Origin of the sequence: Blastococcus atacamensis, from assembly GCF_002938425.1 — a bacterium.
Lineage (GTDB): Bacteria > Actinomycetota > Actinomycetes > Mycobacteriales > Geodermatophilaceae > Blastococcus > Blastococcus atacamensis.
On record NZ_POQU01000002.1, the window covers coordinates 1 to 55,540 of the forward strand.

Annotated in this window: 60 protein-coding genes, 1 tRNA gene and 1 pseudogene (1 of these 62 cut by a window edge); 30 read left to right on the forward strand and 32 right to left on the reverse strand. The window is 73.5% G+C overall.

Going from position 1 to position 55,540, the window contains the following annotated elements; genetic code table 11:
- Nucleotides 1-96: 96 nt before the first annotated feature.
- On the forward strand, nt 97-813 hold the full coding sequence (locus tag C5508_RS00650) for an IPT/TIG domain-containing protein (RefSeq protein WP_157943887.1): 717 nt from the start codon (nt 97-99) through the stop codon (nt 811-813).
- Between the two features lie 854 nt (nt 814-1,667).
- Nucleotides 1,668-1,738 (forward strand) — tRNA-Gly (locus C5508_RS00655).
- Nucleotides 1,739-1,760: 22 nt separating this feature from the next.
- Here C5508_RS00655 and C5508_RS00660 read toward each other — a convergent pair.
- Nucleotides 1,761-3,803: a putative bifunctional diguanylate cyclase/phosphodiesterase gene (locus C5508_RS00660; RefSeq protein ID WP_104522605.1), complete on the reverse strand. Its 2,043-nt coding sequence runs from the start codon at nt 3,801-3,803 to the stop codon at nt 1,761-1,763.
- A gap of 216 nt (nt 3,804-4,019) precedes the next feature.
- Here C5508_RS00660 and C5508_RS00665 point away from each other — a divergent pair, with 216 nt between their 5' ends.
- Nucleotides 4,020-5,513, forward strand: coding sequence for a sensor histidine kinase (locus tag C5508_RS00665; protein ID WP_232796821.1), 1,494 nt, complete (start codon nt 4,020-4,022; stop codon nt 5,511-5,513).
- A 3-nt stretch (nt 5,514-5,516) separates the two neighbouring features.
- Here the strand turns inward: C5508_RS00665 and C5508_RS00670 are convergent, their stop codons facing one another.
- The 4 genes from C5508_RS00670 to C5508_RS00685 form a co-directional block, all read right to left on the reverse strand.
- Complete coding sequence (locus C5508_RS00670) at nt 5,517-6,161, reverse strand: response regulator (protein WP_232796822.1); 645 nt, start codon at nt 6,159-6,161, stop codon at nt 5,517-5,519.
- 68 nt (nt 6,162-6,229) lie between these two features.
- Nucleotides 6,230-7,258, reverse strand: coding sequence for a type III polyketide synthase (locus tag C5508_RS00675; RefSeq protein ID WP_104522611.1), 1,029 nt, complete (start codon nt 7,256-7,258; stop codon nt 6,230-6,232).
- 73 nt (nt 7,259-7,331) lie between these two features.
- Nucleotides 7,332-8,039, reverse strand: coding sequence for a class I SAM-dependent methyltransferase (locus C5508_RS00680; protein ID WP_232796823.1), 708 nt, complete (start codon nt 8,037-8,039; stop codon nt 7,332-7,334).
- A gap of 6 nt (nt 8,040-8,045) precedes the next feature.
- Nucleotides 8,046-8,387, reverse strand: a complete 342-nt coding sequence (locus C5508_RS00685) for a DUF3140 domain-containing protein (protein ID WP_104522613.1) — start codon at nt 8,385-8,387, stop codon at nt 8,046-8,048.
- Nucleotides 8,388-8,522: 135 nt separating this feature from the next.
- Here C5508_RS00685 and C5508_RS19345 point away from each other — a divergent pair, with 135 nt between their 5' ends.
- From C5508_RS19345 to C5508_RS19740, 9 genes are all read left to right on the forward strand, one after another.
- Nucleotides 8,523-8,678: a hypothetical protein gene (locus C5508_RS19345; protein ID WP_157943888.1), complete on the forward strand. Its 156-nt coding sequence runs from the start codon at nt 8,523-8,525 to the stop codon at nt 8,676-8,678.
- Nucleotides 8,679-8,768: 90 nt separating this feature from the next.
- Nucleotides 8,769-8,903 (forward strand): hypothetical protein, encoded by a 135-nt coding sequence (locus C5508_RS20435; protein ID WP_269801733.1) that lies wholly within the window; start codon nt 8,769-8,771, stop codon nt 8,901-8,903.
- 154 nt (nt 8,904-9,057) lie between these two features.
- Nucleotides 9,058-9,684, forward strand: a complete 627-nt coding sequence (locus C5508_RS00690; protein ID WP_232796824.1) for a TetR/AcrR family transcriptional regulator — start codon at nt 9,058-9,060, stop codon at nt 9,682-9,684.
- Between the two features lie 37 nt (nt 9,685-9,721).
- On the forward strand, nt 9,722-10,147 hold the full coding sequence (locus tag C5508_RS00695) for a hypothetical protein (RefSeq protein WP_104522617.1): 426 nt from the start codon (nt 9,722-9,724) through the stop codon (nt 10,145-10,147).
- 46 nt (nt 10,148-10,193) lie between these two features.
- Nucleotides 10,194-10,364 carry a hypothetical protein gene (locus tag C5508_RS19735; protein ID WP_198597757.1) on the forward strand — a complete coding sequence of 57 codons (171 nt, stop codon included), beginning with the start codon at nt 10,194-10,196 and terminating at the stop codon, nt 10,362-10,364.
- Nucleotides 10,361-10,762: a lipopolysaccharide assembly protein LapA domain-containing protein gene (locus C5508_RS00700; protein WP_104522619.1), complete on the forward strand. Its 402-nt coding sequence runs from the start codon at nt 10,361-10,363 to the stop codon at nt 10,760-10,762. The genes C5508_RS19735 and C5508_RS00700 overlap by 4 nt, the downstream gene beginning before the upstream one ends.
- Before the next feature lie 206 nt (nt 10,763-10,968).
- Nucleotides 10,969-12,813 (forward strand): acyl-CoA dehydrogenase, encoded by a 1,845-nt coding sequence (locus tag C5508_RS00705; protein WP_104522621.1) that lies wholly within the window; start codon nt 10,969-10,971, stop codon nt 12,811-12,813.
- A gap of 138 nt (nt 12,814-12,951) precedes the next feature.
- A complete protein-coding gene (locus C5508_RS00710) occupies nt 12,952-13,167 on the forward strand; it encodes a hypothetical protein (protein ID WP_104522623.1) in 216 nt (71 codons plus the stop codon).
- Between the two features lie 37 nt (nt 13,168-13,204).
- Complete coding sequence (locus tag C5508_RS19740) at nt 13,205-13,366, forward strand: hypothetical protein (RefSeq protein ID WP_198597758.1); 162 nt, start codon at nt 13,205-13,207, stop codon at nt 13,364-13,366.
- A gap of 53 nt (nt 13,367-13,419) precedes the next feature.
- On the opposite strand, the gene C5508_RS00715 is transcribed toward C5508_RS19740, so the two are convergent.
- On the reverse strand, nt 13,420-14,787 hold the full coding sequence (locus C5508_RS00715; RefSeq protein ID WP_104522625.1) for an MFS transporter: 1,368 nt from the start codon (nt 14,785-14,787) through the stop codon (nt 13,420-13,422).
- Nucleotides 14,788-15,037: 250 nt separating this feature from the next.
- On the opposite strand from C5508_RS00715, the gene C5508_RS00720 reads away from it, so the two are divergent.
- The 3 genes from C5508_RS00720 to C5508_RS00730 all read left to right on the forward strand — a co-directional run bounded on the left by C5508_RS00720 (nt 15,038) and on the right by C5508_RS00730 (nt 18,696).
- Nucleotides 15,038-15,793 carry a 3-hydroxybutyrate dehydrogenase gene (locus tag C5508_RS00720; protein ID WP_104522627.1) on the forward strand — a complete coding sequence of 252 codons (756 nt, stop codon included), beginning with the start codon at nt 15,038-15,040 and terminating at the stop codon, nt 15,791-15,793.
- 71 nt (nt 15,794-15,864) lie between these two features.
- A complete protein-coding gene (locus tag C5508_RS00725) occupies nt 15,865-17,751 on the forward strand; it encodes a helix-turn-helix domain-containing protein (protein ID WP_104522629.1) in 1,887 nt (628 codons plus the stop codon).
- A 72-nt stretch (nt 17,752-17,823) separates the two neighbouring features.
- A complete protein-coding gene (locus C5508_RS00730) occupies nt 17,824-18,696 on the forward strand; it encodes a 3-methyladenine DNA glycosylase (protein ID WP_104522631.1) in 873 nt (290 codons plus the stop codon).
- A 79-nt stretch (nt 18,697-18,775) separates the two neighbouring features.
- Here C5508_RS00730 and C5508_RS00735 read toward each other — a convergent pair whose 3' ends face one another.
- The 5 genes from C5508_RS00735 to C5508_RS00755 are packed head-to-tail and all read right to left on the reverse strand — an operon-like array spanning nt 18,776 to nt 23,581.
- Nucleotides 18,776-19,909: a branched-chain amino acid ABC transporter permease gene (locus C5508_RS00735; RefSeq protein ID WP_104522633.1), complete on the reverse strand. Its 1,134-nt coding sequence runs from the start codon at nt 19,907-19,909 to the stop codon at nt 18,776-18,778.
- 10 nt (nt 19,910-19,919) lie between these two features.
- Entirely contained in the window at nt 19,920-20,804 is an 885-nt protein-coding gene (locus C5508_RS00740; RefSeq protein WP_104522635.1) for a branched-chain amino acid ABC transporter permease, read from the reverse strand.
- Nucleotides 20,804-21,547 (reverse strand): ABC transporter ATP-binding protein, encoded by a 744-nt coding sequence (locus C5508_RS00745; protein WP_198597759.1) that lies wholly within the window; start codon nt 21,545-21,547, stop codon nt 20,804-20,806. The genes C5508_RS00740 and C5508_RS00745 overlap by 1 nt, the downstream gene beginning before the upstream one ends.
- Nucleotides 21,544-22,335, reverse strand: coding sequence for an ABC transporter ATP-binding protein (locus tag C5508_RS00750; protein ID WP_104522637.1), 792 nt, complete (start codon nt 22,333-22,335; stop codon nt 21,544-21,546). The genes C5508_RS00745 and C5508_RS00750 overlap by 4 nt, the downstream gene beginning before the upstream one ends.
- Before the next feature lie 19 nt (nt 22,336-22,354).
- Complete coding sequence (locus C5508_RS00755) at nt 22,355-23,581, reverse strand: substrate-binding domain-containing protein (protein ID WP_104522639.1); 1,227 nt, start codon at nt 23,579-23,581, stop codon at nt 22,355-22,357.
- A 202-nt stretch (nt 23,582-23,783) separates the two neighbouring features.
- Between C5508_RS00755 and C5508_RS00760 the strand changes: the two genes are divergently transcribed.
- Nucleotides 23,784-24,617, forward strand: coding sequence for a tyrosine-protein phosphatase (locus tag C5508_RS00760; protein ID WP_104522641.1), 834 nt, complete (start codon nt 23,784-23,786; stop codon nt 24,615-24,617).
- Nucleotides 24,618-24,628: 11 nt separating this feature from the next.
- Here C5508_RS00760 and C5508_RS00765 read toward each other — a convergent pair whose 3' ends face one another.
- The 9 genes from C5508_RS00765 to pdhA all read right to left on the reverse strand — a co-directional run bounded on the left by C5508_RS00765 (nt 24,629) and on the right by pdhA (nt 35,323).
- Nucleotides 24,629-26,728, reverse strand: a complete 2,100-nt coding sequence (locus C5508_RS00765; protein ID WP_104522643.1) for a GGDEF domain-containing protein — start codon at nt 26,726-26,728, stop codon at nt 24,629-24,631.
- 105 nt (nt 26,729-26,833) lie between these two features.
- Nucleotides 26,834-28,882 (reverse strand): GGDEF domain-containing protein, encoded by a 2,049-nt coding sequence (locus C5508_RS00770; protein WP_104522645.1) that lies wholly within the window; start codon nt 28,880-28,882, stop codon nt 26,834-26,836.
- A gap of 288 nt (nt 28,883-29,170) precedes the next feature.
- Nucleotides 29,171-29,320: a hypothetical protein gene (locus C5508_RS19350; protein ID WP_157943889.1), complete on the reverse strand. Its 150-nt coding sequence runs from the start codon at nt 29,318-29,320 to the stop codon at nt 29,171-29,173.
- A 292-nt stretch (nt 29,321-29,612) separates the two neighbouring features.
- The gene (locus tag C5508_RS00775) at nt 29,613-30,080 is read right to left on the reverse strand and encodes an SRPBCC family protein (protein ID WP_104522647.1); all 468 of its coding nucleotides are present in this window, start codon (nt 30,078-30,080) and stop codon (nt 29,613-29,615) included.
- Nucleotides 30,081-30,162: 82 nt separating this feature from the next.
- The gene (locus C5508_RS00780; protein ID WP_104522649.1) at nt 30,163-31,323 is read right to left on the reverse strand and encodes an AGE family epimerase/isomerase; all 1,161 of its coding nucleotides are present in this window, start codon (nt 31,321-31,323) and stop codon (nt 30,163-30,165) included.
- 9 nt (nt 31,324-31,332) lie between these two features.
- Complete coding sequence (locus tag C5508_RS00785; protein ID WP_104522651.1) at nt 31,333-31,707, reverse strand: hypothetical protein; 375 nt, start codon at nt 31,705-31,707, stop codon at nt 31,333-31,335.
- 26 nt (nt 31,708-31,733) lie between these two features.
- Nucleotides 31,734-33,194, reverse strand: a complete 1,461-nt coding sequence (locus C5508_RS00790) for a dihydrolipoamide acetyltransferase family protein (protein WP_104522653.1) — start codon at nt 33,192-33,194, stop codon at nt 31,734-31,736.
- 3 nt (nt 33,195-33,197) lie between these two features.
- Complete coding sequence (locus C5508_RS00795) at nt 33,198-34,178, reverse strand: alpha-ketoacid dehydrogenase subunit beta (RefSeq protein ID WP_104522655.1); 981 nt, start codon at nt 34,176-34,178, stop codon at nt 33,198-33,200.
- Nucleotides 34,178-35,323: a pyruvate dehydrogenase (acetyl-transferring) E1 component subunit alpha gene (pdhA, locus tag C5508_RS00800; protein ID WP_232796826.1), complete on the reverse strand. Its 1,146-nt coding sequence runs from the start codon at nt 35,321-35,323 to the stop codon at nt 34,178-34,180. The genes C5508_RS00795 and pdhA overlap by 1 nt, the downstream gene beginning before the upstream one ends.
- 207 nt (nt 35,324-35,530) lie before the next feature.
- On the opposite strand from pdhA, the gene C5508_RS00805 reads away from it, so the two are divergent.
- Entirely contained in the window at nt 35,531-36,010 is a 480-nt protein-coding gene (locus C5508_RS00805) for an Lrp/AsnC family transcriptional regulator (protein ID WP_104522657.1), read from the forward strand.
- 385 nt (nt 36,011-36,395) lie between these two features.
- Here the strand turns inward: C5508_RS00805 and C5508_RS00810 are convergent.
- Nucleotides 36,396-36,733: pseudogene (locus tag C5508_RS00810) on the reverse strand (DUF3253 domain-containing protein).
- Here C5508_RS00810 and C5508_RS00815 point away from each other — a divergent pair.
- Both C5508_RS00815 and C5508_RS00820 read left to right on the forward strand, forming a co-directional pair.
- The gene (locus tag C5508_RS00815; protein WP_198597760.1) at nt 36,721-37,236 is read left to right on the forward strand and encodes a hypothetical protein; all 516 of its coding nucleotides are present in this window, start codon (nt 36,721-36,723) and stop codon (nt 37,234-37,236) included. The pseudogene C5508_RS00810 and the gene C5508_RS00815 overlap by 13 nt on opposite strands.
- A 30-nt stretch (nt 37,237-37,266) precedes the next feature.
- Nucleotides 37,267-37,890 (forward strand): pyridoxamine 5'-phosphate oxidase family protein, encoded by a 624-nt coding sequence (locus C5508_RS00820; protein WP_104522659.1) that lies wholly within the window; start codon nt 37,267-37,269, stop codon nt 37,888-37,890.
- Nucleotides 37,891-37,960: 70 nt separating this feature from the next.
- Here the strand turns inward: C5508_RS00820 and C5508_RS00825 are convergent, their stop codons facing one another.
- Entirely contained in the window at nt 37,961-39,283 is a 1,323-nt protein-coding gene (locus C5508_RS00825) for a serine hydrolase domain-containing protein (RefSeq protein ID WP_104522661.1), read from the reverse strand.
- A 30-nt stretch (nt 39,284-39,313) separates the two neighbouring features.
- Nucleotides 39,314-39,640, reverse strand: coding sequence for a DUF3817 domain-containing protein (locus C5508_RS00830; protein ID WP_232796827.1), 327 nt, complete (start codon nt 39,638-39,640; stop codon nt 39,314-39,316).
- 434 nt (nt 39,641-40,074) lie between these two features.
- On the opposite strand from C5508_RS00830, the gene C5508_RS00835 reads away from it, so the two are divergent.
- Nucleotides 40,075-40,257 carry a hypothetical protein gene (locus C5508_RS00835; protein ID WP_104522663.1) on the forward strand — a complete coding sequence of 61 codons (183 nt, stop codon included), beginning with the start codon at nt 40,075-40,077 and terminating at the stop codon, nt 40,255-40,257.
- Between the two features lie 56 nt (nt 40,258-40,313).
- Here the strand turns inward: C5508_RS00835 and C5508_RS00840 are convergent, their stop codons facing one another.
- Nucleotides 40,314-41,402, reverse strand: a complete 1,089-nt coding sequence (locus C5508_RS00840) for a C40 family peptidase (protein WP_104522665.1) — start codon at nt 41,400-41,402, stop codon at nt 40,314-40,316.
- A 237-nt stretch (nt 41,403-41,639) separates the two neighbouring features.
- Between C5508_RS00840 and C5508_RS00850 the strand changes: the two genes are divergently transcribed.
- The 5 genes from C5508_RS00850 to C5508_RS19745 all read left to right on the forward strand — a co-directional run bounded on the left by C5508_RS00850 (nt 41,640) and on the right by C5508_RS19745 (nt 44,071).
- The gene (locus C5508_RS00850) at nt 41,640-41,903 is read left to right on the forward strand and encodes a hypothetical protein (protein WP_157943890.1); all 264 of its coding nucleotides are present in this window, start codon (nt 41,640-41,642) and stop codon (nt 41,901-41,903) included.
- 10 nt (nt 41,904-41,913) lie between these two features.
- On the forward strand, nt 41,914-42,195 hold the full coding sequence (locus tag C5508_RS20100) for a hypothetical protein (RefSeq protein ID WP_232796828.1): 282 nt from the start codon (nt 41,914-41,916) through the stop codon (nt 42,193-42,195).
- On the forward strand, nt 42,186-42,773 hold the full coding sequence (locus C5508_RS00855; RefSeq protein ID WP_232796829.1) for a YhjD/YihY/BrkB family envelope integrity protein: 588 nt from the start codon (nt 42,186-42,188) through the stop codon (nt 42,771-42,773). The genes C5508_RS20100 and C5508_RS00855 overlap by 10 nt, the downstream gene beginning before the upstream one ends.
- A 9-nt stretch (nt 42,774-42,782) precedes the next feature.
- Nucleotides 42,783-43,793: a zinc-binding dehydrogenase gene (locus C5508_RS00860; RefSeq protein WP_198597761.1), complete on the forward strand. Its 1,011-nt coding sequence runs from the start codon at nt 42,783-42,785 to the stop codon at nt 43,791-43,793.
- Between the two features lie 104 nt (nt 43,794-43,897).
- Entirely contained in the window at nt 43,898-44,071 is a 174-nt protein-coding gene (locus C5508_RS19745) for a hypothetical protein (protein ID WP_198597762.1), read from the forward strand.
- Between the two features lie 2 nt (nt 44,072-44,073).
- On the opposite strand, the gene C5508_RS00865 is transcribed toward C5508_RS19745, so the two are convergent.
- The 3 genes from C5508_RS00865 to C5508_RS00875 all read right to left on the reverse strand — a co-directional run bounded on the left by C5508_RS00865 (nt 44,074) and on the right by C5508_RS00875 (nt 48,097).
- Nucleotides 44,074-44,739, reverse strand: coding sequence for an acVLRF1 family peptidyl-tRNA hydrolase (locus C5508_RS00865; protein WP_104522671.1), 666 nt, complete (start codon nt 44,737-44,739; stop codon nt 44,074-44,076).
- 4 nt (nt 44,740-44,743) lie between these two features.
- Entirely contained in the window at nt 44,744-45,958 is a 1,215-nt protein-coding gene (locus C5508_RS00870; protein WP_104522673.1) for an MFS transporter, read from the reverse strand.
- 324 nt (nt 45,959-46,282) lie between these two features.
- Nucleotides 46,283-48,097 (reverse strand): phosphoenolpyruvate carboxykinase (GTP), encoded by a 1,815-nt coding sequence (locus tag C5508_RS00875; RefSeq protein ID WP_104522675.1) that lies wholly within the window; start codon nt 48,095-48,097, stop codon nt 46,283-46,285.
- A gap of 206 nt (nt 48,098-48,303) precedes the next feature.
- Between C5508_RS00875 and C5508_RS00880 the strand changes: the two genes are divergently transcribed.
- Nucleotides 48,304-49,467: an NADH:flavin oxidoreductase/NADH oxidase gene (locus C5508_RS00880; RefSeq protein WP_232796830.1), complete on the forward strand. Its 1,164-nt coding sequence runs from the start codon at nt 48,304-48,306 to the stop codon at nt 49,465-49,467.
- 4 nt (nt 49,468-49,471) lie between these two features.
- On the opposite strand, the gene C5508_RS20105 is transcribed toward C5508_RS00880, so the two are convergent.
- Entirely contained in the window at nt 49,472-49,747 is a 276-nt protein-coding gene (locus C5508_RS20105; protein WP_232796831.1) for an SRPBCC domain-containing protein, read from the reverse strand.
- Between the two features lie 3 nt (nt 49,748-49,750).
- A complete protein-coding gene (locus tag C5508_RS20110; RefSeq protein WP_232796832.1) occupies nt 49,751-49,975 on the reverse strand; it encodes an SRPBCC family protein in 225 nt (74 codons plus the stop codon).
- Nucleotides 49,976-50,161: 186 nt separating this feature from the next.
- On the opposite strand from C5508_RS20110, the gene C5508_RS00895 reads away from it, so the two are divergent.
- The 3 genes from C5508_RS00895 (at nt 50,162) to C5508_RS00905 (ending at nt 51,672) form a co-directional block, all read left to right on the forward strand.
- Nucleotides 50,162-50,380, forward strand: coding sequence for a hypothetical protein (locus tag C5508_RS00895; protein ID WP_104522680.1), 219 nt, complete (start codon nt 50,162-50,164; stop codon nt 50,378-50,380).
- Between the two features lie 68 nt (nt 50,381-50,448).
- Nucleotides 50,449-50,691, forward strand: a complete 243-nt coding sequence (locus C5508_RS00900; RefSeq protein WP_104522682.1) for an acyl carrier protein — start codon at nt 50,449-50,451, stop codon at nt 50,689-50,691.
- Between the two features lie 18 nt (nt 50,692-50,709).
- Entirely contained in the window at nt 50,710-51,672 is a 963-nt protein-coding gene (locus C5508_RS00905) for an NAD(P)H-dependent flavin oxidoreductase (protein ID WP_104522684.1), read from the forward strand.
- 11 nt (nt 51,673-51,683) lie between these two features.
- Here the strand turns inward: C5508_RS00905 and C5508_RS00910 are convergent, their stop codons facing one another.
- Genes C5508_RS00910 through C5508_RS00920 form a run of 3 tightly spaced genes read right to left on the reverse strand, consistent with a single transcriptional unit; the run spans nt 51,684 to nt 53,846 of the window.
- Nucleotides 51,684-52,376, reverse strand: coding sequence for a DsbA family oxidoreductase (locus tag C5508_RS00910; protein WP_104522686.1), 693 nt, complete (start codon nt 52,374-52,376; stop codon nt 51,684-51,686).
- A gap of 40 nt (nt 52,377-52,416) precedes the next feature.
- Nucleotides 52,417-53,424, reverse strand: coding sequence for a cation diffusion facilitator family transporter (locus C5508_RS00915; protein WP_104522688.1), 1,008 nt, complete (start codon nt 53,422-53,424; stop codon nt 52,417-52,419).
- A gap of 44 nt (nt 53,425-53,468) precedes the next feature.
- A complete protein-coding gene (locus tag C5508_RS00920; RefSeq protein WP_104522690.1) occupies nt 53,469-53,846 on the reverse strand; it encodes an FKBP-type peptidyl-prolyl cis-trans isomerase in 378 nt (125 codons plus the stop codon).
- Between the two features lie 121 nt (nt 53,847-53,967).
- Between C5508_RS00920 and C5508_RS00925 the strand changes: the two genes are divergently transcribed.
- Nucleotides 53,968-55,540, forward strand: the 5' portion of a protein-coding gene (locus C5508_RS00925; protein WP_104522692.1) for a glycoside hydrolase family 13 protein. Its footprint extends 137 nt past the window's final position; the window shows 1,573 of its 1,710 coding nt (coding positions 1-1,573); its start codon is at nt 53,968-53,970; its stop codon lies off the right edge, out of view.

Genomic DNA, 55,540 nt, shown 5'->3' on the forward strand with positions numbered 1-55,540 from the left:
TATGACAGTCTCTTCATGTCTTAGTGTATTTTGCTGTGTTGTCATAGCTCAGCCCAACACCTGGACTTCTCCCTTCCCCTTCGTCGTCACCTTCACATGTGTATAAGAGCCAGCACCCCTGCTCCGGGGACCCCGGCACCCGGCGTTCCGGCGCCCGGCGCTCCCGAGCCGGGCACCCCTGGCCCGACGACCCCGGCGCCCACCGCACCCGCTCCGGGCACCCCCGAGCCGGGCGCCGAGACACCGGAGGGATCCGCGCCCGCCTCGCCGGCCGTCCCGGGCACGACGACCTACCCGGAGGTGAGCGCCTTCCGGATCACGTCGCTGAGCCCGAACGTCGTCGACACCGCCGGCGGGACGCTCGTGACGGTGTCGGGCCTGGCCCTCCCGATCGCCCCGACGGTGCGCATCGGGCAGACCGCCACGGCCGACGTCGTGCAGAGCACGACGACGCGCCTGGTGTTCCGCGTCCCTGCCCGCGTGGCCGGTCCCTACGACGTGTCGGTGTACGCCCAGGACGGCCGCTCGGCGGTGCTGTCCAACGCGCTCACCTACGTCGAGGAGGTCGGATCCGGCCCCGGGACCACCACTCCGGCCCCGCCGGCACCGGAGGACGGCTCCTCCGGGCCGACCACCCCGGACACGCCGCCGGGCGGGACGTCCCCCGACGACACGAGCACTCCGCCCGCGGCCGCGCCCACAGTGCGCACCGGCTCCTCGGGCGAGCGCCTGGTCCGCTCCGACCGGTTCTCCGCGCTCGGCTCGATCTGGTCGCTGAACTGCTCGGCCAGCTGCACCGGCGTCGCGATCTGACGCCCTTCCCGGCGCGGATCGACCGCGCCTCCTGAGCCACCGCGCCCCGTCCGGCTTCCCCATACGGACGGGGCGCGGTGTCGTACCCCGGATGGTTCCGGGCGCTCCCTGCTGCGCCCCGGCGCCCGCACCGCCCTCCGCTGTCCGGGGGTGCGAGCGCTCGTTCCCGGCGACGAGCTGCTCGTCTCCGCGGCCGATCCCCGCCGCCTCGTTCCGCGCCGAGGACCGCCGGCACGCCAGTGCCGGCGACGCGGTGGACGTCTCCTTCCGGTTGAACGTCTCCGTGCTCCCCGAGCAGCGGCAGAGCGAGGAGGCGTTCGTCCGATCGTCACCGCCGGGAGAGCCGGCATGGGCAGGCATTTCCCGCGCGGCCGGACCGACGCCGGAGAGCTCGCGGTCCACCGGGGATTCGTCCGGCAGTTCACGCGGTCCTGCGAGCCGGCGGCGAAGAGCGACCTCGAGGCGCGCAGCCGTCTGACGCCGTGACCGGGCGCTCCCGAGCTGACCGCGCTCGACGGCGCCCTCGACCGGGCGTTCGACGTCTCCGACGACTTGGTCCGCCAGTCGTCGGCGGCGCTGAGTTCCGCAGCGGAGGGCCGCTTCCACCGGAAGCTCCTCACCACCGGGCGGCCCCCGCCGTCGTCGTCCCGGAGGTCGAGGACCGGACCGACCGGACCGGCCGCGCCCCCGAGCGGGCCACCGCCCCGGTCGAGCAGCTCCGGCGGGTGTCACCCGGCTCTCGCGAATGGCGGAGAAGGAGCGGTCGGAGGCCATCGGCTTCCTGGCCGCCATGCGTCGCTGAGCGGGGGCGACTGCCGCGGCGGCGGGGCCACGAGGTAGTGTCGTCGCCGTTCGCGGGTGTAGTTCAATGGTAGAACATCAGCTTCCCAAGCTGACAGTGCGAGTTCGATTCTCGTCACCCGCTCCGCCCCGCGCGGCCCCCCGGGTCAGCGCGGACTGATCGCCGCCTCGTCGTGGATCGTGCCGACCGCGGCCAGCAGGACGTCCAGCACCTCGGCGGCCACCGGCCGGCTGAAGTGGTAGCCCTGCGCGATGTCGCAGCCCAGCTCCCGCAGCGCGGCCACGTGCTCGGGCTCCTCGACGCCCTCGGCGACGACGGTCATCCCCAGATTGTGGCCCAGGTCGACGGCGGTCCGCACCAGGACGGCGTCCTGCGCGCTGGTCGTCATGCCCAGCACGAACGACCGGTCGATCTTCAGCTCGTCCACGGGCAGCCGGCGCAGGTGGGCCATCGAGCTGTACCCGGTGCCGAAGTCGTCGATCGACAGCCGCAGTCCCAGCTCGTGCAGGCGCTGGAGCACCTCCATGCAGCGGGTGGCGTCGGTCATGACGGCGCTCTCGGTGACCTCCAGGCGCAGCACGCGGGCCGGCACGCCGTGCTCGGCCAGCAGCCGCTCGACCAGGTCGGGCAGTCCGGCGTCGAGCAGGCACCGCGTGGACAGGTTCACCGCCACCGGCATCGGGTGACCGGCGTCGATCCACCGCCGCGCCTGGGCCAGCGCGAGGCCCAGCACCCGCTCGGTGAGCCGCAGGATGATGCCCGTGCCCTCGGCCACCGGCACGAACTCGGCCGGTGGGACGAGGCCCTGCGTGGGGTGCTGCCAGCGCAGGAGCGCCTCGACGCCCTCGATGCGCTCGCCGTCCAGGGTGTACTTGGGCTGGTAGTGCAGGAACAGCTCGTCGTCGCCCTCCAGCGCCCGGCGGAGGTCGCCGAGGACGGTGAGCCGCGAGGGCGCGGCCACGTGGTCGTCGGGGGCGAACACGACGGCGCCGGCCTTGCGCTCCTTCGCCACGTACATGGCGATGTCGGCCGAGCGCAGCAGCTCGTCGCTGTCGGTGCCGTGCCACGGCGAGACGGCGATGCCCACGCTGACCTCGACGTCCAGCGTGACACCGGCGACGTCGAAGGGGCGGTGCAGCGCCTCCCGGAGCCGCTCGGCGACGGCCTCGGCCTCGCCCACGCCGTCGACGGCGGGCAGCAGGACGGCGAACTCGTCGCCGCCGAACCGGGCCACCGTGTCGCCGTCGCGGAGGACGCCGGAGAGCCGGGGCGCCACCTGGCACAGCAGCGCGTCGCCGTAGGCATGGCCGAGGCTGTCGTTGATCTCCTTGAACCGGTCGAGGTCGACGAGCAGCACGGCGACCTCCGCCGTGGACCGGCTGGCCCCGGCCAGCGCCTGGTCGAGGCGGTCGCGCAGCAGGATGCGGTTGGGCAGGCCGGTCAGCGCGTCGTGGGTGGCGGCGTGCCGGTCCCGCTCGGCCGACGAGCGCAGCTCCTCGGTCTGGGCCTGCAGGCGCCGGGAGGCGCGGGAGACGACGCGGAACAGCGCCGCGTAGAAGACGGCGAGGCTGGCGGCGAGCACCAGGTCGAGGGTGCGCACGTCCTCCCGCACGGCCGTGCTCACGGGCGCGTAGGGCAGGTAGAGCTCGATGACGCCGTCGGGCCGGTCGGACCCCGCGTACTGCACCGGCACGTAGACCTCGAGCAGCTCGGGTGCGGCATCGGCGGTGTCGGAGTCGTCGACCGAGTTCTCCAGCCCGGACACCACCTGGCCCCCGAGTGCCTGCCTGAGCTCGGCGGATTCCGACCGCGTGCCGATGATCGAATGGTCGTCGGAGTACACGATCGCGCCGGCGCGGTTGTAGATCTTGAGCTCGACGGGGTCGAGGTCGTCCAGCTGGCGGCCGGAGGCCTGCAGCTTGTCGCCCGCGGCGCGCACCGCGTTCTCCACCCGGGCCAGCCGGGCGACGTCGAAGCCCTCCTCGAGGTCCGCCCGGTCCAGCTGCGGCTGCAGTCCGAGCCGCACCGTCACGATCGCCGTCCACTCGGCCTGCTCGCGGGCACGATCGACGATGGCGTTGCTGAGCACGGAGCCGAGGACGACACCCAGACCGACCGTCAGCACCATGCTCAGCACGCCGAACCGCACCAGCAGTCCGGTGCCCCGCAAGCGGCCGAGAACGGTCATGCCCTCCGCATCGGACGGCGGGCGCGTCTCCTTGAGGCGGCACCCCGCCCTCCCCCCATCGGGGGAGCCGCCGCGAGGCGCGTGTGGGCCGCGCGGCACGGGGAAGACGCACCGGTTCGCGTCCCGGGGTCTTTGGTCCCTGGGACGCCACCGGATCGCCCCCCACGATGAACGGAACGCTTCCGCCTCCGTGCCGACGCTCCTACGGTTCGGGCCGTGCCCCCGCCCGCCCCACCGGGGTCCCCGGTGAACGACGACCCGCGACTGGACGGCGCGGTCGACGCCACGCTGGAACGGGTGGCGTCGACCGCCGTACGCCACCTGGCCGCCGCGTGCGCGGTGCTGACCGTGCACGGCCGACTCGGACCGGACCGGTCCGTCACCGTCGGCTCGCCGCCCGCCGTCGAGGCTGCCGCCGACCACACCCTCGTCCTCCCCGTCGGCGACGGCGGTCTCGCGACCCTCCGGCTGGAACGGGCACCCGACGCGGCCGCCTTCGCCCCCGCCGACCTCGCGACGGCCCGGGCGCTGTCGGCCGTCGCGGGTCCGGCGGTGGAGAACGCCCTGCTGCTCGAGCACGCCGGGCGATGCCGCGTGTGGGCACTGGCGGGCACCGCCATCGCCACCGCGCTGCTCTCGGGAACGCCGGCCGACCGGGTTCTGCGCGACGCCGCCGCGCGGGTCGCCGAGCTGGCCGCGGCCGACGCCGTGGGCGTGCTCGTGCCGGCGGGCGACGGGGACCGGACGCTGATGATCAGCGCGGCGGTGGGCGGTCCGACCGCAGCGGAGATGGAGGGCGTCCGCCTGCCGCTGGCCGAGACACGCCTGCACGAGGCGCACCGCTCCGGCGTCCCCCAGCTGATCGAGGACGCCGCCACCCCGCTGCCGGGCACCCACCCGGCGGAGGTCGTCGGCGAGATCGCCCGGAACTACGGGCCGGCCCTGTACATCCCCCTCGGCGGGCCGTCGCCGCCGGCCACGCTCGCGGTGCTGCGCGCCGGGGGCCGACGGCCCTTCGATCCCCGCGTGCTCGAGCTGGCGGCAGCGTTCGCGACGCAGGCCACGGTCGCGATGGAGCTCGTGAGCAGCCAGGCGCGGGAGCGGGAGCTCCAGCTGCAGGCCGACCGGGACCGGATCGCGCGGGACCTGCACGACCACGTGGTGCAGCGCATCTTCGCCACCGCGCTGGCCCTGGACCGGGTCGGGCGGTCCCTGGAGACCACGGCGCCCGGGGCAGCGGCCCGGATCGCGGAGCGGGTGGACGAGCTCGACGGGACGATCGCCCGCATCCGCGAGTCGATCTTCGAGCTGCACGGCGCGCAGGACGTCTCGTCGGCGGCCGTGCGTCGCCGGCTGGCCGAGGTCGTGCGCTCGGTGACCGAGGGGCACGGCGTGCGGCCGGCGCTCCGGGTCCGCAGCGAGGTCGAGGACCTGCCGTCGGACCTGGTGCCCGAACTGGTGGCGGTGGTCCGCGAGCTGGTGACCAACGTGGTGCGGCACGCCGCGGCGTCCCGCTTGACCGTGATGGTGGCGATCGCCGGTGGGATCCGCGTGGTGGTGACCGACGACGGCCGAGGGCTGCCACCGGTGACCGTGCGCAGCGGGCTGGCCAACCTCGCCGACCGGGCCGAGCGGCGCGGCGGCAGGCTCACGGTGTCCGCCGCACCGTCGGGCACCGAGATCGAGTGGGTGGTGCCGCTGAGGCGGTGAGCCTCAGCGCCCGGGGGCGCGGGAGTCGCGCAGCTCGGTGGCCAGGATCGCCGCCTGGGTGCGCCGCTCGAGCCCCAGCTTGGCGAGCAGGTGGCTGGTGTAGTTCTTCACCGTCTTCTCGGCAAGGCCCATCCGCTCGCCGATCTGGCGGTTGGTCAGCCCCTCGCCGATGAGCCGCAGGACGATCCGCTCCTGGTCGGTGAGGCGGGCCAGGCGGTCGGTGCCCGGCCTGACCGCCGGCGCACGGACGCCGTCGGGGGCCAGGGTGCCGCCGGCCGCCACGGTGCGCACCGCCGTCACCAGGGCCGATCCGCGCACCTGCTTCAGCAGGAAGCCGGCGGCGCCGGCCTGCAGGGCGGCATCGCGGGCGTCCTGCTCGGCGTAGCTGGTGAGGACCAGGCAGGGCAGGCCCGGCACGCGGGCCCGCAGGTCCCGGCACAGTGTGGCGCCGTCCCCGTCGGGCAGCCGCATGTCCACGATGACGACGTCGGGCCGCACGGCCGGCACCCGGACGAGGGCCTCGGCCACCGTTCCGGCCTCCCCGGCGACGAAGATCGCGGGATCGTCCTCGAGGACTTCGGCCACTCCGCGCCGGACCACCTCGTGGTCGTCGACCAGGAAGACGCGGACCCCGGAGGACGGCTGCACGACCCCTCCTCCGCTCATGTGATCCCCGCCACAGGGGAGCGTAGGGGGTGGTGGGACGCCGGGCAGCCTCAGGCGGGCAGCAGCAGGGCCGCGTAGAGGGTCAGGCCGGGCCCGAAGGCCATCGCCACGATCGGCCCGTCGACGTCGGCCAGCTCCTGCAGGACCAGCAGCACGGTGGCGGAGGAGCAGTTGCCGTGCTCGGCGAGCACCCGCCGCGAGGCGCCCACCTGGTCCTCGCGCAGGCCCAGCTCGTCGCGGACGACGTCGATGATCCGGGGACCGCCGGGGTGCACCGCCCACCCGGCGACGTCCTCCATCCGGAGCCCGGCGCCGGCCAGCAGCTCGTCGACCACCTCCCCCACGTGCCGGGAGAGCACGCCGGGCACCTTCGGGGAGAGCCCCATCCGGAAGCCGAGGTCGGTGACGTCCCAGGTCATGTGGTCGGCGGTGGACGCGTCGGTGCGCGCCACGATGCCGGCCAGGCTGTGCCCACGGGAGGCGCCCGGCTCCACCACGACGGCCGCGGCTGCGTCGGAGAACAGCGCGTGCGCCACCACCTGCTCGAGGTCCCGCTGCGCCGGCTGCACGTGCAGGCTGGTCAGCTCGCAGCACAGCAGCACCGCCGGGCGGGAACGCGCCGTGACGAAGTCACCCACGGCCGCCAGCCCGGGGATCGCGGCGTAGCAGCCCATGTGCCCGACCAGCAGCCGCTGCAGACCCGGCGGCATGCCGAGGTCACTGGCCAGCCGGATGTCCAGGCCCGGCGTCGCGTACCCGGTGCAGGTGGCGACCGCGAAGAGCCCGACGTCGCCGGGCGCGAGACCCGCCGAGTCCAGCGCGCCGGCCACGGCCTGCTTGCCCAGCGGCAGGGCCTCCTGGATGTAGCGGGCCATGCGGGCCCCGGTCCCCCAGTCGCTGAGGTCCTCGTCCATGGGGTTGGCCACGGCGTGCCGGCGCTGCACCCCGGCACCCATGAAGATGCGCTCCGCGGCGCGCACGCCCTCGTAGTGGCGGGCGAAGAACCCGTCCCACGCGGCTCGCTGGTCCAGGGTCGCCGGCAGCGCGGACGCCGCACCGGTGACGACTGCTGCGCTCACGGGCGCCGCTCCGCGGCGGAGCTGCTCGGGGTCATCGTCCCGGCGGTACGTGCGCCCTCGCGCCGACGCTCCCTCACCGCTTACGCCCGTACCCGGCGAAGAGCACGGCGGTGGTCGGCAACCGCTTCATCCGCACGCTGCGCCGGCGCCCGCGTCGCCACGCGACGACGTCACGCACCGACGGCCGCAGGCCCACCAGCCGCAGGTCCAGCCCGAGCCGGTCGGCGGCCGCGAGCAGCTGTCGGCGGTCGACGAACAGGGCCGGGTCGTGGATGCCGGGCGGCGGCCCCCCTGGCAGCCGCTCGCCGATCCGGACGGCGACGAGGTCCGCCAGCCTGGTCGCGGCGATCGCGTCGATGACCAGGGTCCCGCCCGGCTTGAGCAGCCGGGCGGCCTCGGCGAGGACGGCGACGTCGTCGTCGACGTGCTCGAGGATCTCGCCGGCGACCACCACGTCGGCGCACCCGTCGACCAGCGGCACTGCCAGCACGGACCCCCGCACGGGGAGCACCCCGTGCCGCCGGGCGAGGGCCAGCCCGGCCAGGCCCAGGTCGACGCCGACGTGCCGGTAGCCCAGCCGGGCGGCGTGCGGGGCCATCAGCCCGCCGCCGCACGCGAGGTCCACCAGCAGCGAGCCGGCGCCCGCGGCCGGCGGGATGTGCTCGGCCCGCGAGTCCGCCAGCCAGCGCAGCATCGCGAAACCGTCGTTGCCCTCCCACCACTCGTCGACCAGGAGGTCGTACTGAGCCGGGTCGTTGCGGGCCAGCGGCGGGGTCGGCACGGGCGGCTAGCCCTTCTTCAGCGGGTCGTGGCCCCAGTTCATCAAGGAGTAGCGCCACTTGGAGGTCTCGACGTCCTCCGCCTTCGGCTCCTGGGCCAGGTGTCGCTGCACGTAGCCGTGCACCTTCCGCATGTGCGCCAGGTCGTCGTCGCTGAGGTCGTCCTTCTTCGTGCGCAGCAGCTCGATGATCCGACGACCGGACGCATGGCCGGTGGACTCTCCGCCGCCGTCCTTCTGCCCGACCGCCTGGGACTCGTCGGTCTCCAGCCACTCCTCCAGCTCGCCCGCGGTCATGTTGACCGCCTCGCCGAAGTCGCGCCTGATCTCGTCGGGGTCCTCGCCGGCCATCGGTCCTCCGCTCGCGTCGTCCCCCCTCCCCTACCGCGCGGCGGCCCGCCGGAAACCGCCCCAGGTGACCTGAGGTTCGCCACCGTGAGGACCGGGCACAGGATCCGAGATCCGTACCGACGAGGAGGAGCCGACATGAGCGAGTCCCATCGCACTCCCCGCAGCCCCGAACGCGCCGAGGGCGACCCCGCCGGCGAGGAGGGCGGCAGCGGCCGCACCCCGCACCCCGAGGAGCCGGCCGAGGGCCGGTCGGACGCCGCCGGCGGCGGCGCCGACACGCCGGACGCGTGAGCACCGGGTCCGGGACGCGCACAGCGTCCCGGACCCCCGTCCGAGGGAGTGGCGGTTTCGCCGGGTCACCCGTCGGGCACGCTGCGGCACATGGATCAGAACGCCGACCAGCACCGCACCAGCGAGCCGACCGCCGGGCCCACGACCGAGGAGCCCCGCGTCGAGGCCGCAGCCCGCGCCGTCGCCCGCATGCTCGCCAACCCCCGGCGGACCCGGCGCACCTGAGGTGCAGTCGAACCGCTGAAGAACACGGTGCGTGACCACACCGACCCCAAGTAACACCGGAGCCCCGTTCAGCCCGGACGCCCCTCGTCACCCAGAGCGACCACGTCGGCGTGCCGCGAACTGCTCCGTCACGTACCGGTGCATGCTCGCTGACGTGACCGCCGTACTGGACCTCGCCGCCGCCGACGACACCTCGGCGCCGGTCCGCCGGAGCCGCGCCGAGCGGCAGGCGATCGTGCTCGACACCGCCGAGCGGCTGTTCTCCAGCCGCAGCTCCCGCAGCGTCGGCATGGACGAGCTCGTCCGGGAGACCGGCCTGGGCAAGATGACGGTCTACCGGCTCTTCAAGAGCAAGGACGACCTCGTCGGCGCCTACCTCTCCCGCAAGGCGGCCACCGTGCTCGCGTTCATCGACGCCGAGCTCGCCCGGCTCGAGGGCGATCCGCGGGCGGCCCTGCTGTCCGTCGTGGACGCCGTGGAGCGCGACGTCACCCGCACCGGTTTCCGCGGCTGCCCGTTCAACAACGTCAGCAGCGAGTACGACGACCCGCAGCACCCCGCCCGTAGCGCCGCCGCCGACTACAAGTTCGAGCTCTACGGCCGCCTGGAGCGACTGGCCGAGGAGATCGTGCCCGGCGGTGGCGAGGACCTCGCCGCGCAGCTGCACCTGATCATCGACGGCATGTACCTCTCCGGCGGCCTCCTGGGCCCCGACGGCCCGGCCGCGCACGGCCGGCAGCTCGCCGAGAAGCTGATCGACGCGGCAGTCGCCGGGGCCTGACCGGGCGCACGAACCGCCCGGCCCGCAGGATGGCCGGGTGACCAGCGACCGCACCCGCCCCGACCTCGACGACTCGACGGTCGAGGCGCTGGGCAAGCTCTCCGAGGCTTTGGAGACCGTCGACCAGGCCCGCGGCTTCCTGTACGCCTTCCACCAGCTCACCGGCAAGGCCGACCGCCTGCTGCAGGAGTCGGCGGAGCTGTTCGAGCGGGCCGGCGCCACCGAGCTGGCCGCGGACCTCGACCGTGACCTGGTCGGGCGCAACGTCATCGCCGACCGGTGGACCTTCCAGATCGTCGAGGACTTCGACGAGAACTACTGGGGCACGTTCCGCGCCTACGACGCACGGGCCCGCGACGAGCTCGCGGGCGGGGACCGGCACGTGTTCGAGGCCCGGATGAAGCAGCGCGAGCGCACCGTCGGCCATCCGAACCACGAGGCCGGACCGGCCCTCTCGGAGTGATCGGCGGGTCGTTTCCCCGGGCCCGGCACCGGGCAGACCTCCCCCCATGACGATGCCTGACGAGAACGGCCACGGCTCGGGCCGCGAGGCGGAGCCGCTGGGAGCCGAGAAGGCCCCGGGGGAGGACCGCGAGTCGCTGGGGGCGACCGAGGGTCCCGCCGACGGGATCGCGGGTCCGGCGTACCCGCCGGCCGGCACCGAGCCGGACGCCCGATGAGCACCCCCGGTCCCGGGACGTCGGGTGACCCGCTGAGCGTCGGGCTGAACCCGCCGACGACCTCGACCCCCGCCGGCCCGTCCGGTACGGGGCCGGTCACGACGGGGCAGGAGACGACGCGGCCGGCCGAGAGCGGCCCCGGGCGCACGCCGGCGCCGACCCGGGAGCGGCACGCCGGCCGCACCATCGGCCGGTCCCTGGCCCTGGCCCTGCTGCTGTTCGTGACCGTGGTGCTCGTGCTGTTCGTCGTTTTCAACAACCAGACCGTGCCCATCAGCCTGGTCTTCGGCGACGTGGAGGCCCCGCTCGTCCTGGCTCTGCTCGTCGCCGCCGCGCTCGGTGGGCTGCTCGTGTGGCTGGCCGGCCTCGTGCGACGGGCACGCCGCCGCAACCGCTGATCCTCCGCTCGACTCCCGGGCCCGCACGCGCCGCCGCGCGTGCGGGCCCGCGTCGTGCGCGACCCCTCCTCCCATCGGGGCACTTCTGACGCTCGAGGCGTGTCGGACCGACTGGGGCTTGCCGTTGTTACCCGTGAGTAATAGCGTTTGTTACCGGCGAGTAGGAAGCGCCGTCCATCGGCATGCAGCACGGGAGCCCAGCGCACATGAGTCACTACACCGCGAACCTCCGGGACCTCGAGTTCAACCTCTTCGAGTTCCTGGACACCAAGGACAAGTTCGGCACCGGTCCGTTCGAGCAGATGGACGCCGACACCGCGCGCGGGATCCTGGGCGAGATCCGCAAGCTCGCCGAGGGGCCGGTCGCGGCCTCCTTCGTCGATGCGGACCGCAACCCGCCGGTCTTCGACCCGGCGACGAACTCCGTGACGATCCCGGAGTCGTTCAAGAAGTCGTACAAGGCCGTCGAGGACGGCGAGTGGGCCCGCCTCGACCTGCCCGAGCACCTCGGTGGCTTCGGCGCACCGCACGCCCTGACCTGGGGCGCCTTCGAGATGATCCTCGGCGCCAATCCGGCCGTGTTCATGTACGGCTCGGGCGCGGCGTTCGCGGCCATCCTCGACGAGCTCGGCACCCCCGACCAGAAGCGCATGGCCGAGCTGATGCTGGAGCACAAGTGGGGCGCCACGATGGTGCTCACCGAGCCCGACGCGGGTTCCGACGTCGGCGCCGGCACCACCAAGGCCGTGCAGCAGCCCGACGGCTCCTGGCACATCACCGGCGTGAAGCGGTTCATCACCTCCGCCGAGCACGACATGAGCGACAACATCATCCACCTGGTGCTGGCCCGCCCCGAGGGCGCGAAGGCCGGCACCAAGGGCCTGTCGCTGTTCGTCGTCCCCAAGTTCCACGTGGACCTCGCGACGGGTGAGCTGGGCGAGCGCAACGGCGCCTACGTCACCAACGTCGAGAAGAAGATGGGCCTCAAGGTGTCCACCACCTGCGAGCTCACGTTCGGCGACGGCCCGGTGCCGGCGCAGGGCTGGCTCGTCGGCGAGGTGCACGACGGCATCGCCCAGATGTTCAAGGTCATCGAGCACGCCCGCATGTTCGTCGGGGCCAAGGCCATCGCCACGCTGTCCGCCGGCTACCAGGTCGCGCTGGACTACGCGAAGACCCGCGTGCAGGGCGCCGACCTGACGGCGACGTCGAAGGACGCGCCGCGGGTTCCCATCACCCACCACCCCGACGTCCGCCGGTCCCTGATGCGGCAGAAGGCCTACGCCGAGGGCATGCGGGCGCTGTACCTCTACACCGCGAGCTTCCGCGACCAGGTGACCGAGGCCGAGGCCGCCGGTGCCGGCGACAGCGAGGAGGCGAAGCTCGCCGAGCGGGTCAACGACCTGCTGCTGCCGATCGTGAAGGGCTTCGGCTCCGAGCGGGCGACGGAGCTGCTGACCTCGGAGTCGCTGCAGACCCTGGGCGGCTCCGGCTTCCTGCAGGACTACCCGATCGAGCAGTACATCCGCGACTCCAAGATCGACACCCTGTACGAGGGCACGACGGCGATCCAGGGCCAGGACTTCTTCTTCCGGAAGATCGTCAAGGACGGCGGCGTCGCCCTGACCTGGCTGGCCGAGCAGATCCAGGCGACGGTCGAGGGCGAGGTCGGCAACGGCCGGCTCAAGGAGGAGCGGGCGCTGCTCGGCGCCGCGCTGCAGGACGTCCAGGGCATGCTCGCCGCGATGTTCGGCCACCTGACGGCCGCCCAGGAGGACATGTCCTCGCTGTACAAGGTCGCGCAGAACACGAGCCGGCTGCTGCTGTCGACCGGCGACCTGGTCACCGCGTGGCTGCTGGTCCGCCAGTCCGAGGTGGCCCTGGCCGCCCTGGCCGGCGACGTCAGCGAGAGGGACAAGCACTTCTACGAGGGCAAGCTGGCCGCCACCCGGTTCTTCGCCACCCAGGTGCTGCCCCGGCTGAGCTCCGAGCGAGCGATCGTCGAGAACACCGACAACGCCCTGATGGACGTCGACGAGGCCGCGTTCTGAGAGGACCACCCTTCCCCCCACGCCTCGCACGCTCGGCGCGGGCCCCTGAAGGGTGGCCGTTCCATCAGGTCACCTGGCCGTTTCCGGGCCGGAACCAGGGGCATGGCGGGAGGACGTCGACATTTCAGGAGGGATCCCATGAGCGACCCACAGGGCAGCGACCGCATCCAGCAGGACGTCCCGACCGCGTCGGGCACCGGCGACAACGGCGACTCCTCGTCGTCCTTCGACGACGTGCCCCTCACCGCCGACGAGGCGATCGAGCGGGACGCCGCTCAGGGAGACGACCTGCCGGCCCGCGCCGAGGGTGACATCGCTCGGGCCAGGCGTGCCGGCGCCTCGGGCGAGGTATGAGCCCGGCGTCCGCGCGTCCTGCACCCCGAGGAGAACGATGAGCGAGCCCACCGGCTACCGCGAGTCCCCCGACACGACCGACGGCCCCGTCGGCGAGGACTCGAACTCCGACGGTCCCGAAGGGAGCGCCACGCTCACCACCGACGGGGACGCCCAGGCCGACGACGGCGTCGTCCGCCCCGGGAACGCCCCGGACTAGAGGGGTCCCCCCTCGCCTCTCCCGCATGCTCGGGGAGGCGAGGAGGGTCTCCGTCAGACGCGCTCGGCGGCTCGGCCGCCCCCCGTCGGCACGACGGCGTGGTCGGCGGCCAGGTCGCGCGTCCGGGTCTCGCCGTAGGCCAGCACCGCGATCACCGTCACCACGGCGCAACCCAGCAGGTAGAGCGACACCCGCGTCGGGTTGGGATCCTCGAAGCTGCCGAGCAGCGCGAGCGCGATGAGCGGCGCGGGCGCCCCTGCCACCAGGGACGCCAGCTGCGAACCGATGCCCACGCCGGTGTAGCGCGACTTGGTGCCGAACAGCTCCGCGAAGAAGGCTGCCTGCGGGCCGTACATGGCGCCGTGGAACAGCAGTCCGCCGGTGATGGCGAAGACGCTCAGCCAGAAGCTGTCGGCGTCCAGCAGGCCGAACAGGGCGAAGGCCCAGACGCCGATGCCGACGGCGCCGAAGAGGTAGACCGGCCGGCGGCCGACCCGGTCCGACAGCGCGCCCCACAGCGGGATCGTCACCAGGTGCACGGCCGAGGCGATCACCAGCGCGTTGAGGGTGAACGACGAGCTCGCCCCCTGCGCATTGATCAGGTACGACAGGCTGAAGGCCGTGAGCAGGTAGAACGAGACGTTCTCCGCGATCCGGGCGCCCATGGCGACCAGGACCTCGCGCTTGTAGTGGGCGAGCACGGTGAGGATCGGGGCCTTCTCGGCCACACCGGTCTGCGCGGCCTTCTCCGCGGCCACCCGCTGCGCCTCCAGGAACACCGGTGACTCGCTCACCGCCAGCCGGACGAACATGCCGACGATGATCAGCACGGCGGACAGCAGGAACGGGATCCGCCAGCCCCAGTCCCGGAACGCCTCGTCGGACTGGAACGCCGCCAGCAGGGCGAGCACGCCGGTGGCGAGCAGGTTGCCCGCCGGTGCACCCGCCTGCGGCCAGGACGACCAGAAGCCGCGGTTCTCCGGCCTGCCGTGCTCGGAGACCAGCAGGACGGCGCCACCCCACTCACCGCCGAGGGCGAATCCCTGGATCAGGCGCAGCGTCACCAGCAGCAGCGGTGCGAGGACGCCCACCGTGCCGAACGTGGGCAGCAGGCCGATCGCAAAGGTCGCCCCGCCCATCATCAGCAGCGAGATGACCAGCAGCTTCTTGCGCCCGATCCGGTCGCCGAAGTGCCCGAAGACCAGCGCGCCGATCGGCCGGGCGGCGAAGCCCACGGCGTAGGTGCCGAAGGACAGCAGCGTGCCGGCGAAATCCGACTGCTCGGGGAAGAACAGCGACGGGAACACCAGGGCGGCGGCGGAGCCGTACAGGAAGAAGTCGTACCACTCGACCGTCGTTCCGATGACGCTCGCGCCCACGACGCGGCCGAAACCGGCCCTGGGCTTCGCAGGTGCGGACATGGACCCCTCCTCGGGTTGTGTGATGCCGGTCATGGACGCTAGGACCGCCTCCGTCCCGGGTCCATGTGCCGGGCCGCCCCGATCGCCCGGCCGAGGGTGTGGCCACCGCCCATGACCACCGGGGCGCGGGGCGGGCTCCTTCCCGACCGCAGACCCCAGGCATCGGTGTGGCGGAGCACCACGGAACCGTCGTCCGCTGTGTGGCGTGCAACCGTGGGGGACGTCGCACGATCGGCCTAGCGTCGCGTCCATGGCGGTCAACGGTTCCCTGGTCGGACGGCGCGCACTGATCACGGGTGGGGCGTCGGGCATCGGCCGCGCCTGCGCCGTCCGGCTCGCGGCGGAGGGCGCCTCGGTCGTCGTCGCGGACCGGGACGCCGCCGCCGCCGAAGCGGTCGCCGCCGAGGTGGGGGGCGCCGCGCTCGCCGTCGACCTCGCCGACCTCGATGCCGTGGACCGCATCGATCCGGCCGTCGACATCCTGGTGAACAACGCCGGGCTGCAGCACGTCGCCCCGCTGCACGAGTTCCCGGTCGACCGGTTCTCCTACATCCTGCGGCTGATGCTCGAGGCCCCTTTCCGGCTGGCCCGGGTGACGCTCCCGCACATGTACGCGCAGGGCTGGGGCCGCGTCGTCAACATCAGCTCCGTGCACGGCCTCCGCGCCTCGCCCTACAAGTCGGCCTACGTGACGGCCAAGCACGGCCTGGAGGGCCTGTCCAAGGTGATCGCGCTGGAGGGCGCCGAGCACGGCGTCACGTCCAACTGCGTGAACCCCGCCTACGTCCGGACGCCGCTGGTCGAGGGCCAGATCGCCGACCAGGCCCGGGCGCACGGCCTCTCGGAGGACCAGGTGGTCGGGCAGGTGATGCTCGCGCCGGCGGCGGTCAAGCGGCTCATCGAGCCCGCCGAGGTCGCCGACGCGGTGGCCTGGCTGTGCTCGCCGGCGGCGGCGTCGGTCACCGGCACCTCGCTGGTGATGGACGGCGGGTGGAGCGCACATTGACGAAGGGCCCCCTGCTCCCCAGCACTCGCAAGCTCGCGGCGGGCCCCTACAGGGGGCCGACGTCCGCGACAATGCCCGACGTGACCTGGGCCGCCGAGTACTTCGAGCTGCTGCTCGAGGACGCCGCCGCCATCGAGTACGAGCGCCCGCTGGTGCGCGCCCGCGCCGCGGGTGCGGCCGGGGAGGAGCTGGCCGAGCTGGAGCGGGCCAAGCTGCTGGCGCTGCAGGTGCGCGAGGCGTTCGCGGCGCGTCGTCGTCGCGAGTCGGAGCTGTCCGCCCTGTTCGACACCGCCAACGACCTGGCCGCGCTGCGAGGCGTGGACTCCGTGCTCACCGCGATCGTCCGGCGGGCGCGGTCGCTGCTGGGCACCGATGTCTCCTACCTGACCCTGCACGACCCCGTCGCGGGCGACACCTACATGCGGGTCACGGACGGCTCGGTGTCCGCCCGCTTCCAGTCCCTCCGCCTGCAGATGGGCGCGGGCCTGGGCGGGCTGGTGGCCCAGTCGGCGGCGCCGTACGCCACCGCCAGCTACTTCGCCGACGCCCGGTTCCGCCACACCGACGAGATCAACGACGGCGTCCTGGAGGAGGGGCTGGTCGCGATCCTCGGGGTCCCGCTCATCCGCGGGTCGCAGGTGATCGGCGTGCTGTTCGCCGCCGACCGGACGGAGCGGACCTTCGACCGCTCCGAGGTGTCGCTGCTCGGCTCGCTGGCCGCGCACGCCGCCATCGCGCTGGACAACGCCCGGCTGCTCGAGGAGACGCGGTCGGCGCTCGACGAGCTGTCGGCCGCCAGCCGCGAACTGCGCGCGCACTCCGCGATGGTCGAGCGCGCGGCCGGCGCGCACGACCGGTTCATCGACGTCGTCCTGCGGGGCGGCGGGGTGGAGGACGTCGCGGCGGCGGTCACCGAGGCGCTGGGCGGGAGCATCACGGTGCTGGACGAGGACGGTCGGGTGACGCCGGCCGACGTGGCCGCCGAGCTCCCCCCGGACCCGGCCGGCGCCCTCACGCTGGCCCGCTCGACCGGCCGCACCGTGCGGGACGGCAGCTGGTGGACCGCCGCGGTGACCGTCGACAGCGAGCTGCTGGGCGGGCTGGTGCTGCACCGGGAGGAGGAGCTCTCCGAGGGCGACCAGCGCATCCTCGAGCGGGCGGCGCTGGTCACGGCGCTGCTGCTGCTGATCCGGCGGACGGCCGGTGAGGCGGAGAACCGCGTCCGCGGCGAGCTGCTGGAGGAACTGCTCAGCGGGAGCATGCGCGACCCCGACGGCATCCGGGAGCGCGCCCGGCGGCTGGGCGCCGACCTGGACCGCCCGCACGCGGTCGTCGTCGCCCGCGTGGAACCCCGGTGCCGCCCCCGGGCGCTCGCGGCCGCCACCCACCTGGCCGCGACGCGCGGCGGGCTCGCCGGCACGCACGAGGGCAGCGTCGTCGTGTGCCTGCCCGATCTGACGCCCGGGGCGGCCGCGTCCACCGTGCGCTCCGACCTCGCCAACGCCGGCGCCGGCCCGGTGACCGCCGGAGGCGCGGGCCCGGCGCGGGGCCCGGGGGCCGTGGCGTCGGCGCACGCGGAGGCGGCCCGCTGCGCGGCCACGCTGGTGGCACTGGGCCGCGGCGGCACCTCGGCGAGCGCGGCGGAGCTCGGGTTCTTCGGCCTGCTGCTCGGCGAGGGGCGGGACGTGCGCGGTTTCGTCGACGCCACGCTCGCACCGGTGCTGGAGTACGACGTCCGGCGGGGCACCGATCTGGAGGGCACGCTGCAAGCGTTCTTCGACGCCGGCAACTCCCCCGCCCGTGCGGCCGACGTGCTGCGCGTCCACGTCAACACCGTGACCCAGCGGTTGGAGCGGGTGGGTCGGCTGCTCGGCAAGGACTGGTCCTCCCCCGCCCGCGCCCTGGAGATCCAGCTGGCCCTGCGCCTGCACCGGCTCACCGACGCCGTCCCCGGGTAGCGCGAGGACCCCGCCCTCCCCACGCTTCGCAGGCTCAGGGCGGGCCCCGGGACGGGGCCTTAGCCTGGTCCGGTGCCGTCCCCGCCGACCTCTGCCGTGCTCGGGCGCGAGGAGTGGACCGCACGCGCCGCCGCGCACGAGGCGCGGATCGACCGGTGGACCGAGCCGCACCGGGAGCGCCGGCGCCGCGGGGAGTCGCACCCGGTCCTGGACTTCCTCTTCAGCTACTACTCGCAAGCCCCCGGCCGGCTGCGCCGCTGGCACCCCGGTCCGGGAACGCAGCTGGCCGGGCCCGCACCGCACGCGGACTGGCGCTGGTACGCCGCCGACGGCGCGACGGTCCACCTCGACGCCGAGGCCTACGTCGCCGACCGCGGCGACACAGTCCGCTTCGTCCGGGGGCTGCTGGCCGCCACCGCCTCCCGTCCGGCGTTCAGCGGCTGCTTCGGGCTGCACGAGTGGGCGATGGTCTACCGGGACACCCGGACCCGGCACGCCGTCCCGCTGCGGCTGGGCCGGGAGGGCACCGACGCGGTGGTCGAGGCGCACCCGATCCGGTGCACCCACTTCGACGCCTTCCGGTTCTTCACGCCCCAGGCGGTGGGGCGCAACCGGCTGCAACCCACCCGGGAGTCGCAGGCCGACCTCGAGCAGCCGGGCTGCCTGCACGCCGGCATGGACCTCTACAAGTGGGCCTACAAGCTCAGCCCCGCCGCTCCGGGCGATCTGGTCGCCGACTGCTTCGAGCTCGCGGTCGAGATCCGGGAGCTGGACATGCGCGCCTCGCCGTACGACCTGCGCGCGCACGGGTACGAGCCGGTGGCGATCGAGACGCCGGAGGGCAAGGCGGCCTATGTCGCCGCGCAGCGCGGGTTCGCCGAGCGCGGCGCCGTCCTCAGGGCCCGGCTCGTCGACCTCTGCGACCAGCTGCTCGGCGCGTCCTAGCTCACCATTCCGGGTCCCGGCTCGCCGTCGACCGTGAGCCAGGACCCGGGATGATCAGGTCTCCTGATCATCAGCGCCCTCACACGCCGTCGCGGGGGTTCGCGCCGCCGAGGCCCGCGCCCACCTGCTCGCGCAGCTGCTCGACCACCCGGCCCGGCGCGGGCCCTCCGCCGCCCGACCGGCGCCCGGCACGCCGCTCCCGCAGCCGGTCGACGAGCCCGGCGATGCCGCCCGGCACGAAGAAGACGACGAGGATGAACAGCGTCCCGAGCAGGAACAGCGGCTCCGACAGCGGCACCCGGAGCCAGCCGGGCAGGTCCTGCACCGCCGGGGAGTTCGCCAGGTCGGTGAGCCGGCTGTCGAGGTAGGTGTAGAGCACGCCACCCACGACGGCGCCCCAGCGGCTGCCCGCACCACCCAGCACCACCATGACCAGCAGGCCCAGCGTGAAGTCCGACGTCGTGGTGCGGGGCGTCGACCCGCCGAGCAGCAGCAGGTGGGTGATGCCGCCGAGCGCGGCGAGCAGCCCGGCGATCACGAAGACCAGCAGCTTGAAGCGGTAGGGCTGCAGGCCGAGCACCTCGACCCGGCCCTCGTTCTCGCGGATGGCCTGCCAGACCTTGCCGGCCCGCGAGCCGGTCACCCAGGTGACGACGACGTAGACCAGCACCAGGTAGGCCAGCGCCAGCCAGTAGAGGTTGACCGTGTTGAGGACGCCGACGAAGGCGTCGGGCACCTGGTCACGATCGAGCGCGAGGCCTTCCTCGCCACCCGTGAGGCCGCCCGGGTCCTGCAGCACGATGATCGACCCGACCTGCGCGGTCGCCAGCGTGACCATCGAGAACGCGATGCCCGACACCCGCAGGGCCACCGCGCCCACCAGCAGCGGGAGCACGATGCCGACCGCCGTGGTCAGCGCCAGGGCAGCGCCCAGGCCCCAGCCCAGCTCGGTCAGCGCCAGGTTCGCGGCGTACGTGCCGGCGGCGAAGTAGAGCGCGTGGCCGAACGACAGCAGCCCGGTGAACCCGAACAGCAGGTCGTAGGAGAGCGCGACGCCGCCGAAGATCAGGCACAGCGCGAGCAGCTGCAGCGTGCCCGGGCTGTTGAGGACGCCGTCGAAGAGCCCGGGCAGCTGGAGGGTGGAGTAGGGCAGCACCGCCAGGACGGCGAAGACGACCAGCGGCACCAACCGCCGCAGGGAAATCCGGTTCATGACGCCTTCCTCATGCCAGCCGAGCCGTCAGCCCGCTGGGGCGCGCCAGCAGGACGGCGGCGAGCAGCAGCACGACCGACAGGTCGCCCACCCCGCTGGCCGCGTAGTAGTTGGCGAACTGCTGGACCAACCCGACCAGCACCGCGGCCACCGCGGTTCCGGTGATGGAGCTCATCCCGCCGATCACGACGACGATGAACGCGAAGATCAGCAACGAGGTGCCCTGCCCCGGCGAGATCGAGCCGAGGTAGATACCGCCGAGGGCACCGGCCAGCGCGGCGAACGCACCACCGATGGCGAAGACCAGCGTGAACGCACGGCGGACGTCGATGCCGAGCGCGGTGACCATCGACCGGTTCTCCACGCCGGCCCGGATGATCAGGCCGAACCGGGTGAACCGCAGGAAGGCCAGCACCGCGACCAGGACGACGACGGCGCTCCCGATCAGGAGGAAGCGGTCGTTGGGCACGTTGGCGCCCAGGACCGACGTGGTGCGCTGGGTCCACTCCGGCCGCGGGAAGGGGTGCGGATCCGCGCCCCACGTGGCCCGGACCAGCGCGACCAGCGCCAGGCTGAGCCCGACGGTGACCAGCACCTGCTCGATGTGCCGTTCGTAGAGCGGTCGGATGAGCGCGAGCTCGATCAGGGCCGCGACGGCGGTGCCGACCGCCACCCCGAAGACGACGGCCAGCACGAAGCCCCAGCCGGTGGAACCGGCGCCGGGCAGGTGGTCCGAGGCCCACCAGGTGCCGTAGGCACCGATGGTGAGGAAGGCGCCGTGGGCGAAGTTCAGCACCCCCATGAGGCCGAAGATCAGCGACAGCCCGGAGGCGACGAGGAAGTACAGGGCGGCGAGCCCCAGACCGGTGATGGTCAGCAGGACGACGGTGGACATCAGGCGTGCCCTCCCGTCGTCGCCACGCCCAGCAGCTCGCGCGTGCGATCGGCGTCGGCCATCAGCTCGGGGGCCGGGCCGCTCCAGGCGATCCGGCCCTGGTCGACGACGATGGCGTCGTCGGCCATCCGCCGGACGACGGTCAGGTTCTGCTCGACGAGCAGGATCGTCACCTCCTCGGCCGCACGGGCCAGCACCTCGGCCACCTCGGCGACCAGCAGCGGTGCCAGCCCCTTCGTCGGCTCGTCGATGAGCAGCAGCTGGTTGTCGTTGAGCAGCAGCCGGGCGATGGCCACCATCTGCTGCTGACCGCCGGACAGCGTTCCGGCCAGCTGGCGGCTGCGCTGCTTGAGCTCGGGGAAGAGCTCGTAGACCCGGTCGTGGTGGTGGGGGGAGTTCCGCCGCTCGGCGAGGGTGAGGTTCTCCGCGACGGTGAGCCCGCCGAAGACCTCCCGGTCCTCGGGGGCGTAGCCGATGCCGTGGCGCACGATCTCGTGCGTCCGGCGGCCGGACAGCCGCTGGTTGCGCCCGTCGGAGCCGGTGAACTCGATGGTCCCGGTGGAAGGCACGAGGCCGAGGACGGCCTTGACGGTGGTGGTCTTGCCGGCACCGTTGCGGCCGAGCAGCGCGGTCACGCCACCCCGCCGGACGGTCAGGTCGACGCCCTGCAGGATGTGGCTGCCCGACAGCCGCACGTGCACGTCGGACATCCGGAGCAGGGGTGGCGTCACGGTCCCGCTCACAGCTCCTCCCCCAGGTAGGCCTGCTGCACCGCGGGGTCGCTCGTCACGCGGGCGGGGGTGTCCAGGGCCAGCAGCCGGCCGTGGTGCATGACCGCGACCCGGTCGGCCAGACCCAGCAGCACGTCCATGTGGTGCTCGACCATCAGCACCGTCTTGCCCTCCTCGCGGTGCACGCCGGCGATGACCTCGGTGAGCCCGGCGACGTCCTCGATGCTGACGCCGGCCATGGGCTCGTCCAGCAGCACGATCGCGGGGTCGGTCGCCAGGAGGATGGCCAGCTCGAGCTTGCGCTTGTCGCCGTGCGACAGCGCCCCGGCCAGCCCCTCGCCACGCCGCGCCAGACCGACCCGCTCCAGCGACCGGGCCGCCACGTCGTGGGCGGCGTCGCGGTCGCGGACGCGCTGCCAGGGCCGCAGGCTGCCGCCCAGCTTGGCCTGCGCGGCCAGCCGGACGTTCTCCCGCACGGTGAGCCCGGCGAAGACCGAGGACGCCTGGAAGGTCCGCCCCATCCCGCGGCGGGCCCGGGCGGAGGGACTCGCGCCGGTGACGTCGGTGCCGTCGAGCCGGACGGTGCCCCCGGTCGCGGGCAGCAGCCCGGACAGCAGGTTGAACAGCGACGTCTTGCCGGCCCCGTTGGGTCCGATGACGGCGACGAACTCACCGCGAGCGACGTCGAAGGAGACGTCGTCGACGATGACCGCCCCGCCGATGGCGCAGGTGAGGCCGGCGACCTGCAGCACCGGCGCGCCCGCCAGAGGGCTGGCGGCCGGTGCCGGCTGGGTGCTCATGGGCACGCTGGCTCCGGGTTCAGGAACCGGACGCGACCGGCGGGGCGGTCGTCTCGGCGTCCAGCGTCTCGACGAGGACCGGCACCAGCTCGCCGTCCTTCTCCTCCAGGCGGGCCTGGAACATCGGCTGCAGCAGCGCGTGGTCCTCCTCGCGGACGGTCAGCTCGCCCTTGACACCGTCGAAGGTCCAGCCCTCCAGGGCGTCGACCATCGCCGCGACGTCGTCGCCGCCCTCCTGGATGGCGCGGACGATCATCTGCGCGGTGGTGAAGCCGTCGGGGGTGAAGAGGTCGACCTCGCCCCCGTCGGCCTCGACCCGCTCGGCCATCGCCTTGCTGACGTCGTTGTCGACCGCCTCGGCGAAGAAGTGCGACAGGTAGTCGATGCCGGTCGCCGAGGCGCCGAAGGTCGGGTACGAGGCACGGATGTCGAGGCCGGTGACGACGGTCGAGGACTCGAGCACGCCCTGCTGCCCCATCGCCTGCCACATGGCCGGCGCCGTCTCGCCGGCCCAGGCCACGAAGACCAGGTCCGCCCCGGCGTCGCGGGCCTGCGACGCGAACGGGGTGAGGTCGGTCGCCGACGCGGGCACCAGCAGCGGGGTCACGGTCGCCCCGCCCTTCGTGCCGAGGACCGCGGTGACGGCGGCGACGTTGGCCTGGCCGAAGGCGCTGTCCTGGGCGACGACGAGGACGTTCTTGCCGGCCGGCTCCCCGATGAACGACTGCGCGGTCAGGATGTCCTGGTAGGTCTGGCGTCCGGACCGGAACGTGTTGTCGTTCAGCCCGGTCACCGCGTCGGTCGCGGCCGGCCCCGAGATGAAGAGGACGTCGTTCTGGTCGGCGAGCGGGGCGACCTGCGTGGCGACGCCGGAGGAGGTGGAGCCCGCGAGGACCTTCACGCCCTGCCCGATCAGGTCGGTGGCCTCGGCGACGGCCTTGGCCGGGTCGCCGGCGTCGTCCCGCTCGATGACCTCGATCTTCCGGCCGTCGACCTCGCCGGTGCCGTCGGTGGCGTAGTCGAGACCGGCCTCGAAGCCCTGCAGGTACTGGGCGCCGTACGTGGCCAGAGGGCCGGACTTGGAGTAGACGAGCCCGACCTGGACGGGTGCGCCGTCCTCGCCGGAGGCGCCGCCCCCCGAACTGGACGCGGTCGGACTGCCGCAGGCGCTGAGGGCGAGGACGCCGGCCGCCGCCACCGCCAGGGTGGCGGACCGGGACCGGGACCGGGAAGGGGTGCGGGACATGGCGATCTCCTCGGGATGTGCGTCAGTGCACAGTGGGCTGCACCACACCGTAGGGAGCCGGTGATCACGTGCCCATGTGGGTGCCTGCCACACCCTGCGGTCGATCTATGGGTTCAGCCCACGGACCGAGGCGCCGACGGGGCGCAGGGAGGGGCCGCGCGCCCCCGAACCCGCCCGCCACGCGGCCCCGTAGGGTGCCGACGTGAGCTCCCCGGGCGACGACCGCTGGATCCGGCTCGACGGCACGGCCAACACCCGCGACCTCGGTGGCCTGCCCACCGCGGACGGTGGCCGGACGATGTCCGGGCGGATCCTGCGCAGCGACAACCTGCAGACCCTCAGCCCGGACGACGTCCGGCGGCTGGTCGGCGAGCTCGGCCTGCGGCAGGTGATCGATCTGCGCACGACGGCGGAGGTCCTGCTGGAGGGGCGCGGGCCGCTGCGCGATGTGCCCGAGGTCGCGCACCGGCACTTCACCCTGCTTCCGGAGCGCGGCTCCCACACCGACGTCTTCGCGGTGGAGGAGGACGACGCCCCGGTCGACCTGCCGGCCGGCTGGATGGAGTCCCTCCTCCCCCGCCAGGTCGCCGCGCACGACGAGGGCGAGCCTCCGGCCGTGCGCTCGTACCTGGGCTACCTCGGGCAGCGCGGCGACAACGTCGTCGCGGCGCTGCGGGCCATCGCGCACAGCGGGCCCGGTGCCTCGGTCGTGCACTGCGCCGCCGGCAAGGACCGCACCGGCGTGGTCTGCGCGCTCTCCCTGGCCGTCGCCGGCGTTCCGCACGACGAGATCGTGGCCGACTACGCGATGACCGCCCAGGTGATCGACGGCGTCGTCGCGCGGCTCGCGGCTTCACCCACCTATGCCGACGACATGGTCAGCCGCGACGTCGCCAGCCACACGCCCCGGGCCGAGACCATGGACCGGGTGCTCACCCTGCTCGACGAGCGCTTCGGCGGGCCGCTGGGCTGGCTGACCACCCACGGGTTCGGCCCCGAGGAGCAGGCCGCACTGAGGGCCCGCCTTCGCGCCTGAAACGCCCCGTCCTACCGGCCCTCTTGCAGGGTCCCGCCGCGAGCTTGCGAGTGGCGGGGGGCAAGAGGGTCCTTCTGCTGCTTGTCGCGGTACATCGCGGCGTCGGCTTCGCGGAGCAGCTCGTCGGCGCTGCGGGGTCCGCCGGCCGCCAGGACCGCGACACCGACGCTGGTCCCGACGTCGACCGGGTGCCCGTCCAGCCGGAACGGCTCGCTGAAGCAGCCGGAGACCCGGTCGGCCAGGCGCCGGGCGTCCGCGGCGTCGAGGAGGTCGGGCAGGACCACGGCGAACTCGTCGCCGCTCAGCCGCGCCACGGTGTCCCCCGGGCGCACGACGGCGCTCAGGCGCGCGGCGACCTGACGGAGGAGCTCGTCGCCGGCCGCATGACCGAGGGTGTCGTTGACGCCCTTGAACCGGTCCAGGTCGCAGAACAGCACGCCCAGGTGGCCGTCGGCTCCCGTGCCGGCCAGCGTGGTCTCCAGCCGCTCGAGGAACAGCACCCGGTTCGGCAGGCCGGTCAGCGCGTCGTGCGTGGCCTGGTGCCGCACCGTTTCCAGGAGCCGCGCCTTCTGCAGCGCGGTGGAGGCCTGGTCGCCCACACCACGCAGCCGGGCGAGGACGTCGCCGCCCAATTCGGCGGGAGCCTCCCCCGCCTCCCAGCTGGCGGTGGCCACACCCAGGAAGGTGCTGCCGGCCAGCAGCGGCACGGCGACGACGTCGGCGACGTCGATCTCGGTCATGAACTGCCGCAGGCCAGGGCTGCTGGTCGCGATGTTGAGGATCCGCGGCTCTCGGTCGGTGAGCATGCCCACGAGCTCGGGGGTGTCCTCGGGACGCAGCGGCGTCTGGAGGAAGTGCTCCCGCTGGACCGGCTCGAGGCGCGCCGAGGACCGCCCCTGGAGCTGGCCGAGCACCGGATCCCAGAGCATGACCGAGGCGCTGCTGCACCCGACGACGCGGGGAAGCGTCCCGGCGACGATCTCGGAGACGGTGCAGGCGTCGGACGCGGCGGCGAGTTCGTGCGCCAGGCCGAGCAGCGCACCGGCCCGATCGGCCTCCAGGCGAGCGTCCTGCAGGGCGATGAGCAGGTCCAGGGCGGCGGCGGCATGGCCCGCGTACGCCGCGAGCATCGCCTCCTCGTCGGCCATGGAGCCGTCCCCGGCGGGATAGATCGCAGCCAGCCGGCCGTGCCGGCGGCGTGCGGAGGCGACGTCGACCACGACCGCCGTGGAGCCGAGGTCCTCCCCGGCGAGAAGCCGGCCGGCGAGCTCGTCGAGCTCGGTCGAGGGGATGCCCGCGGCGTGGACGAGCGGCGGTCCGCCGTCCGGCGCGCCGACCACGAGCAGGTGGGCGGGGGCGAGGACCGCCTCCCCGGCCCGGGCCACGATGCGGTGCAGCACGGTGTCGAGGTCGTCGCTGCCGACCAGCTCACCGGCTGCCGACTGCAGGGTGCGCAGCTGGCCGCGCAGGGCGTTGAGCTCCGGGTCGACGGCGGCGGCATCCCGCCGGCGCGGACGGAACCACCGGGGCCGGCGCTCCCAGGTGATGCCGTACTGGCAGCTGCGGCCGCCGTCGGCCTGGCAGCGGGCCGAGGTGATGACGCCCGGCGGCAGCCCGAAGATCATCGGGATGGCGGTGGCGAGACCGCGGGCGTAGGCGCAGTCGAGGGCGGAGTGGTCGTACCCCTCGCGCAGCCGCAACGCCATCGTCGCGGACGTCGCGGACGTCTCCACCACCGCCATGGTGGAGACGGTGGTGAACTTGGTGGTAGTCCGCGGCAGGCTGCGGAAGACCTGGCGGGGGGTGCCCAGCGCGCGGAGGACCAGCACCAGGGAGTGGGCCAGCCCGCTGCGCATCGCGGCCGCGCCGATGTCGAACATGGTGTCGGGGTCGCCGAGCACCTCGGTCGTCGCCTCGAACAGCCGGACGCGGGTGTCGTAGCTCCACCAGCGGGTCTGGTCCTCGAGCTCGGCGGACACGTGCTCCAGGCCGGCGCGACGCAGGACCTCGGCCACCGCCTCGTCGCCGCCGTGCCGCCGCACGTACCTGAGCACGCCGGCGGTGGTCGCGCCCGACGTCTCACGCGCCTCCTCGCGCGGAACCGCGTTCATCCGACACCATCCCCCCGGAGCTGCTCAGCCCTCTCCCTGCAGCATCGGCAGCACCGCGGCAACCTTGAGCGGTCCTACCCCGTACCGGTGAAGCTCCGGCGCAGGTCAGCCACGCGCCGGGGCGCGGCGTCGGTGCTTGTGGCGGTACATCGCGACGTCGGCACGGCGGAGCAGCTGCTCGGCGGTGGTCGACTCCTCGTCGAGGACGGCGACGCCGGTGCTGGTGCCGACGCTGACCTCGGTGCCCTCGAGACGGAACGGTTCGTCGAAGCAGGCCGCCACGCGTGCGGCGAGGCCGTCGGCGTCCGCCGGCGACTCCAGGCCGGGGAGCAGGATCGCGAACTCGTCACCGCTGAGCCTGCCCACGGTGTCACCAGGACGCACCGCGGACCGCAGTCGTGCCGAGACCTGCCGCAGGAGCTCGTCGCCGGCGGCATGACCCAGGGTGTCGTTGACCTGCTTGAAGCGGTCGAGGTCGCAGAACAGGACCCCGAGATGGGCCCGAGGGTGCGCGTCGGGAATCGCGGCGGTGAGCCGGTCGAGGAACAGCGCGCGGTTGGGCAGGCCGGTCAGCGAGTCGTGGGTGGCCTGGTGCCGGACGGTGTACAGCAGGCGCGCTTTCTGCAGCGCGGTCGTGGCCTGGTCCCCCACGCCGCGCAGCCGGGCCAGCACCTCGCCGTCGAGCCCGGGCGGGGCCTCCCCGCGGCGCCAACCGGCGGTCGCGGCCCCCAGGAAAGCGCCGTCGGCGATCAGCGGCACCGCCACGAGCTCGGTGGTGCCGAGGCCCTCGAGAAGCCGGCGCAGCACCGGGCTGCTGGTCTCGCTCCGCAGCACCTGCGGCTCACGGCTGGTCAGCATGCCCACGAGCTCGGGCACGTCCTCGGCACGCAGCGGGGTGGCCTGCAGCAGCTCGTGCGCCGCGGCACCGAGGCCGACCGAGGAGTGCGAGCGGAGCGAGGCGGTGGCGGCGTCCCACATCAGGATGCCCGCCGAGGTGCACCCGACGATCTCGGGCAGCGCACCGGTCACGAGCTCGGCGACCTCGGCGGCATCGGTCGTCGCGGCGAGCTCGTGCGCGAGGTGGAGCAGCGCCCCCGCGCGGGCCGCCTCGGTCCGCGCCTTCTCGAGGGCGATGATCAGGTCCAGCGCGGCCGCGGCATGTCCCGCGTAGGCCGCCAGCATGGCGGACTCGTCACCCACGGCCTCGTCGCCGGCCCGGTAGATGGCAGCCAGGCGGCCGTGCGTCCGGCGGGCCGAGACGACGTCGACCACGACGGCGTCGGGGCCGATGTCGCCGTCGGCGAGCAGCGCCTGCGCCAACGCGGGAAGCTGATCGGGTGCCAGGCCGGCGCCGTGCACCAGCGGGGCGCCGCCATCGGGCGCATGTACGGCGAGCAGGTAGGCGGGGGCCAGCACGGCCTCGGCCGCACGGGCGACGATGCGCTGTAGGACGGTGTCGACGTCGTCGCTGGCGACCAGGTCCGTGGCCGCGGACTGCAGGATCTGCAGCTGGCCGCGCAGGGCGAGCAGCTCCGGATCGACGACCGCATCCGCGCGGCGGCGCCAGGGCAGCCGGGAGCGACGGTTCCAGGTCAGGTGGTAGACGCAGGCCGGGTGGCCGTCGGACTGGCACTCGTCGTGGACGATCTCCGCGGAGGGCAGCGTGAAGGCTTGGGGAACCTGGGTCAGCAGGCCCTGGGTGTAGTCGCAGTCCAGGCGGGAGTGCGGGTAGCCGTCGTGCAGCCGGTAGCGGATGGTCGCCGACGTCGCACCGGCCTCGAGGATCTCCATCGTCGAGGTGGTGCTGAACTTCTGCACCACACGGGGCAGCTGGCGGAAGACCTGCCGCGGCGTTCCCAGCGAGCGCAGTAGGATGACCAGCGAGTGCGCCAGTCCGGTGCGCAGCACGGCGGCGCCGACGTCGAACATGGCCCGGGGATCGCCGAGAACCTCGGTGGCGGCCCGGAAGAGCGCGATGCGGGTGTCGTAGCTCCACCAGCGCGACTGGTCGCCGAGCTCGCTCGCGGTCGCCTCGACCCCGGCCCGGCGGAGGAGCTCGTCGACCGCCTTGTCGCCTCCGCGCCCGTGGACGTAGCGCAGCAGGCCGCCGGTCGTGGCGCCGGACGTCTCACGTCCTTCGCTGGCCTGTCTCATCGCGTCCTCTCCGCGCCCCGGACCGTGCCGCGATTCGCGGGCGCCGGAGCGCCCGGGTTCCTCGGCGGGTGCACATCCTTCGATCGGCGCCCTCCCGGCCGGACCTGAGCCGTGGACCCTCCTTGGAGTGAGCCTCGACCGGACGACGGCGAGTACGGGTCGTGTGCGCTCGGCTACACAATGCCAGCCGAAACGGGCAGACAACAGGTGTCCCCCGAACGCATGCGACCCCGGTCTCAGCATGAGACCGGGGTCGGGATGTCGCGGGCCGCGCGTGGCGGCCTGAGCTCAGCGGCTGAAGAAGTGGCCGCTGTTCGCCATCGTCAGGAGCTCGTCGCGCATCGCGGGGCTGCTGGTGCGCGAGAGCGCCTTGTCGAGCGCCCGCCGCGTACGCGCCACCTGCCGGCGCTCCCGCCAGACCGTCGTCACGCTGCTCATCGCTACTGCCTCTTTCGTCGTGTTGGTGACCCTGCTGCCGTAGTAACGCAGGTGTTCACCACTGTAATCCGACGAAACGTAGGTGTGGTTGAGACATGGCCGAAGGTTTCTCAACCGTCGGAGTGAGAGTGGTCACCCAGGCACGCTCAGCAACCACGACGGCGCCCATCCCGACTTCGGGATGGGCGCCGTACGCAACTGCCTGGAACGGCCCCCGGGGGCGAGGGCCTGGAACGGCCCCCTTGCAGGGACCCACCGCGAGCCTGCGAGCGGTGGGGGCCAGGGGGTCCTTCTACTGCTGGTCGGGGCGGGAGACCTCGCCGCGCCAGGCACCGGTCTCGGCGCCGCGGCTCTCGATGAACTCCTTGAACTTCTTGGCGTCCGCCTTGATCTGGCGGTCGTCGAAGCCCAGCGCGGCACCGGCCTTCTCGACGAGGCCCTCGGGCTCCCAGTCGATCTGGATCATCACCCGGGTCTTGGTGTCGTCGAGCCGGTGGAACGTGACGACGCCGGCGTGCTTGGCCTCACCGCTGGTGCTGGTCCAGGCCACCCGCTCCTCGGGGTGCTGCTCGGTGATCTCGGCGTCGAACTCGCGCTTGACGCCGTCGATGTTGGTCACCCAGTGGGTGTGGGTCTCGTCGATCTGGGTGATGCTCTCGACCCCGCCCATGAACTGGGGGAAGGACTCGAACTGCGTCCACTGGTCGTAGACGGCGCGGATCGGGACGTCGACGTCGACGGACTCCTGCACGGTGGCCACTGCTTCTCAGCTCCTCGGATCGCTTTTTCGGTCGCGCACCGCCTACCCCGGCCGCACCGGGACGACACGTCGAAGGGGCAGGTCAGCGCAGCGCGGCCGCCACACTTCCCCGGACCGGGTGGTTACGCAGCAGGAGTGCCTGCGCCAGGTGGTAGGCGTCGGGCTGCCCGTCCCAGGTCTCTGAGGTGACCTCCCCGGACGGCGCCAGCTCGTGGTGCCAGCTGCCGGTGACGGGGTCGGCGAAGCGGGCCTCCCCGTGCGCCCACCAGCGGTCGGCCGACTCCTGGAACCGCGCGTCGCCGGTGACGCGCGCCAGCACCTCGGCCGCCGCGACCGCCTCGCACAGCACCCAGTGCATGCGGGCACGCACGACCGGGCGGTCCTGCCAGTCCAGCGTGTAGGGGAACCCCTCGCCGCCGTCGGCCGCCCAGCCCCGCCCCGCGGCCGCGTCGAAGAGCGCGACGGCGTCGGGGAGCAGCCAGTCCGGGGGCGCGTCGAGGACCGAGCGCAGGTGCAGGGCGAGTCGCGCCCACTCGAACTGGTGCCCGATGGTCACCCCGTACGGACGGAAGGGGTCGGCCGGCCGGTCGCGGTTGTGCTCGGGCAGCGGTGTCCATGCGGCATCGAAGTGCTCGGGCAGCCGCCAGTCGGCCTCCCGCGCCCAGCCGTGCACGACCCGTTCCACGCTCCGCAGCGCCTGGCCGCGCAGCCGGTCGGCCAGAGCCGGGTCGGCCACCGCGTCCGCCGCCGCGAGGGTCGCCTCGACGCCGTGCATGTTGGCGTTGGCGCCGCGGTAGCCGTCCAGCTGCGTCCAGCCGGCGTCCCACTCCTCGACGGCGAGCCCGGCGTCGTCGTCCCAGAACCGCTGCTGCCAGACCTCCAGGGCCTCGCCGAGCAGCTCGTCCCCCAGGCCGGCGACCGCAGCGGTGGAGCCGGCGAGCACGACGAAGGCGTGCACGTAGGCGGCCTTCGTTCCGTCCGCGGTGCTCGACCGCCAGCCGCCGTGCTCGGCGTCGTGCAACGGCCCTCCCCGCAGCGCTGAGACGCCGTGCGCCGCGAGCTCCTCGGCTCCCGGCTTCCCGAGCAGGTGCGCCAGGCCGAACACGTGCGTCATCCGGGCGACGATCCAGGTCTCGACCGGGCGCCCGGGCAGCACCGTCCCGTCCGCGCCGAGGTAGCCGAAGCCGCCTCCGGCCAGCCGGGAGCGGGCGGCGAACGCGAGCAGCCGGTCGAGGTCGGTCACACCGAGAGGCTAGGAGGTCGACCGGCGAGCTGCCGAGACCGCGAGCGACAGCCGGGTGATCGCCGCGGCCAGCACCACCAGCCCGACCAGCCGCGCGAGACCGGCCCCGATGTTCGCCCCCTCCTGACCGGCGGTGAGCGCGTCGATCAGCGCGAGCACCACGGTCACCCCCAGCACGAGCGCACCGGTCCGCCGCCCGGCGGGGTCCTGCCCCCGGAGGAGCAGGACCGCGCCGACGACGGCGGAGACGTAGGCGACCGCCTGGATCCACCACGGCAGGACGCCGGGGTCGGATGCGGGCCGGGAACCGCCCACCGCGATCGAGACCCCGGTCAGCACGACGAACAGCAGCAGTGCCACGAGCGCCGGTGCCCTGCGGTCCACGGTCGCCTCCTGCGGGTGGTCGGGAATCAGTACGCCAGCGCGCTCGCCGGATCCTGCAGGAGCGCACCGACGTCGGCAAGGACGCGCGACCCGAGCTCGCCGTCGATGATCCGGTGGTCGAAGGAGAGCGCGAGGGTGGTGACCTGACGCGGCTTCACCTTGCCCTTGTGCACCCACGGCATCTCGCGGACCGCGCCGAACGCCAGGATCGCCGCCTCGCCCGGGTTGAGGATGGGCGTGCCGGTGTCGACGCCGAAGACCCCCACGTTGGTGATCGTGAGCGTGCCGCCGGCCATGTCGCCCGGCTGCGTCCTCCCGGCCCGGGCGGTCTCGGTGAGCTCGCCCAGGGCCGCGGCGAGCTCGGCCAGCGGGAGCCGGCCGGCGTCCTTGATGTTCGGCACGACGAGACCGCGCGGGGTCGCCGCGGCGATGCCCAGGTTCACCTGGCCGTGCACGACGATCTCCTGGGCCGCCTCGTCCCAGCTGCTGTTCACCATCGGGTGCCGCTGCGCCGCGAGCAGCAGTGCCTTCGCGACGAACAGCAGCGGGCTCACCTTGACGCCGGCGAACTCCGGCCGGGCGGCCAGCCGGGTCCGCAGCTTCATCATCCGCGTGACGTCGACGGTCAGGAACTCGGTGACGTGCGGCGCGGTGAAGGCGCTGGACACCATCGCCGCCGCCGTGTGCTTGCGGACGCCCTTGATCGGGATCCGCTGCCTGGCGGCACCGTCGGTCGCCGGGACCGCCGGCGCCACGGGGACCGACCGTGCGGCGATCGCGGCGTCCACGTCGGCCCGGGTGATGCAGCCCCCGGTGCCCGAGCCGGTGATCGCGGCGAGGTCGACGCCGAGGTCCTTGGCGTACTTGCGCACCGGCGGCTTGGCCAGCGGACGGGGTCCGCGCCGGCCGGGTGCCGCCTCGCGCGCGGGTGCGGCGGCCTCACTGAGCGCGGCCGCCTCGGCCTGCCGGCCCACCTCCAGGCCACCGTGCCGCACCGGCTTGCTGCGCATGTCCGGCGCGGTGGCCAGCAACGGCGGAGCGTCGTCGGTGACCGGCGGCGGGACCGGGGTGGTGCCGGCCGGCTCCACCGGCGCCCGGCGCGGACGGCGCCGCGCCTCGGTGCTGCGCGGGCCGTAGCCGACCAGCACGGCGGTGCGGCCGTTGGCGTTGGTCTCCCCGATCAGCCCGGAGCCCGTGGCCTCGGGAGCGGCCGCCGCGTCGGGGGTGCCTCCGTCGCCGGTGTCGATGGTGATGATCGGCGCGCCGACGTCGACCATCGTGCCGGCGTCGAAGAGCAGCTCGACGACGGTGCCGGCGAAGGGTGAGGGCAGCTCGACGGCCGCCTTCGCCGTCTCCACCTCGCACAGCGGCTGGTTGACGGTGACCGTGTCGCCGACGGCGACCAGCCACTGGAGGATCTCGCCCTCGGTGAGCCCCTCACCGACGTCGGGGAGCTTGAACTGCCGGAGCGTAGGTGCCTGCGTCATGGCTCAGAACCCCATCGATCGGTCGACGGCGTCGAGCACGCGGTCGAGGTCGGGGAGGTACTCCTCCTCGAGCTTGGAGGGCGGGTACGGGGTGTCGTACCCGCCGACCCGCAGCACGGGGGCCTCGAGGGAGTGGAAGCAGGTCTCGGTGATGCGGGCGGCGATCTCCGATCCGAGGCCGAGGGTGGTCGGCGCCTCGTGGACGACGATGCAGCGGCCGGTGCGGCGGACGGACTCCACCACCGGGTCCAGGTCCAGCGGCGAGACGGTGCGCAGGTCGATGACCTCCAGCGAGCGCCCCTCCTCCGCTGCCGCTTCGGCGGCCTGCAGCGCCGTCTTCACCATGGGGCCGTAGGCCAGCACCGTGACGTCGTCGCCGCCGCGGACCACGCGGGAGCCGAACAGCGGGTCGGGCGTGGCGTCGAGGTGGACCTCGGCCTTCTCCCAGTACCGGCGCTTGGGCTCGAGGAAGACGACCGGGTCGGGGTGCGCGATCGCCTGCTGGATGCCCCAGTACGCGTCGACGGGGTTGCTGACCGCGACGACCTTGAGGCCCGCGGTGTGGGCGAAGTACGCCTCGGGGCTCTCGCTGTGGTGCTCGACCGCGCCGATTCCGCCGCCGAACGGGATCCGGATGACGATCGGCATCGGCATGGTGCCCTTGGAGCGGGCGTGGATCTTCGCGACCTGCGTGACGATCTGGTTGTAGGCGGGGAAGACGAAGCCGTCGAACTGGATCTCGCAGACCGGGCGGTAGCCGCGCATGGCCAGGCCGACGGCGGTGCCGAGGATGCCGGCCTCGGCGAGCGGGGTGTCCACGACGCGGGCCTCGCCGAAGTCCTTCTGCAGACCGTCGGTGATCCGGAAGACCCCGCCGAGCTTGCCGATGTCCTCGCCCATGAGCACGACCTTCGCGTCGTCCTCCATGGCCCGGCGGAGCCCCAGGTTGAGCGCCTTGCCGATGGTCAGCGTCTCGGTGCTCATCAGTGCTCGCCTCCCTCGAAGCTCGCGCGGTAGGCCACGAACTCCTCGCGCTGGGCGGCGAGGTGCGGGGTCTGCTCGGCGTAGACGTGGTCGAACATCTCGGTGGGTGCGGGGTCGGGCATCTCCACGGTGCCCTGCCGGATGCGCGCCGCGAGCTCGTCGGCCTCCACCTCCACCGCGTCGAAGAACTGCGCGTCGGCCGCACCGCTGCGCGACAGGTAGGCCTTGAGCCTGGCGATGGGGTCGCGCAGCTTCCACTCCTCCAGCTCGTCGGCAAGCCGGTAGCGGGTGGGGTCGTCAGAGGTGGTGTGCGCACCCATCCGGTAGGTGAACGCCTCGATGAAGGTGGGGCCCTGCCCCTCGCGTGCGGCCTGCAGGGCGGCCCGGGTCACCGCCAGGACGGCGAGGACGTCGTTGCCGTCGACCCGCACGCCGGGGAAACCGAAGCCCGCGGCCCGCTGGTACAGCGGCACCCGCGTCTGACGCTCCAGCGGCACGCTGATCGCGTACTGGTTGTTCTGGCAGAAGAAGACGACCGGCGCGGAGAAGCTCGCCGCCCAGATCATCGCCTCGTTGACCTCGCCCTGGCTGGTCGCGCCGTCGCCCAGGAAGGCCAGCACGGCCTGCTCGGCGCCGTCGCGCTGCACGCCCATGGCGTAGCCGGTGGCGTGCAGGCACTGGGCGCCGATGACGATCGTGTACAGGTTGAACCGGGTGGCGACCGGGTCCCAGCCGCCGTTGTCGACGCCGCGGAACAGGCTCATGACGTGCAGGGGGTCCACCCCGCGGGCCCAGGCGACGCCGTGCTCGCGGTAGGTCGGGAAGGCCATGTCGCCCTCGGCCAGGGCACGGCCGGCACCGACCTGGGCGGCCTCCTGGCCGAGCAGCGAGGCCCAGATGCCGAGTTCGCCCTGACGCTGCAGCGCGGTGGCCTCGGCGTCCCACCGGCGGACCATCACCAGGTCGCGGTAGAGGCCGCGCAGCTCCTCGTCGCTGATGTCGAGGGAGTAGAGGGGGTGCTCGACCCGGTCGCCCTCGGGCGTGAGCAGCTGGACGGTGTCGATGCCCCCGTCGAGCGGCAGATGGGGAGCGGCGGCCCCCGGGACCGGATCGACCATCTCGGTGGTCAAGGACTTCGCTGTCACGGGTCGCTCCTCGCCTCGGCCACCCCGCCGGGGTCGCCGGCGTCGCGGTGGTGCTCGACGTCCCGCCGGGTGTGGCGGTCCTCACACATCCTGACACGGGTTGATGCCTCCGCAAAAGCCCCGATGGGAGCCCATCTGCACAAGGGATGATCGGTGACTTGAGCAGATCGGCTACCCATCACGGCATATCGCGTGCAAACTGCTCAGATGGCCGAGATCGATGCCACGGATGCCCGGTTGCTGCTCGCCCTGACCCAGGACCCCCGTGCGAGTGTGATGGCCCTGTCCCAGCAGCTGGGGCTGGCACGCAACACCGTGCAGACCCGGCTGGCGCGGCTGGAGGCCGATGGGGCGCTGGCGCCGCTGGACCAGCGGGTGCGGCCGGAGTTCCTCGGCTACCGGCTGGGCGCCTACATGTCGGTGCAGGTCGCGCAGCGAGGCCTCGCCGAGGTCAGCGACGCGCTCGCCCAGCTGCCGGAGGTCCTGGAGGTCACCGGGCTCTCCGGGGCCACGGATCTGCTGGTGCACGTGGTGGCCACCGACGCCGACCACCTGTGGCGGATCACCGAGGCCGTCCTGGCGATCCCGGGCATCCAACGGGTGGACACCGCTCTGGCGATGCGCCGGTTCGTCGACCGCCGGGTGGCCCCGCTCCTCGAGCGCACGGCCGGGCCCGCCGCGGACTGACCCGTTCCGGGTTCCGGCATCGGGACGGCGTGTCGCCGTAGGGTGCGCCGTGCCCAGACCCCGGCCGCGCCGCGCCGCGCCCCTGCTCGTCGCCCTGCTGGGCGGCCCGCTCGTGCTGGCAGGCTGCGCCCCCGAGATGGTCGACGGCACGATCGAGCCCTTCACGGCGGCCGGCGGCGAAGTGGTCTCGGAGAAGCCGCGCGCCGGTGGCGAGTTCGACTGCGTAACCCTGACCGTGCCCTCGGACCACGTCGCCCCGTGTGACCGAGTTCGGCGCCGGCCCGGCGACGATGGAGGTCCGGCTGCCCTTCGCCATGATCGAGCTGGAGGACGACGGCGACCTCGACGGCATCTTCCGCGGCGAGCCCATCCGCTGAGGACGGCGTCAGCGCGGGCGGCGCGCCCGCACCGGCCCGCGGGCGGTGCCGACGTCCACCACCGCACCGCCCTGGGTCACCTCGACCCGACCGGCGGCCGCGGCCGGCCGGCCGCGGCCCGGGCGTCGGGCATCAGGTCTCGCCAGCCCTGCGGATCGACCGCGCGCGCGGCCTCCGACGGGCAGATGGAGGAGTCGGCGCTGCGCCGGTCGAGCAGCTCGTCGATCGCCCGCTCCAGCCGCGCCCCGACGTCGTCCACCCGGCCAGCCTGACCGGCCCGCCCGGCCGCCGCCAGCCGGTGTGCCTGCGGGCCGGATGGGTAGTGTCGCCCGCATGACGCGGACACCGCTCGGCGTGAGCGGCAAGGGCAGGCGCGGCATCAGCACGCTCGGTTGGGCGCTGCGGGGCGCGGCCGCGGGGGCCGCCGGGAGCACGGCGCTCAACGCCGTCACCTACCTGGACATGGCCGTGCGCGGTCGCGGGAGCAGCTCCACCCCGGAGGACACGGTGGAGCGGCTGGCCGGGACCGCGCATCTGCCGATCCCCGGCGACGAGCAGACGCGGGAGAACCGGGTGGAGGGGCTGGGTCCGCTGATCGGCCTGGTGGCCGGCGTCGGCGTCGGGACCCTGGGTGGCCTCGCCCGGGCGTCGGGCTACCTGTCGGCCAAGCCGGTCGGCATCACGCTGACCACCCTGGGCGTGCTCGTGGCGGCGAACGGGCCGATGACGGCGCTGGGCGTCACCGATCCGCGCACCTGGTCGGCCAAGGACTGGATCTCCGACCTCGTGCCGCACCTGGTCTACGGCATCGTCGTGAAGAACACGATCGACGCGTTCGACAGGCCCTGATCGGCGGGGTCGCAGGGCAGACTCGTCGCCGTGGAGGAGATCACCAGCGAGGAGCAGCTCCGCGCGCTGCTCGGGAAGCCCGTCCCGGCGGCCCTGGCCAAGGAGCGGACGGCGCTCACCGACCTCGACCGGGACTGGCTGGCCGCCTCGCCGTTCTGCCTGGTCGCGACCAGCGGCGCCGACGGCAGCTGCGACGTCTCCCCCAAGGGCGATCCGCCCGGCTCCACCCTGGTGCTCGACGAGCACACGATCGCCATCCCCGAACGGTCCGGGAACCGCCGCGCCGACGGGTACCGCAATGTCCTGGCCAATCCGCACGTCGGGCTGATCTTCCTGCTTCCCGGGCGCACCGACACGCTGCGGATCAACGGCCGGGCGCGCCTGGTCACCGAGCCGGCGCTGCTCGACCGCATGGTGGTGAAGGGGCATCGCCCGGTGCTGGCCGTCGTCGTCGACGTCGACCAGGTCTTCCACCACTGCGGCAAGGCGTTCCTGCGCTCGCAGCTGTGGGACCCGGAGAGCTGGGCGCCGGACGCCGTGCCGTCGCGCGCACGGATCGCGCACGCCCTCGAACGCAAGCACGAGCCGCTCGAGGAGCTGGAGCGCTACTACACCGACGCCACCTACTCCGCGGGGCTGTACCCCACGACCTGACCGGGCATGGGAAGCGATACACCCGGTCTGGCCGCGAAAACAGGTGCATGGCTTCCCATGCCAGGGTTCCTCAGCGCCAGCCGCCCTCGTCCACGCCACCGGGAACCGGGGCGGCCGGGTCGTAGGGCGTGCGGGTGAGGATGAAGGTGTCCAGGTCCAGGTGGTCCTCGGCGATGCGCAGCGTCTCGCCCGCGTAGTAGCCGTCGAGCCCGAGCCAGGTGCCGTCGTCGCGGCGGGTGAACCGGCTGGCCCGCCCCGGCCGGCCCGGCAGCGGTCCCAGGTGCAGCAGACCGCCGGCCACCGCCCGCAGCACGAGCGGCGACGGGCCCCAGAACCAGACGCCGAGGGCGCCCAGCGGCACCGGAGCGGGCGACGGCGTCCACGCCTCGACGATCCGCGGCTCGGCGGCCCGCAGGTCGGCCAGCAGCCCGAACACCAGCGGATCGACCCCGCTGGTGGCGTTGGCCAGCGAGACCGCACCCGTCTGCTCGTCGCGGTCGACGAACACGCCCGCGAGGAAGCCGGGCATGGAACCGCCGTGGCCCACCAGCGTCCGGCCGTCCACCCGCATCACCTGCAGGCCCAGGCCGTAGGCCGACCAGCCGGGGGCCGAGGAGTCCACGCCGGCCGGGACCGTCATCTCCTCCAGCGTCGCGGGGTCCAGGACGTCGGCGGTGTCGCCCAACAGGAACGCGGCGAAGCGGCCGAGGTCGGCCAGCGTCGCCCACAGCTGCCCGGCGGCGGCCATGACACCGGCGTGGTGCTCCGGCTCGGGGAGGACGACGTCGGCCCACGGGTGCACGGCCAGCCCGTTCGCCGCCCGGCCGCTGGGCCGCGGGGTGGTGCGGTCCATGCCCAGCGGGGCCAGCACCTCGGTGGTGACGGCGTCCTCCCACGACGTGCCGCGCAGGCGGGCGACCAGCTCGCCCAGCAGACCGAATCCGAGGTTGGAGTAGTGGAACCGCCGGGCCGCGCCGAGGACGACGTCGGAGGCGGCCAGGCCCAGGTCGTCGAGCGAGCCGCCCGGGGTGCGCTCCCACCAGCCGCCGGGGCTCTCGGCCGAGGCACCGGCCAGGTGGGAGAGCAGCTGCCCGATGGTGCGGTCGCCCAAGGGCGTGCCGGACAGGTGCCGGTCCAGCGGGTCGTCCAGCCCGACCAGGCCCTCGTCGCGCAGCCGCATCACCACGACCGCCGTCACCGTCTTGCTGATCGAGCCGAGCCGGTACTGGACGTCGGTGTGCGGCTCCGCGACGTCGCCGCGTCCGGCCGACCAGGCGAGACCGCCGTCCCGGACCACCCCGGCGACCAGGCTGGGAGCGCGTCCGTCGCGCTGGACGCGCGCGGTGCGGGCGAGCAGGAGGCGGGCGGTCGAAGGCAGCACGGGCTCGGGCACGACGCCGACCGTATCGACCGGTCCCGCGGGTCAGGAGGCGGGCACCGGCTCCGGGGCCGGGAGCGCACCGGTGCGCGTGGCCCAGCGGTCGAACCAGATGGTGGCCAGCGGGGGCACCGAGGCGGCCAGGGCCAGGAACGTGGTCCGGTGGTCCCACCGCAGCACCCGCCAGGCCACCACGGTGACCACCAGGTAGAGCATGAAGACCCCGCCGTGCACCGGGCCGAACATCTGCACCCCCCGCTCGGAGTCGCCGAGCACGTACTTCACGAACATGCCGCCGAGGAGCAGGAGCCAGGAGCCCGCCTCGGCGAGCGCGACGGCACGGAAGAGCATGGCGACGGCGGGCGGCTTCACCCCTTCATGGTCCCCGATGCGGCGGCCGGCGCGGAGGTGGGCCTGCTCACCAGCCGGTCACCGGATGGCAGGGTCGCGGACGTGCGGGGACTGGCGCGGCGGGAGTTCTGCCTCGCGTTCCTGCGCCGGATGGCCGACGTCCGGCCCGATCTGGTCGCCGACGCCCTCCCGCGGCTGGGCGCGACCCGCGCCGAGGCACACGCCGCCCACACCCGGTGGCAAGCCCTGCAGCACTCGCCGCGGGCACCACGGGGCTCGCCCTGCGCTCCGCCGCGCTCGGGCCCCCGGAGGAACTGGAGGACCGCCGCTTCGGCGACCTCGACGTGCAGGTGCGCCGGTGGCCGTGCCGCCGCGGCCGCACCTGTGGTGGTGGAAGGACCCCGTCCCTCTCACGCCTCGCAAGCTCGGCGCGAGCCTCCGGACGGGGCCGGCCCGTGCCGCCCCCTGCCGCCGGCCACCTGCTCGTCTGGGAGCACGTGCTCGACGACGTGATCGCCGTTCCGGAGGCGCGCAGCGTCGATCCCGGAGTGGTGACGCGCTGGGAGGTGCGCCTGCCCGGCGGGGTGACGACGACGTTCGTCTGGGGCCTGCTCCAGCGCGTCAGCGGGCCCGGCTGAACGCCGGAGCCCCGGACGCGGGAGGCGTCCGGGGCTCCGGGGTTCGAACGGGTGCCTCAGCCGGCGATGCGGCGCGCCCCGCTGAAGCCGCGCATCGAGTCGACGCTGCCGATCTTGACGACGTCACCGGAGGTCGGTGCGTGCACCATCTGGCCGTTGCCGATGTAGATGCCCACGTGGCTCACCGGGCGGTAGAAGAACACCAGGTCACCGGGCTGCAGCTGGTCGCGGGACACGGCCTGGCCCATGCCCGACTGGCCGCGGCTGGAGTGCGGGAGGCTGATGCCGGCGGCGCGGAAGGCGTACTGCGTGAGGCCGGAGCAGTCGAAGGCGTTGGGCCCGCCGGCCGCCCACACGTAGGGCTTGCCACGCTGGGCGAGGGCGGCGTTGACGGCGACCTGGGCTGCCTGGCTGTTCGCGACCACCGGGGCGCTGGGAGCCGGCGCCGACCGGTCGTCGCGGCTGGCGCGCGCGCCGTCGGCCCGCTCCTCGCCGGCTGCCTCGTCGGTGTGCGACGACTCGGCGACGGCGGCGCGGCGCTCCTCGGCGCTGAGCTGGTTGAACTGCGCCTTGAACTCGTCGATCTGCTTCTGCAGGTCGGCCTGCTGGGCGGCGACCGCGTCGAAGGTGGCCTGTGCGTCGGTGGCGGCCTTCGTCGCGGTGGCCTGCGCCTGGGCGGCGGCGACGTTCGCCGCGGCGGCCCGCTCGACGAGACCGGTCTGGTGGCCGGCGATGGTCTGCAGGGTGGTCACCCGCGACACGAACTCGTCGGCCGACTCGCTCATCATCATGGCCTGGAAGGAGCCCATGCTCTCGCCGGTGTAGGCGGTGCGGGCGACGCTGCGCACGGACTGCTGTGCGGCGGCCAGCTCGGCGGTGGCCTTCTCCAGCTGGGCGCCGGCGGCGACCGCGGCGGCCTGCTGGGCGGCCAGGGTGTCCCGGGCCTGGTTGAACTCCTCGGTCACGATCTCGAGCGCGTGGCCGCGCTCGGCGACCATCCGAGCCGCGTCGGCCGACGACGTCGGGGCGCCCGGCTCGGCGGAGGCCGGCGCGGAGGCGAGCAGGATGCCGACGGTGCCGACGAGAGCGATGCCGGCCCGGCGCAGGGCGGTGCGGCGGGCGGACGTGCGCAGGGGGGACGCCATGGTGCGGCGGCTCTCCGATCTCGTAGTGCAGGAGTACCCGGGCGAGGCGGACTGGTCCGTCTCGCCGGGACGCCGTGCTGTGGTGGCCGGGAGCATCCCGCGCAACTGCGGTGGATCGGCTCTCGACGTCCGGAGGCCGCCAGCCGGGAAGTGACTGACCGCCTTCGCGGATGCACTCACCGTAGGGGCCGTGACCGCGCCGTGACAATGCTTCAAAGCACATTTGTGTAATTCGCTGTGCGCGCTGAGTCACAAGTGGGCTACGTCGTCGGGCAGCGCTGCGGGCGCCGCCGTTTCGGCCCGGCGCCTGAGGACCACTACCGGTACATGGACCTCCGCAAGCCCCTGCTCCTCCTCGCGCTCGTCGGTTCGCTGGTCGCCTGCGGCGACAACAGCGACCTGCAGCGCGGGGAGACGAACTGCGACTCGACCGCCGACCAGGCCAACAACCCGCACGACGCCAGCTGCGAGGAGACCGGCGTCAACGACGACGTCGAGTGACCGCTCCCCGTTGAGCCCCTCCGGACGAGGACCGCGGGCCGCGCTCGCCGCCGTCCTCTCGGGGATCCGGACCGGCCTCGCCGGCCGGGACCTCGCCCTCCTGGCCGCCGGGCTGACCTTCTACGCCGGTATCGCGATCGTTCCGCTGCTTGTGCTGGCCCTGGGACTGACCGCGTGGCTCACCTCCGCCGTGCGGGTCGAGGAGCTGGGACGCCGCCTCGCCGAGCTGCTCCCCGGCGAGCTCGGGGCGCCGGACGCCGTGGCCCGGCTGGTGGAGCCGGCGTGGGGCTGAGCCCGCTGGGCGCGGTGCTGGCCCTGGTGCCCATGTCGCTGTACGGCGAGGGGCTGCGGCGGGCCCTGCTGCGCTTCAGCACCCGCACGAAGGGCATGACCGGCTGGCGGGGCCGCCTCGCCTCGCTGCCCCTGCTGCTCCTCACCCCCGTGCTGCTCTACCCGCTGCTGCTGGTCGCGGCCGCGATGGCCGACCTCGCCGAGCGCGGCGGGCTCGCCGGCACCCTCGGCCAGCTGGCGGTGGGCTTCTACTCCTTGCTCGCGGCGCTCACCCTGCCGATCGCCTTCGGGTTCCGGGTCGTCGCCGGCGTCCCGCTGCACCTCCCCGCCCTCGTGATGGGCGCGCTGTTCACCGCCGCCTGCCTGCCGGGGTTCCTGCAGGGTTTCGTGCTGTTCCTGTCCCTGCCGCTGGACCTCGGTGCACCGGCCGGGGGGCTGGACGTCGTCGGCGGCGTCGTCGCCGTGGGGCTGTGGCTCTTCCTGCTGCACCTGGTCCTGGTGATCGGCTGGCTCGCCACCCGGTCCCTCGACGAGTTCCTGACCGGCCCGGCCGATGTGCCCGCGGCATCGGGACGGTAGGAACGGGACATGCCCGACTCGATGCTGGCCGGCCGGCTCAACGTGCGCACCCGCGAGTTCGTCGTCAAGGAGGTGCCCAAGCCGGCACCTGGCCCGGGCGAGGTGCTGATCAAGGTGGCCGCCGCCGGCATCTGCCTGTCCGACGTGCACCTCATCGAGGGCCAGCTCTCCCCGCTCTTCCTGGCCGGGGACGAGGTGACCCTCGGCCACGAGGTCGCCGGCACCGTGGCCGAGCCGGGCGACGGCGTCGTCGGCTGGGCCGAGGGGCAGCGGGTGCTGCTGCAGGCCGGTGAGCTCAAGGGCGACTGGGTGCACACCCGCGGCGTGGACTACGACGGCGGCTGGGCCGAGTACGCGCTGGCGACGGTCGACACGCTCGTCCCCGTGCCCGACGACCTGCCGCTGGAGCAGGCCTGCATCGTGCCCGACGCCGTCTCGACGCCGTGGGCCTCCATCGTGCGGACCGCGCAGGTGCGGCCCGCCCAGCCGGTGGGGGTCTGGGGCATCGGCGGGCTGGGCGCACACGCCGTTCAGCTGCTCCGCCTCGCCGGCGCGGCTCCGATCATCGCCGTCGACCCGGTGCCCGCCGCCCGGCAGCGCGCGCTGGATTTCGGCGCCGACCTGGCGCTGGACCCCACCGACGACATCGCCACCCAGGTCCGCGGGCTGACCGGTGGGGCGGGTCTCGCGTACGCCTTCGACTTCGCCGGCGTCGAGGCCGTGCGCGAGCAGGCGGTGCGCTGCCTGGAACGCGACGGCGCGCTGGTGCTCGTGGGCCTGACCGACCAGCCGCTGAGCATCCGCAACGGCACCCAGTTCAGCTACTTCGGCCAGCGGATCCTGGGGCACTACGGCTCCGAGCCCGCGCACGTCGTCGAGCTGGTGAACCTGATCCGCCACCGGAGGCTGGACCTCTCCCGGTCGATCTCCGGCACCCTGCCGCTGGCCGATGCGGCCGAGGGCGTGGAGCGGCTCGCGCACAAGCAGGGCGACCCGATCCGGCTGGTCCTCACGCCCTGACCGGCCGACCCCTTGCGGGGAGATGCGGGTACGGGCCAGCCTGCCCGCATGGGAACCGTCCGGTCCGCCGTGCTGCTCGGCGCCGCACTGGGCGTCCTGGCCGGGTGCGCACCGGCCGGCGCCGGGGACGGCGCACGGGTGGGGACGGCGTCGGGCTAGGGCTGGATCCCGCCGTCGCCGGGAACGCCGACGCGACGGCACTCGAGCGGCTGGGCGTCACCAGCCGGTTCCCGCTCTTCCCGGAGTCCCTCTCCGCGCCGGTGCCCGCCGCCGGCTGAGCTCAGGGGCGGTCGCCGGGCTCCACGATGTGCACGTCCACCGCCCGGAACTGGCCCGGCGTCGCGAGCAGCACCGCCTTGGTCGGCTCCCCCACGTCGAGGAACGACTCCCGGCGGAGCGCGGCGAGCGGGCGCAGCCTCGGATCGCCCAGCACGTCGTCCACGAGCCCACGGTCGCCACCGGGGAACAGCGCCGTGAGCCCGTCCAGGTGCGGCGTGAGCACCCGGACGGCGGTCTCGACCGCGTGGTCGACGACGGCGTCGGTCTGGTTGGACCGCCGGCGCGCGAAGCGCTGCTGCGACCAGCCCCCGGCCGCCGTCCGGCCCTGCACCTGCCGCGCGTCGACCTTGGACACGACGAGCTGCGCGCCGTCGAAGACCCCCACCGCCCAGCGGCCGCGGCGGATCAGCAGCACGGCGGCGCGATGATCACGCTGGGCCGCCGCGGTGAAGCTCCCGATCAGCGGAGCCTGCGGAGTCCAGCCGAAGGGCGCCCGCAGCGTGACCGCGGTGGTGTCGGCGCAGGTGAGGGACAGCCCGTCGTCCTCCGCTCGCACCTCGGTGAACGCCCCGTGCCGGGTGGCGACGCCGTCCAGCCAGCGGCCCAGCCGCTCCGGGGCCACCCCGAGCCGCCGCCCGCCGCCGGCGGCCGGCCGTGGCCGGGTCACCCGATCAGCCGGCCAGGGCCGGCTCGGGTGCGTGCTCGGCGGGCACGCGCAGCAGCCCCTGGAACAGCAGGACGACGACGGTGGCGACGCCGGCGGCCACGGTGGCGACGAGGAACGCGGCGTTGGCCCCCCAGACGTCGACGATCTTCCCCGCCGCGGAGGCGCCCAGGGCGACCCCGAGGCCGAGCGCCGTGCCGATCCAGGTGAAGGCCTCGGTGACCGCCGAGCGCGGCACGAGGAGCTCGGCGAGGGTGAACGAGCTGATCAGCGACGGCGAGACGGCGAGCCCGGCGACGACGACGAACGGCAGCATCACCCAGAGGTTCTCCACCAGCAGCAGCGGCACGGTGAGCACGGTCAGCACGACCAGGACGATGCCGAGCCTCCGGCGCAGCGGCGTCCGCCAGTGCACGACGCCCCAGCCGATACCGCTGGCCATGGAACCCACCGCCAGCCCGGCGATCAGCAGCCCGGACGTCGACTTGGCGTCGACCTGCTCGGCGAAGGCGACCAGGGCGATCTCCAGCGTGCCGAGGATGGCCCCCACGGCGGCGCCGACGACGAAGAGGACCCGCAGACCGCGGGTGCGGATGGCCGAGGGCCCCTGGCGGCTGACGTGCCCGTGCGGCTCGGGCTCGGTGCGGCGCTGCGCCGCGAACAGCAGGCTGCCCACCGTCGCCAGGGCGAAGGCGGTGACGACACCGGACGTCGAGTGCCCGGTGGTGGAGAGGAAGGTGACGAGCACCGGGCCGACGATGAAGGCGAACTCGTCGACGACGGACTCCATCGCCAGCGCGGTGGGCAATCGGTGGCTGCCGCGCAGCAGGTGGGTCCAGCGCACCCGGATCATCGAGGACACCGGCGGGATGCACGCCCCGGCGAAGCCCGCGGTGACGAAGACGATCCACAGCGGCCAGTCCCCGCGCACCGACGCCAGGAACAGCGCGCCGGAGATCACGAAGACCAGCAGGACCGGGAACAGCACCTTGCGCTGCCCGTGGGTGTCGGCCCAGCGGCCGAACAGGGGGCCGGCGATCGCGGTGGTGACCGCGCCGACGGCCGCGACGGCACCGCCGAGGCCGTAGGAGCCGGTCTCGTCGGCGACCAGCAGCACGCAGCCCAGCCCGACCATCGACAGGGGCAGCCGGCCGACGAACGCGGCCAGCACCATCGGCAGGGCATGCGGAGTCCGCAGGACCTGCAGGTAGGGGTTGGCCACGAGTGGGCAAGCCTCCGTCACACGTAGTGGGGCAGCCGCCACGCTAACCGACACCGGTCGGTCCTGCGCCGCGCCGCCTCGCGTCACGCCGCTGATGCCGCGTCGACGATCAGGTCACCTGATCGTCAAGGCTCCTGGCTCACGACCGGTGCTGAGCCAGGACCCAGAAGGATCAGGTCTCCTGATCATCAGAGGCGTGCAGCGGGGGACGGGCGACGAGGGCCCGGACCGCGGGTGCGGTCCGGGCCCCGGTGGCCTGCTGGAACGGCCACCCTCAGGGGCCCGCGCCGAGCGTGCGGGGCGTGGGGGGAGGGTGGTCCTTCGTCAGGCGAGCCGGCTCTTCAGGATCTCCAGCTCGTCCCACATCGTCGTCGGGAGCTTGTCACCGAACTTCTCGAACCACTCGGTGATCTGCGGGATCTCGGACTGCCACTCCTCGGGCTTGACGGCGAGGGCCTGCTCGACCTGCTCCGGCGTCATGTCCAGGCCGGAGACGTCCAGGGAGTCCACCGTCGGCACGTGGCCGACCGGCGTCTCGACGGCGGCCGCGGTGCCCTCGAGCCGCTCGACGACCCACTTCAGCACGCGGCTGTTCTCCCCGAAGCCCGGCCACAGGAAGCCGCCCTCGTCGTCCCGGCGGAACCAGTTGACGTAGAAGATCTTCGGCAGCTTGGCTGCGTCGGCCTGCTTGCCGGTGTTCACCCAGTGGCTGAAGTAGTCGGCGGCGTTGTAGCCGATGAACGGCAGCATGGCGAACGGGTCGCGGCGGATGACGCCGACCGCGCCGGTGGCGGCGGCGGTCGTCTCCGAGGAGAGCGTCGCACCCATGAACACGCCGTGGTTCCAGTCCCGGGCCTCGCTGACCAGTGGGATCGTGGTCTTGCGGCGGCCACCGAAGAGGATCGCCGAGATCGGCACACCCTTGGGGTCGTCGTACTCCGGCGCCAGGATCGGGCACTGGGTGATCGGGGTGCAGAACCGGCTGTTCGGGTGGCTGGAGAGCTCGTCGCTGTCCGGCGTCCAGTCCCGGCCCTTCCAGTCGGTGAGGTGCGCCGGCGGCTCGTCGGTCATGCCCTCCCACCAGACGTCGCCGTCGTCGGTCAGGGCGACGTTGGTGAAGACCGAGTTGCCCTTGTCGATCGTGCGCATGGCGTTGGGGTTGGTGTCCCAGCCCGTGCCCGGGGCGACGCCGAACAGGCCGTACTCGGGGTTGGTGGCGTAGAGCCGGCCGTCCTCGCCGAACCGCATCCAGGCGATGTCGTCACCGATGGTCTCGACCTTCCAGCCCGGGATGGTCGGCTCGAGCATGGCCAGGTTGGTCTTACCGCACGCCGAGGGGAAGGCGCCGGCGACGTAGTAGGTCTTCTGCTGCGGGCTGGTGAGCTTGAGGATCAGCATGTGCTCGGCGAGCCAGCCCTCGTCGCGGGCCATGACGGAGGCGATCCGCAGCGCGTAGGCCTTCTTGCCCAGCAGGGCGTTGCCGCCGTAGCCGGAGCCGTAGGACCAGATCATGCGCTCCTCGGGGAACTGCACGATGTACTTGGTCTGGCTGCAGGGCCACGGCACGTCGGCCTGACCCGGCTCCAGCGGGGCGCCGATGGAGTGCATGGCGGGGACGAACTGGCGGTCGGTCCCCAGCGCCTCGAGCACGCGGCTGCCGATGCGGGCCATGACCCGCATGGAGACGACGACGTACTCGGAGTCGGTGAGCTCGACGCCGAACATGGGGTTCTCGGCCTCGACCGGGCCCATGCAGAACGGGATGACGTACATCGTCCGCCCGCGCATGCATCCCCGGTACAGCTCGGTCATGACCGACTTCATCTCGCGGGGGTCCATCCAGTTGTTGGTGGGACCCGCGTCGGCCTCGTCGACCGAGCAGATGAAGGTGCGGTCCTCGACGCGCGCGACGTCGCTGGGGTCGGAGGCACACCAGTAGGAGTTCGGCTTCTTCTCCAGCGGCCGGAAGGTGCCGGCCTCGACGAGCTTCTGGGTGAGCCGCTCGGACTCCTCCTCGCTGCCGTCGACCCAGACCACCTGGTCCGGCGTCGTCAGCTCGGCCATCTCCCGCACCCAGGCCAGCAGCCGGGCGTGCGTGGTGGGGGCGTTCTCCAGACCGGGGGTGGCCACGGAAGTCACGGCGTCTCCATCCTCATGGGTTGCCGGAGCGGAATCGTGCCCCGGCGGTGGTGCCTACGAGTCAGCGACCGCGACTGCGGCCGACCTCGGGATCGGGCCAGGGTACAAGCGCGGACACACTGCTGTAACTGCGACAAATGTTACGTATAGGACGTCTACTCCTCAGCTCGGAAGACCCTGGTCAGGGGCGTTGTTCGACACATCTCGTGAACTCTTCCCCCGTACTCGAACCGTTCCGTCTCCGTGGCGTCACCCTCCGCAACCGGCTCGCGGTGGCGCCGATGTGCCAGTACTGCGTCACCGACGGCGTCGTCGGCGACTACCACCTCGTCCACCTGGGCCGATTCGCCCTCGGTGGCTTCGGCCTGGTCATGGTGGAGGCCACCGGGGTCACCCCGGAGGGCCGGATCAGCCCCGGGGACGTCGGTCTGTGGAACGACGAGCAGGTTCCCGGCCTGGCCCGGGTGGCCGCTTTCCTCCGCGAGCACGGGAGCGTTCCGGCCATCCAGCTGGCCCACGCCGGCGGCAAGGCGAACACGTTGCGCCCCTGGGATGGCTCCGGCCAGGTGACGCCGGAGAACGCCCGCCCGGGTGACGTGCCGTGGACCCCGGTCTCGCCCAGCGGGGTGCCGATGGGCGAGGGCTGGAACGCACCGCACCCGCTGACCGTCCAGGAGATGGCGGAGGTCCGCGAGGCCTTCGTCGCGGCCGCCCGGCGCGCGCTGACCGCCGGCTTCCAGGTGGCCGAGGTGCACGCGGCGCACGGATACCTGCTCAACCAGTTCCTCTCCCCGTTGACCAATCTGCGCGAGGACGAGTACGGCGGCTCCCTGGAGAACCGGATGCGGTTCCCCCTCGAGGTGGTCGAGGCCGTCCGGGCCGCCTGGCCGGAGGACCTTCCGCTGGTCGTGCGGGTCTCCGCCGTCGACGCCACGACCGAGGGGACGACGCTGGAGGACACCATCGCCTTCGCGCGGGAGCTGAAGGCGCGCGGCGTGGACGCCGTCGACGTCTCCGGGGGCGGCATCGGGTCGGGGTGGGAGCACCCGATCGGCTACGGCTACCAGGTGCCGTACGCCGCGGCGATCCGCGAGCAGGCCGGCATCCCGACCATGGCCGTCGGGCTCGTGGTGGACGCCCGCCAGGCCGAGGCGATCGTGGCCGAAGGCGCCGCGGACCTGGTCGCGGTGGCGCGGGAGGCGCAGGACGACCCGAACTTCGCCGTGCACGCCGCCCGCGAGCTCACCGAGGGGTCCTACGACGCCTATCCCGTGCAGGCCGGGCCGCGGCTGGCCTCGCGGGAGCGGCTGCTGGACCGGCTCGGCCCGTGGGCCGGCCCGAGCCCGGTGCAGGTCGTCCAGCCCGCCTGAGAGATCAGGTCCGGTACCCCGGTCCGGCTGCGGCCCAGAAGGTGTCCCAGTCGGCCGGGGCCGGACCGCCGGTCCCGACGGCGTCGAGCTCGTCGAGGTACCAGTGCCAGCCGCCGGCGTAGTCGGCTGCGGCCGCCTCCGCCGGGAAGAGCTGGACGAAGCGCAGGACGGTGCGTCCGCCCTCCTCGCGGAGGTCGAGGTCGATCCGCCCCGGCTCGCCGTCGGCCTGCGGCCAGAGGACGACGAGGCGGTGCGGCGGGTCGCACACCTCGATCGTCACGGGCTAAGCCGCCGGCTCCTGCTCGTGGGTCATCGTGAGCGTGCCGGTGACGCCTCCCCGCCGCTCCCCCTCGAAGGTCCCGATCCACCGAACCAGCCGGTCGGGCTCGGTGAGGGCGGACCAGACGCCGTCGATCGGGTCGGGCCAGGAACGGCGGAACTCCAGCCGCTGCCGCCCGTCCGGCTCGGTCGTGACGGTGCCGCGCCGGGTCTCCAGGTCCTCCCTCATGGGCCCCTCCGTTCCTCCGCGCCCGCCTGCCGCGAGCGATCTCGGTGTCCAGGGCATCCAGGCGCTGCGCCCACAGGTCGCGGTAGGGCTCCAGCCACTCGTCGAGCTCGCGCAGCGGCGCGGGGTCCAGCACGTTACGCATGCGTCGAGGGGTTCGCGCCCGCGGCATCGGGATAGGAGGTCGCCATGACCGTCACCGATCCCGACACCCCGGACCCGCTCAACGACCCCCGCACCACCCAGGCCGACCCGGGGGCCTACGGAGAGGGCGCCGACCTGGCCTCGACCGTGGACGACCCGGCGGCGACCGGAGAGGACGAGCTGGCCACGAGCCAGACACTCTCGGACGAGGCCGGCGGGGGCGACGTCACCGGCGGGGCGTTCTCCGAAGGATCATCGACCTGACTGTGTGACGGACCGGTCCTCTCGGGTATGTGGTCGGCGACCATGCTCGCAGCAACCGAGGAGGACCCATGGCCACCGGTGAGACCGGCTTCGAGGACGTCTACTACGACCTCATCTCCGTGCAGTATCACTCGCTCAAGGCGGGGCACGACTACGGCCAGTACGTCCGCGACGCCGAGAACGCCGGCCTGGACGACGTCGCGCAGTTCTTCCGCAAGGTGATGAAGCAGGACTCCAAGCGGGCCGCGAAGTGCCACGAGTTCCTCGGCCGCCTGCAGGGGACCAGCCAGGCGGGCCCGGCCGCGCAGTAGCGGGGCAGGATGGCCGGCGTGATCAGGACTGCACTGACCCGCCGGTTCGACCTGGGGACGCCGGTCATCGGTGCGCCGATGGCCGGCGTCGCCGGCGGTGCGCTCGCCGCCGCCGTCTCCCGCGCCGGCGGCCTGGGGATGATCGGCATCGCCGGCAATCACACGGCGGAGTTCGTCACCGCGCAGTGCGCGATCCCCGCGTCCGCCGGCCTGCCCTTCGGCGTGGGCCTCATGGCCTGGGTACTCGACGACCGGCCCGACCTGCTCCAGGCGACGATCGCCGCGCGGCCCGCGCTGGTCTCGGTGTCCTTCGGCGACCCCGGCCCCTACGTCGCTCCGCTGCACGACGCCGGCATCGCCGTCGCCGTCCAGGTGAACACCGTGGCCGACGTGCACCGCGCCGAGGCGGCCGGCGCGGACGTGATCGTGGCGCAGGGCAGCGAGGCCGGCGGGCACACCGGGCACCGCGCGACCTTGCCGCTGCTGCAGGAGGTCCTCACGCTCACCGACCTGCCGGTCGTGGCGGCCGGCGGGATCGCGACCGGGCGCGGGATGGCGGCCGTGCTCGCGGCCGGTGCCGCCGGGGTGTGGATCGGAACGCCGCTGCTGGCCTGCCCGGAGGGGCTCAACTCCCCCACCGCCCGCGCCCGCGTGCAAGCCGCGGCCGGCGAGGAGACGGTGCTGACCCGCGCCTTCGACGTCGCCCAGCGGCTGGCGTGGCCGTCGCGCTGGCCGGGCCGGGCGCTGGTGAACGAGTTCAGCCGCACCTGGCACGGCCGCGAGGAGGAGCTGGCGCGCGACGACGTCGCCTCGCAGCGGGTCGTGGACGCCCGGCGGAGCGATGACCTGGACCAGGCTCCGGTCTACGCGGGCGAGTCGGTGGGGCTGGTGACCGCCGAGCGGTCGGCGACCGACGTCGTCCGCGACCTGACGGCCGGGGCGGAGCGGGCGCTACGGGCGGTGCCGGACCTGCTGGCCTGAGCCGCCGTGGGTCAGACGGCGCAGCTGTCGTCGGTGCAGCCTTCGGCGGCCGGCACCGAGATCAGCGGGTTCGCGTCGGCCCAGGCACGCTCCAGCACGGAGAGCAGCAGCTCGGCGGGCTGGGCGCCCGCGGCGCCGTACTTGCGGTCGACCACGAAGAAGGGGACGCCGGTCGCGCCGAGCGACTGCGCGGTGGCGGAGTCCTGGTTCACGGCCGCGCGGTAGCGGCGGTCGGTGAGCACCTCGCGGGCCTCGGTCTCGTCCAGGCCCACCTCGGCGCCGAGCGCCACCAGGGAGTCGACGTCGAAGACGCTGCGCGACTCCTCGAAGTGGGCGTGCAGCAGCCGCTCCTTGAGCCGGCCCTGCACGCCGCGCTCGGCGGCGAGGTGCAGCAGCTCGTGGGCCAGCGAGGTGTTGCCACTGATGCCGTTGGCCAGGTCGTACTGCAGGCCTTCTGCGGCGGCGACGCCCTCGAGCTGGCTCATGTTCTGGCGCATCGCGTCCTCGCTCTGGCCGTACTTGCGGGCCAGGGCGGGCAGCGTCGCGTGCGTCTCGCCCTCGGGAATGGACGGGTCGAGCTGGAAGGAGCGCCACACGATCTCGACCTGGTCGCGGTGCGGGAACTGCTCCAGCGCCGTCTCGAGCCGGCGCTTGCCGACGTAGCACCACGGACAGACGACGTCGGACCACACCTCTACGCGCATGCCCGGCTCAACCTGACCACGCCCTCGGCCATTCCGGGGGTCACCCGTCGGCGGGATGCACCTCTGCGCGCGCCCGGCCGTCGCCGGGCGTGGGGTCGAGGAAGACGTACCGGACGCCCGAGTGACGGGCGACCAGCCGGCGCTCCGCCTCGTCGGAGGCGCGCTCGATGTCGGCCACCGTGGCGGAGTCCTCGAAGTCGACCTTGGCCGAGACGATGAGCTGGCCGGGGCCGATCACGGTGGTGAGCATGAACGGGACGTCGGTGATCTGCGGCAGGGCCACGATCTCGGCCTTGAGTTCCTCCTGCAACCGCGGCGAGATCGACTGCCCGATCAGCAGCGAGACGTTGGCGCGGCCCAGGGACCCGGCCACGAACAGCAGCAGGACGCCGATGGCGATGGCCGCAACGCCGTCCCACACCGGGTCACCGGTGAGGTGCTCCATGCCGAGCCCGGCGGCGGCGAGCACGAGCCCGACGAGCGCCGCCGTGTCTTCGAAGGTGACCGCCTTGACGGTGGTGTCGCTGGTCTCGGCGAGGTAGCGGCGCGGCGTCGTCCCCCACTTGTGGGCCTCGTTGCGCACCTGGCGCACGGCCTTGAGCCAGGACGCGCCCTCCAGCACGAACGAGACGGCGAGGACGATGTAGGCGATGGTCGGGGAGCCCTGCTCCTCGCCGCCGCGGATGGTGCTGACGCCCTGCCAGATCGAGAACCCGGCGCCGAGGCTGAAGGTGGCCAGGCAGGCCAGCAGCGCCCAGAAGTAGGTCTCCCGCCCGTAGCCGACCGGATGGCGGGCGTCGGGGGCCTTGGTGCCGCGCTTGAGCGCGATGAACAGCAGCACCTCGGTGATCGTGTCGGCCAGCGAGTGCGCGGCCTCCGACAGCATCGCCGACGAATGGCTGATCAGGCCGCCGACCAGCTTCGCGATCGCGATGCCCAGGTTGGCCAGACCGGCGATGACGACCGTCCCGGTCGACTCGCTCTCCCCACCGCTGTCGCCCGCGTCCTTCGCGAGAACGTGAGCGGGAGCGGGGGCCGGTTGGGTCATGCAACCCCGGTGCCCGGAAGGGCACCGGGGCATGCCTGGTGGGACTACCGGACGCCCATGAGGTCGACGACGAAGACCAGCGTCGCGCCGGGCTTGATGACGCCGCCCGCGCCACGCTCGCCGTAGGCCTTGTGCGCCGGGATGGTGAGCCGGCGACGACCGCCGACCTTCATGCCGACGATGCCCTCGTCCCAGCCCTGGATGACCATGCCGACGCCCACGCGGAACTCCAGGGGGTCGCCCCGGTCCCAGGACGCATCGAACTGCTCGCCACCGTCGTGCGTCACGCCCACGTAGTGCGCGCTGACCAGGTCGCCGGACTTGGCCTCCTGCCCCTCGCCCACGACGAGGTCCTCGATCACCAGGTCGTCGGGCGCGGGCCCGGTCGGCGGCTCGACGTCCGGTCGGCTCAGCTCGGCCACGGTTCTCCCTCCCGCGCCGGGGCGGTCCCGGCGCCGTCTGCCCCCATCCAAGCAGCGGCTGGACCCGGGGGCTCCTCGACGGGGACGTGCGGCCGCGCCCCCGGCGTGCTGGGGTGGGCGCATGGCTGTCGAAGAAGCGTCGTGGTGGACCCGAGCCGTCGTCTACCAGGTCTATCCGCGCTCGTTCTCCGACTCCGACGGCGACGGGATCGGCGACCTCGGCGGGATCCTGCAGCGGCTGGACCACCTGGCCGACCTGGGCGTCGACGTCCTGTGGCTCTCGCCGATCTATCCCTCGCCGCAGGCCGACAACGGCTACGACATCAGCGACTACCGGGACATCGACCCGCTCTTCGGCTCGCTGGCGCAGCTGGACGAGCTGATCGAGGCGCTGCACGCGCGCGGGATGAAGCTGCTCATGGACCTGGTCGTCAACCACACCAGCGACGCGCACCCCTGGTTCCTCGACGCCCGGTCGTCGAAGGACTCCGCCAAGCGCGACTGGTACTGGTGGCGCCCGCCGCGGCCCGGGTTCGCCGCCGGGGAGCCGGGCGCGGAGCCGACCAACTGGCAGTCCTTCTTCTCCGGGCCGGTCTGGGAGCTCGACGAGGCGTCCGGCGAGTACTACCTGCACCTGTTCGACCGGCGGCAGCCCGACCTGAACTGGGAGAACCCGCAGGTCCGGGCAGCGGTGCACGAGATGATGCGCTGGTGGCTCGACCGCGGGGTCGACGGCTTCCGCATGGACGTCATCAACATGCTCAGCAAGGACGTCGGCCCGCACGGCGAGCTGCACGACGGACCCCCGCTGCCCGGATCGGCCTTGGGAGACGGCTCGGCGTCCTATCTCTGCGGCCCGCGGATCCACGAGTTCCTCGCCGAGATGCACCGCGAGGTGTTCGCCGGACGAGACGGAACGTTCCTCACCGTCGGCGAGATGCCCGGCGTGACCGTCGAGCAGGCCCGGCTGTTCACCGACCCCGCCCGCGCCGAGGTGGACATGGTGTTCCAGTTCGAGCACATGGACCTGGACCGCGGGACGTCGAAGTGGGACGTGCGCCCGCTGCGCATGCGGGACCTCAAGGCCTCGTTCGGGCGCTGGCAGACGGGCCTGGCCGACGTCGGGTGGAACTCTCTCTACTGGGACAACCACGACCAGCCGCGCGCTGTCTCCCGCTTCGGCGACGACTCCCCGGAGTTCCGGCGCGACTCGGCGACCTGCCTGGCCACACTGCTGCACCTGCACCGCGGAACGCCCTACGTCTACCAGGGCGAGGAGATCGGGATGGCGAACTTCCCGTTCCGCTCGCTCGAGGAGTTCCGGGACGTCGAGTCGCTCAACCACCACGTGCAGGCCATGTCGGCCGGGGCGGATCCGGCGTCCGTGTTGGCGGCGCTGCGGACGATGAGCCGGGACAACGCGCGCACCCCGGTGCAGTGGGACGCCTCGCCGCACGCCGGGTTCACCACCGGGACGCCGTGGCTGCCGGTCAACCCTGATCACACCGAGTGGAACGTCGCCGCGCAGCGGGAGGACGGGGCCTCCGTCCTCGCCCACTACCGGCGGCTGATCGCCCTGCGCCATGACCTGCCCGTGGTGGCGCTGGGCGATTTCACGATGCTGCTGCCCGACTCCGACGAGGTGTACGCGTTCACCCGCTCCCTGGACGGCGAGACGCTCCTCGTCGTCTGCA

Coding starts and splice junctions, on each gene's coding strand:
- C5508_RS00805 (WP_104522657.1), top strand. CDS start 35,531: ATGGCCGAGATCGATGCCACGGATGCCCGGTTGCTGCTCGCCCTGACC.
- C5508_RS00650 (WP_157943887.1), top strand. CDS start 97: ATGTGTATAAGAGCCAGCACCCCTGCTCCGGGGACCCCGGCACCCGGC.
- C5508_RS00840 (WP_104522665.1), bottom strand. CDS start 41,402: ATGGCGTCCCCCCTGCGCACGTCCGCCCGCCGCACCGCCCTGCGCCGG.
- C5508_RS00725 (WP_104522629.1), top strand. CDS start 15,865: ATGCCCGACGTGACCTGGGCCGCCGAGTACTTCGAGCTGCTGCTCGAG.
- C5508_RS19350 (WP_157943889.1), bottom strand. CDS start 29,320: ATGAGCAGCGTGACGACGGTCTGGCGGGAGCGCCGGCAGGTGGCGCGT.
- C5508_RS00755 (WP_104522639.1), bottom strand. CDS start 23,581: ATGTCCCGCACCCCTTCCCGGTCCCGGTCCCGGTCCGCCACCCTGGCG.
- C5508_RS19345 (WP_157943888.1), top strand. CDS start 8,523: ATGAGCGAGTCCCATCGCACTCCCCGCAGCCCCGAACGCGCCGAGGGC.
- C5508_RS00740 (WP_104522635.1), bottom strand. CDS start 20,804: ATGTCCACCGTCGTCCTGCTGACCATCACCGGTCTGGGGCTCGCCGCC.
- C5508_RS00915 (WP_104522688.1), bottom strand. CDS start 53,424: ATGACCCAACCGGCCCCCGCTCCCGCTCACGTTCTCGCGAAGGACGCG.
- C5508_RS00795 (WP_104522655.1), bottom strand. CDS start 34,178: ATGAGCACCGAGACGCTGACCATCGGCAAGGCGCTCAACCTGGGGCTC.
- C5508_RS20110 (WP_232796832.1), bottom strand. CDS start 49,975: ATGAGGGAGGACCTGGAGACCCGGCGCGGCACCGTCACGACCGAGCCG.
- C5508_RS00815 (WP_198597760.1), top strand. CDS start 36,721: ATGACGCGGACACCGCTCGGCGTGAGCGGCAAGGGCAGGCGCGGCATC.
- C5508_RS00720 (WP_104522627.1), top strand. CDS start 15,038: ATGGCGGTCAACGGTTCCCTGGTCGGACGGCGCGCACTGATCACGGGT.
- C5508_RS20435 (WP_269801733.1), top strand. CDS start 8,769: ATGGATCAGAACGCCGACCAGCACCGCACCAGCGAGCCGACCGCCGGG.
- C5508_RS00770 (WP_104522645.1), bottom strand. CDS start 28,882: ATGAGACAGGCCAGCGAAGGACGTGAGACGTCCGGCGCCACGACCGGC.
- C5508_RS00790 (WP_104522653.1), bottom strand. CDS start 33,194: ATGACGCAGGCACCTACGCTCCGGCAGTTCAAGCTCCCCGACGTCGGT.
- C5508_RS00660 (WP_104522605.1), bottom strand. CDS start 3,803: ATGACCGTTCTCGGCCGCTTGCGGGGCACCGGACTGCTGGTGCGGTTC.
- C5508_RS00910 (WP_104522686.1), bottom strand. CDS start 52,376: ATGCGCGTAGAGGTGTGGTCCGACGTCGTCTGTCCGTGGTGCTACGTC.
- C5508_RS00860 (WP_198597761.1), top strand. CDS start 42,783: ATGCCCGACTCGATGCTGGCCGGCCGGCTCAACGTGCGCACCCGCGAG.
- C5508_RS19735 (WP_198597757.1), top strand. CDS start 10,194: ATGACGATGCCTGACGAGAACGGCCACGGCTCGGGCCGCGAGGCGGAG.
- C5508_RS00895 (WP_104522680.1), top strand. CDS start 50,162: ATGACCGTCACCGATCCCGACACCCCGGACCCGCTCAACGACCCCCGC.
- C5508_RS00765 (WP_104522643.1), bottom strand. CDS start 26,728: ATGAACGCGGTTCCGCGCGAGGAGGCGCGTGAGACGTCGGGCGCGACC.
- C5508_RS00705 (WP_104522621.1), top strand. CDS start 10,969: ATGAGTCACTACACCGCGAACCTCCGGGACCTCGAGTTCAACCTCTTC.
- C5508_RS00700 (WP_104522619.1), top strand. CDS start 10,361: ATGAGCACCCCCGGTCCCGGGACGTCGGGTGACCCGCTGAGCGTCGGG.
- C5508_RS00685 (WP_104522613.1), bottom strand. CDS start 8,387: ATGGCCGGCGAGGACCCCGACGAGATCAGGCGCGACTTCGGCGAGGCG.
- C5508_RS00715 (WP_104522625.1), bottom strand. CDS start 14,787: ATGTCCGCACCTGCGAAGCCCAGGGCCGGTTTCGGCCGCGTCGTGGGC.
- C5508_RS00735 (WP_104522633.1), bottom strand. CDS start 19,909: ATGAACCGGATTTCCCTGCGGCGGTTGGTGCCGCTGGTCGTCTTCGCC.
- C5508_RS00900 (WP_104522682.1), top strand. CDS start 50,449: ATGGCCACCGGTGAGACCGGCTTCGAGGACGTCTACTACGACCTCATC.
- C5508_RS00750 (WP_104522637.1), bottom strand. CDS start 22,335: ATGAGCACCCAGCCGGCACCGGCCGCCAGCCCTCTGGCGGGCGCGCCG.
- C5508_RS00710 (WP_104522623.1), top strand. CDS start 12,952: ATGAGCGACCCACAGGGCAGCGACCGCATCCAGCAGGACGTCCCGACC.
- C5508_RS19740 (WP_198597758.1), top strand. CDS start 13,205: ATGAGCGAGCCCACCGGCTACCGCGAGTCCCCCGACACGACCGACGGC.